Annotated in this window: 55 protein-coding genes (2 of these 55 only partly in view); 30 read left to right on the forward strand and 25 right to left on the reverse strand. The window is 43.0% G+C overall.

Annotated features, from left to right (window positions below; translation table 11 throughout):
* The 6 genes from cbiD to AM228_RS00925 all read right to left on the reverse strand — a co-directional run.
* Positions 1-233, reverse strand: the beginning of a protein-coding gene (cbiD, locus tag AM228_RS00900) for a cobalt-precorrin-5B (C(1))-methyltransferase CbiD (RefSeq protein ID WP_054464201.1). It extends 859 nt beyond the left edge of the window; the window shows 233 of its 1,092 coding nt (coding positions 1-233); the start codon lies at positions 231-233; its stop codon lies beyond the left edge, outside the window.
* Positions 234-397: 164 nt separating this feature from the next.
* Positions 398-970 carry a Uma2 family endonuclease gene (locus AM228_RS00905; RefSeq protein ID WP_054464202.1) on the reverse strand — a complete coding sequence of 191 codons (573 nt, stop codon included), beginning with the start codon at positions 968-970 and terminating at the stop codon, positions 398-400.
* A 135-nt stretch (positions 971-1,105) separates the two neighbouring features.
* Positions 1,106-1,336: a hypothetical protein gene (locus AM228_RS00910; protein ID WP_054464203.1), complete on the reverse strand. Its 231-nt coding sequence runs from the start codon at positions 1,334-1,336 to the stop codon at positions 1,106-1,108.
* Positions 1,337-1,678 (reverse strand): hypothetical protein, encoded by a 342-nt coding sequence (locus AM228_RS00915; protein ID WP_054464204.1) that lies wholly within the window; start codon positions 1,676-1,678, stop codon positions 1,337-1,339.
* Between the two features lie 319 nt (positions 1,679-1,997).
* Positions 1,998-2,876 (reverse strand): metal ABC transporter permease, encoded by an 879-nt coding sequence (locus AM228_RS00920; protein WP_054464205.1) that lies wholly within the window; start codon positions 2,874-2,876, stop codon positions 1,998-2,000.
* Entirely contained in the window at positions 2,873-3,604 is a 732-nt protein-coding gene (locus AM228_RS00925; RefSeq protein WP_054464206.1) for a metal ABC transporter ATP-binding protein, read from the reverse strand. Before AM228_RS00925 ends, AM228_RS00920 begins: the two co-directional genes overlap by 4 nt.
* Positions 3,605-3,656: 52 nt before the next feature.
* On the opposite strand from AM228_RS00925, the gene AM228_RS00930 reads away from it, so the two are divergent.
* The 10 genes from AM228_RS00930 to AM228_RS00980 all read left to right on the forward strand — a co-directional run bounded on the left by AM228_RS00930 (position 3,657) and on the right by AM228_RS00980 (position 17,990).
* Positions 3,657-4,715, forward strand: coding sequence for a metal ABC transporter solute-binding protein, Zn/Mn family (locus tag AM228_RS00930; protein ID WP_231636521.1), 1,059 nt, complete (start codon positions 3,657-3,659; stop codon positions 4,713-4,715).
* A gap of 152 nt (positions 4,716-4,867) precedes the next feature.
* Complete coding sequence (locus AM228_RS00935; RefSeq protein ID WP_054464208.1) at positions 4,868-6,103, forward strand: FAD/NAD(P)-binding protein; 1,236 nt, start codon at positions 4,868-4,870, stop codon at positions 6,101-6,103.
* Positions 6,104-6,108: 5 nt separating this feature from the next.
* A complete protein-coding gene (locus tag AM228_RS00940; protein ID WP_054464209.1) occupies positions 6,109-6,525 on the forward strand; it encodes a SufE family protein in 417 nt (138 codons plus the stop codon).
* A 71-nt stretch (positions 6,526-6,596) separates the two neighbouring features.
* On the forward strand, positions 6,597-7,574 hold the full coding sequence (locus AM228_RS00945) for a GTP-binding protein (RefSeq protein ID WP_054464283.1): 978 nt from the start codon (positions 6,597-6,599) through the stop codon (positions 7,572-7,574).
* On the forward strand, positions 7,562-8,644 hold the full coding sequence (locus tag AM228_RS00950; RefSeq protein WP_082348688.1) for a WD40 repeat domain-containing protein: 1,083 nt from the start codon (positions 7,562-7,564) through the stop codon (positions 8,642-8,644). The genes AM228_RS00945 and AM228_RS00950 overlap by 13 nt, the downstream gene beginning before the upstream one ends.
* 223 nt (positions 8,645-8,867) lie before the next feature.
* Positions 8,868-9,830, forward strand: a complete 963-nt coding sequence (hemB, locus tag AM228_RS00955; RefSeq protein WP_156331452.1) for a porphobilinogen synthase — start codon at positions 8,868-8,870, stop codon at positions 9,828-9,830.
* A 125-nt stretch (positions 9,831-9,955) separates the two neighbouring features.
* Positions 9,956-11,035, forward strand: coding sequence for a GTP-binding protein (locus AM228_RS00960; protein WP_054464211.1), 1,080 nt, complete (start codon positions 9,956-9,958; stop codon positions 11,033-11,035).
* An 859-nt stretch (positions 11,036-11,894) separates the two neighbouring features.
* The gene (gene gatA / locus AM228_RS00965) at positions 11,895-13,355 is read left to right on the forward strand and encodes an Asp-tRNA(Asn)/Glu-tRNA(Gln) amidotransferase subunit GatA (protein WP_054464212.1); all 1,461 of its coding nucleotides are present in this window, start codon (positions 11,895-11,897) and stop codon (positions 13,353-13,355) included.
* A gap of 210 nt (positions 13,356-13,565) precedes the next feature.
* Positions 13,566-14,459 (forward strand): alpha/beta hydrolase, encoded by an 894-nt coding sequence (locus AM228_RS00970; protein WP_054464213.1) that lies wholly within the window; start codon positions 13,566-13,568, stop codon positions 14,457-14,459.
* An 867-nt stretch (positions 14,460-15,326) separates the two neighbouring features.
* On the forward strand, positions 15,327-17,990 hold the full coding sequence (locus AM228_RS00980) for a trans-splicing intein-formed DNA polymerase III subunit alpha N-terminal partner DnaE-N (protein WP_054464285.1): 2,664 nt from the start codon (positions 15,327-15,329) through the stop codon (positions 17,988-17,990).
* Positions 17,991-18,564: 574 nt separating this feature from the next.
* On the opposite strand, the gene AM228_RS00985 is transcribed toward AM228_RS00980, so the two are convergent.
* Entirely contained in the window at positions 18,565-19,128 is a 564-nt protein-coding gene (locus AM228_RS00985) for a Uma2 family endonuclease (protein ID WP_054464215.1), read from the reverse strand.
* 322 nt (positions 19,129-19,450) lie between these two features.
* Between AM228_RS00985 and AM228_RS00990 the strand changes: the two genes are divergently transcribed.
* The 6 genes from AM228_RS00990 to AM228_RS01015 all read left to right on the forward strand — a co-directional run bounded on the left by AM228_RS00990 (position 19,451) and on the right by AM228_RS01015 (position 22,137).
* On the forward strand, positions 19,451-19,696 hold the full coding sequence (locus tag AM228_RS00990) for a hypothetical protein (protein WP_156331443.1): 246 nt from the start codon (positions 19,451-19,453) through the stop codon (positions 19,694-19,696).
* Positions 19,697-20,113 carry a type II toxin-antitoxin system VapC family toxin gene (locus tag AM228_RS00995; RefSeq protein WP_054464217.1) on the forward strand — a complete coding sequence of 139 codons (417 nt, stop codon included), beginning with the start codon at positions 19,697-19,699 and terminating at the stop codon, positions 20,111-20,113.
* Between the two features lie 166 nt (positions 20,114-20,279).
* A complete protein-coding gene (locus AM228_RS33880; protein WP_072160599.1) occupies positions 20,280-20,636 on the forward strand; it encodes a hypothetical protein in 357 nt (118 codons plus the stop codon).
* 113 nt (positions 20,637-20,749) lie between these two features.
* Positions 20,750-21,088 (forward strand): PIN domain nuclease, encoded by a 339-nt coding sequence (locus AM228_RS29010; protein ID WP_231636523.1) that lies wholly within the window; start codon positions 20,750-20,752, stop codon positions 21,086-21,088.
* Positions 21,089-21,520: 432 nt separating this feature from the next.
* Entirely contained in the window at positions 21,521-21,760 is a 240-nt protein-coding gene (locus AM228_RS01010; RefSeq protein WP_054464219.1) for a hypothetical protein, read from the forward strand.
* Entirely contained in the window at positions 21,757-22,137 is a 381-nt protein-coding gene (locus AM228_RS01015) for a type II toxin-antitoxin system VapC family toxin (RefSeq protein ID WP_054464220.1), read from the forward strand. Before AM228_RS01010 ends, AM228_RS01015 begins: the two co-directional genes overlap by 4 nt.
* A 123-nt stretch (positions 22,138-22,260) precedes the next feature.
* Here the strand turns inward: AM228_RS01015 and AM228_RS01020 are convergent, their stop codons facing one another.
* The gene (locus AM228_RS01020; protein ID WP_054464221.1) at positions 22,261-22,494 is read right to left on the reverse strand and encodes a hypothetical protein; all 234 of its coding nucleotides are present in this window, start codon (positions 22,492-22,494) and stop codon (positions 22,261-22,263) included.
* Positions 22,495-23,469: 975 nt separating this feature from the next.
* Between AM228_RS01020 and AM228_RS01030 the strand changes: the two genes are divergently transcribed.
* The 6 genes from AM228_RS01030 (at position 23,470) to AM228_RS01055 (ending at position 28,012) form a co-directional block, all read left to right on the forward strand.
* Positions 23,470-23,700 (forward strand): DUF2281 domain-containing protein, encoded by a 231-nt coding sequence (locus AM228_RS01030; RefSeq protein ID WP_054464223.1) that lies wholly within the window; start codon positions 23,470-23,472, stop codon positions 23,698-23,700.
* A 139-nt stretch (positions 23,701-23,839) separates the two neighbouring features.
* The gene (locus AM228_RS01035) at positions 23,840-24,031 is read left to right on the forward strand and encodes a hypothetical protein (protein ID WP_054464224.1); all 192 of its coding nucleotides are present in this window, start codon (positions 23,840-23,842) and stop codon (positions 24,029-24,031) included.
* Positions 24,032-24,349: 318 nt separating this feature from the next.
* Positions 24,350-25,693, forward strand: coding sequence for an OB-fold nucleic acid binding domain-containing protein (locus tag AM228_RS01040; RefSeq protein ID WP_054464225.1), 1,344 nt, complete (start codon positions 24,350-24,352; stop codon positions 25,691-25,693).
* A gap of 117 nt (positions 25,694-25,810) precedes the next feature.
* A complete protein-coding gene (locus AM228_RS01045; RefSeq protein ID WP_054464226.1) occupies positions 25,811-26,167 on the forward strand; it encodes a phage holin family protein in 357 nt (118 codons plus the stop codon).
* Between the two features lie 456 nt (positions 26,168-26,623).
* Positions 26,624-27,157, forward strand: a complete 534-nt coding sequence (locus AM228_RS01050; RefSeq protein ID WP_054464227.1) for a peroxiredoxin — start codon at positions 26,624-26,626, stop codon at positions 27,155-27,157.
* Positions 27,158-27,424: 267 nt separating this feature from the next.
* The gene (locus AM228_RS01055) at positions 27,425-28,012 is read left to right on the forward strand and encodes an NADPH-dependent FMN reductase (protein WP_054464228.1); all 588 of its coding nucleotides are present in this window, start codon (positions 27,425-27,427) and stop codon (positions 28,010-28,012) included.
* 334 nt (positions 28,013-28,346) lie between these two features.
* Here the strand turns inward: AM228_RS01055 and AM228_RS01060 are convergent, their stop codons facing one another.
* Genes AM228_RS01060 through AM228_RS01070 form a run of 3 tightly spaced genes read right to left on the reverse strand, consistent with a single transcriptional unit; the run spans position 28,347 to position 30,800 of the window.
* Entirely contained in the window at positions 28,347-29,822 is a 1,476-nt protein-coding gene (locus AM228_RS01060; RefSeq protein WP_231636524.1) for a diguanylate cyclase, read from the reverse strand.
* Positions 29,812-30,426, reverse strand: coding sequence for a chemotaxis protein CheC (locus AM228_RS01065; protein ID WP_054464229.1), 615 nt, complete (start codon positions 30,424-30,426; stop codon positions 29,812-29,814). Before AM228_RS01065 ends, AM228_RS01060 begins: the two co-directional genes overlap by 11 nt.
* The gene (locus AM228_RS01070; RefSeq protein ID WP_054464230.1) at positions 30,423-30,800 is read right to left on the reverse strand and encodes a PleD family two-component system response regulator; all 378 of its coding nucleotides are present in this window, start codon (positions 30,798-30,800) and stop codon (positions 30,423-30,425) included. Before AM228_RS01070 ends, AM228_RS01065 begins: the two co-directional genes overlap by 4 nt.
* A gap of 178 nt (positions 30,801-30,978) precedes the next feature.
* Between AM228_RS01070 and AM228_RS31545 the strand changes: the two genes are divergently transcribed.
* The 3 genes from AM228_RS31545 to AM228_RS01080 all read left to right on the forward strand — a co-directional run bounded on the left by AM228_RS31545 (position 30,979) and on the right by AM228_RS01080 (position 32,228).
* The gene (locus AM228_RS31545; protein WP_156331444.1) at positions 30,979-31,143 is read left to right on the forward strand and encodes a hypothetical protein; all 165 of its coding nucleotides are present in this window, start codon (positions 30,979-30,981) and stop codon (positions 31,141-31,143) included.
* Positions 31,144-31,207: 64 nt separating this feature from the next.
* Entirely contained in the window at positions 31,208-31,882 is a 675-nt protein-coding gene (nfi, locus tag AM228_RS01075) for a deoxyribonuclease V (RefSeq protein ID WP_197285186.1), read from the forward strand.
* A 109-nt stretch (positions 31,883-31,991) separates the two neighbouring features.
* Complete coding sequence (locus tag AM228_RS01080; RefSeq protein ID WP_054464231.1) at positions 31,992-32,228, forward strand: hypothetical protein; 237 nt, start codon at positions 31,992-31,994, stop codon at positions 32,226-32,228.
* Between the two features lie 102 nt (positions 32,229-32,330).
* On the opposite strand, the gene AM228_RS01085 is transcribed toward AM228_RS01080, so the two are convergent.
* On the reverse strand, positions 32,331-33,368 hold the full coding sequence (locus AM228_RS01085) for a diguanylate cyclase domain-containing protein (protein ID WP_082348689.1): 1,038 nt from the start codon (positions 33,366-33,368) through the stop codon (positions 32,331-32,333).
* A gap of 556 nt (positions 33,369-33,924) precedes the next feature.
* Positions 33,925-34,524 (reverse strand): alpha-ketoglutarate-dependent dioxygenase AlkB, encoded by a 600-nt coding sequence (locus AM228_RS01090; protein ID WP_054464232.1) that lies wholly within the window; start codon positions 34,522-34,524, stop codon positions 33,925-33,927.
* A gap of 214 nt (positions 34,525-34,738) precedes the next feature.
* On the opposite strand from AM228_RS01090, the gene AM228_RS01095 reads away from it, so the two are divergent.
* The 3 genes from AM228_RS01095 to psb30 all read left to right on the forward strand — a co-directional run bounded on the left by AM228_RS01095 (position 34,739) and on the right by psb30 (position 37,565).
* Complete coding sequence (locus AM228_RS01095) at positions 34,739-36,118, forward strand: cytochrome P450 (RefSeq protein WP_054464233.1); 1,380 nt, start codon at positions 34,739-34,741, stop codon at positions 36,116-36,118.
* Positions 36,119-36,383: 265 nt separating this feature from the next.
* A complete protein-coding gene (locus tag AM228_RS01100) occupies positions 36,384-36,953 on the forward strand; it encodes a hypothetical protein (RefSeq protein WP_054464234.1) in 570 nt (189 codons plus the stop codon).
* A 480-nt stretch (positions 36,954-37,433) separates the two neighbouring features.
* Positions 37,434-37,565, forward strand: coding sequence for a photosystem II reaction center protein Ycf12/Psb30 (gene psb30, locus AM228_RS01105; protein ID WP_054464235.1), 132 nt, complete (start codon positions 37,434-37,436; stop codon positions 37,563-37,565).
* 307 nt (positions 37,566-37,872) lie between these two features.
* Here the strand turns inward: psb30 and recJ are convergent, their stop codons facing one another.
* The 11 genes from recJ to AM228_RS01160 form a co-directional block, all read right to left on the reverse strand.
* A complete protein-coding gene (gene recJ, locus AM228_RS01110; RefSeq protein WP_082348690.1) occupies positions 37,873-40,308 on the reverse strand; it encodes a single-stranded-DNA-specific exonuclease RecJ in 2,436 nt (811 codons plus the stop codon).
* A 52-nt stretch (positions 40,309-40,360) separates the two neighbouring features.
* The gene (locus tag AM228_RS31550) at positions 40,361-40,522 is read right to left on the reverse strand and encodes a hypothetical protein (protein WP_156331445.1); all 162 of its coding nucleotides are present in this window, start codon (positions 40,520-40,522) and stop codon (positions 40,361-40,363) included.
* A gap of 488 nt (positions 40,523-41,010) precedes the next feature.
* Positions 41,011-41,508: a peroxiredoxin gene (locus tag AM228_RS01120; RefSeq protein ID WP_369817655.1), complete on the reverse strand. Its 498-nt coding sequence runs from the start codon at positions 41,506-41,508 to the stop codon at positions 41,011-41,013.
* A 294-nt stretch (positions 41,509-41,802) separates the two neighbouring features.
* Entirely contained in the window at positions 41,803-43,038 is a 1,236-nt protein-coding gene (locus AM228_RS01125) for a glycosyltransferase (RefSeq protein WP_231636525.1), read from the reverse strand.
* Between the two features lie 63 nt (positions 43,039-43,101).
* Complete coding sequence (locus tag AM228_RS01130) at positions 43,102-44,034, reverse strand: fatty acid desaturase (protein ID WP_054464240.1); 933 nt, start codon at positions 44,032-44,034, stop codon at positions 43,102-43,104.
* A 21-nt stretch (positions 44,035-44,055) separates the two neighbouring features.
* Positions 44,056-46,908, reverse strand: coding sequence for an FG-GAP-like repeat-containing protein (locus tag AM228_RS01135; RefSeq protein ID WP_082348691.1), 2,853 nt, complete (start codon positions 46,906-46,908; stop codon positions 44,056-44,058).
* 96 nt (positions 46,909-47,004) lie between these two features.
* The gene (locus tag AM228_RS01140; protein ID WP_054464241.1) at positions 47,005-48,111 is read right to left on the reverse strand and encodes a hypothetical protein; all 1,107 of its coding nucleotides are present in this window, start codon (positions 48,109-48,111) and stop codon (positions 47,005-47,007) included.
* A gap of 19 nt (positions 48,112-48,130) precedes the next feature.
* Positions 48,131-49,684 carry a GH3 auxin-responsive promoter family protein gene (locus AM228_RS01145; protein WP_156331446.1) on the reverse strand — a complete coding sequence of 518 codons (1,554 nt, stop codon included), beginning with the start codon at positions 49,682-49,684 and terminating at the stop codon, positions 48,131-48,133.
* A gap of 168 nt (positions 49,685-49,852) precedes the next feature.
* Positions 49,853-50,488: a hypothetical protein gene (locus AM228_RS01150; protein WP_054464243.1), complete on the reverse strand. Its 636-nt coding sequence runs from the start codon at positions 50,486-50,488 to the stop codon at positions 49,853-49,855.
* Between the two features lie 74 nt (positions 50,489-50,562).
* Positions 50,563-51,576, reverse strand: coding sequence for an aromatic ring-hydroxylating dioxygenase subunit alpha (locus tag AM228_RS01155; RefSeq protein WP_054464244.1), 1,014 nt, complete (start codon positions 51,574-51,576; stop codon positions 50,563-50,565).
* A gap of 69 nt (positions 51,577-51,645) precedes the next feature.
* Entirely contained in the window at positions 51,646-52,347 is a 702-nt protein-coding gene (locus AM228_RS01160) for a hypothetical protein (RefSeq protein ID WP_054464245.1), read from the reverse strand.
* 482 nt (positions 52,348-52,829) lie between these two features.
* Here AM228_RS01160 and AM228_RS01165 point away from each other — a divergent pair, with 482 nt between their 5' ends.
* The gene (locus AM228_RS01165; RefSeq protein ID WP_156331447.1) at positions 52,830-53,480 is read left to right on the forward strand and encodes a tetratricopeptide repeat protein; all 651 of its coding nucleotides are present in this window, start codon (positions 52,830-52,832) and stop codon (positions 53,478-53,480) included.
* Between the two features lie 155 nt (positions 53,481-53,635).
* Positions 53,636-56,299 carry a tetratricopeptide repeat protein gene (locus AM228_RS01170; protein WP_054464247.1) on the forward strand — a complete coding sequence of 888 codons (2,664 nt, stop codon included), beginning with the start codon at positions 53,636-53,638 and terminating at the stop codon, positions 56,297-56,299.
* 137 nt (positions 56,300-56,436) lie between these two features.
* Here AM228_RS01170 and AM228_RS01175 read toward each other — a convergent pair whose 3' ends face one another.
* On the reverse strand, positions 56,437-57,671 hold the 3' portion of the coding sequence (locus tag AM228_RS01175; protein WP_082348693.1) for a GAF domain-containing sensor histidine kinase. The gene runs 52 nt beyond the window's last position; only the last 1,235 of its 1,287 coding nucleotides appear in the window; its start codon lies off the right edge, out of view; the stop codon is at positions 56,437-56,439.

Below are 57,671 nucleotides of genomic sequence, written 5' to 3' on the forward strand. Positions count from 1 at the left end.
CAAATCGGCGTATTCCGGGTTAAATCTAAATTATCTCCGGGGTCGCTAATCGTAATTGCCAAAGCGCTATTGTCGTCAATATTAGCCACTTGTTGCACGGGAATCTTAGCGCGTTCTGGTAGCAAATCCAGAGAGACTTCTGAGAGAGTTTCCAGAGGATTTTGTAAGTGTAAAAAGGCTGCTTTTGCCGCCGCAGCCGCAAAAACCGGCAGTGTATAACCTGTACGAGCCATTGTTGGGACTAAATTTATATATATTTTTTTCCGCTTAAATTATACAAAATTTTGCCTTTTTTGGCGATGTTTGGCGATTTATTTCCCGGAATTTAGCCCAGATATTTTCTCTAATTTTCCTGATGAAATTGGATTTCCTTGATTTCCATGAAAGCATATAGCAACTATGGCGTCAGGGTCAGGCCGCGATAAACTTGCTCAATGGGGAAACTGAGGTTAATACTTTTTAGTTCTACGGTATCTCCTGCTTGGTAATTAATGATAATCCATTCACCGGCATCATTTTTGTGATATAAATCCATTTCGATTCGGGTATAATTGACTAATAAATAGTCTTTTAACACGGGGTTTTTGCGATACATTCTAAACTTGCCACCTCGGTCGTAAGCTTCGGTGCTATCTGATAAAACCTCAACAATTAAACATGGATAGGTGATGTATTGAGTCGTGGTCTTATCCCGTTCGTCGCAGGTGACACTGGCATCCGGATAGGTATAGTCATTGGTTTCGACAATGTTAACCTTAATGTCCGAATTGCCCGTGATACAACCGCTACCTTCTAAATGAGCGTCGAACATGGCGGTAAACCGGATGGCAATGCGGCCATGATTCACGGTGCCGCCACTCATGGCATAGACTTGTCCATCAATATATTCATGTTTTTCTATTTGTTGTTCTTCCCAAAGGAAATACTCTTCAGGGGTGAGTTGTGGGGAATTGTCTTTGGCTGCAATCATAATAATTTGGTTGGTTATATAGGCTATGGTTGTTTTGGAAATGGGGACTTTTTTATCCTTGATTACTGTCCCCAGCTTTTAATTTATTATACTCGTTATTTATTGAATTGCTAATATTTTTAAGTTAATTTTTTTTTAATGATTGTGGTGATCGCAGGCGGATTTACAAAATTTATTAATTCTGCTAGATAATCTCTTGATTTCTGTAGTTATTAATGGCGGGATCGCTCCGATTACGGGTAATTTTGCTCCTTGGCTTAAGGCGATCGCGGCGATTTTCAAATCTTGTGTGCCAATCCGAATCTTTTGGGCGAGAAGGAATTGAAAACGGGCTTCTGCTTGAACATCGTAGTCCTGTGCCGTCACTTAGGCTACGTCACCGTCAGGTTCCATTTGTCGATCGATGTCTTGGCGATATGCGGCAATTTCAGCCTGTAGATCGTCAAAGGTCGGGTCGTCCTTGAACCAGCCAAATTTATCAAGCCAAGGATTTCCAGTCTGGGTTGACAGTGGAATCTCCACTTGAACGACTTCAATCTGATTGCTTAGATAGTCAAGCAGTTGGGATTTAAGGCCAGCGGTAAGCGAAGCTATCCCGGAGGGAATCGCGGCATCACGGCTATTTTCGCTCACCGTGACTTGCGGCCATTCTTTGGCACGAGCGATATATTTATCATTTTCTCGACTGAGAATCACGTCATAAATCATGGCCTAATCTCCGGCTCATTTTTAGGTGTAATATAACTCATTCGTCTCGGCAAGCGCTGATGCCAAGAGTCTATATTTCGCGTAGTTATCGGTGAGCCAGTTAGCCGATTACAGTTTAGAGCATACAGAGCAAGGTGATAACGATACGAGCTACTGCGCGATCGCGCCCCTTACTTACAAAACTTATCAAGTCTGCTAAATAACTCTCTGATTGAATTAGTTATTAATGGCGCAATTCCGCGCAAGCGCGGATCGCGAATGCGAATCCGTTTTCCGGGCAAATCAGGCTGGCTAACCCTGACTATAAGCCACACCAGAACTATATGATCTGCTTTATTTTCTGGATAATTTTAACTCGCCGCTTCTTGATTTCAGGTCGAGTCAAAATTCCCTGAGAAGGGCTGAATAATAAAGCCAGAATAAATAATCCCGAAACTGCTAAGACAATGGCCGCGCCCGAAGGCACATTTAAATAGTAACTCATATACATTCCGGCTACACTAGCGATCGCCCCAATCATCGCACCTAATCCCATCATAAGATGTAATTCTTTGACTAATAAATAAGCGGTACTAGCAGGTCCGACCAGCAAAGACACTACGAGCACCACCCCCACTGCTTGCATACTGGCGATAATCGTTAAAGTAATCGCAGAAACTAATCCCAGATGAATCCAATGCACCGGCAAGCCAATGGCTTGAGCACCCAAAGGATTAAAGGTATAAAATAGCAATTCTTTATAAAATAGTTTGACGCCGCTTAAAATTAACAGAGTAATCCAAAAAGTTCGCCCCACATCATCGGATGTCACCGCTAAAATATCGCCAAATAAAAAACTATGTAGGTCAATTTTACTTCTCATCAAGGTAATCAGCATAATTCCCAAGGCTAAAAACCCAGAAAAGACTAAGGCCATTGCCACATCAACTTTTAAGCGAGACTGAGATTGAATTACGGAAATAATCAGAGTGCTCAGGGTGCCAGATATAAAAGCCCCTACAAAAATATCGATGCCAAAATAGTAGGCGATCGCCAATCCGGGCAACACCGCATGAGCAATCACATCCCCTAGTAATCCCATGTGTTGCACAATTAAATAGCTGCCGACCACCGCACAAATCACTCCCATCATCACCGCTGTGAGCAAGGCATGACGCATAAACTCAAACTGGAGCGGTTCTATTAGCAACGAAATCATTCCTCTTTCCTCATTTGTAATAAAATTACTCCATCCCCATAAGCTAACTGAATATTTTCTTTCGTAATCACCTCTGATGGTTTTCCCGCCGCAATTAGCTGCTTATTGATTAATAAAAATTGGTCGTATTTACGAGTGACTTCTCCTAATTCATGGCCGATGACCAGTAACATTTTCCCTTGGTGTTTCAGTTCCTCAAACACATCAAACAAGATCGCCTCAGTTTTTTTATCCACCCCCACAAAGGGTTCATCAAAAAAGAATAACTCTGCCTCTTGTGCCAATGCTTGAGCTAAAAAGACGCGCTGTTGTTGTCCCCCGGATAACTCGCCAATTTGTCGTCTTCTCAATTCCCACATCCCAACTCGTTCTAAAGCCGCTGTGACGATTTCTTTTGACTGACGAGACGGAGAACGAAACCACCCAGTATGCCGAGTTCGGGCCATCATTACCACATTTTCTACGGTGATGGGATAGTCCCAATCGATTTGGGCTCGCTGTGGGACATAAGCCACTTGTGCCAACTGGGATTTTAAGGAGCGTTGCCGATATCGGACAACCCCTTGACTCGTGGGAATTAAACCCAACATCGCCTTCACCATCGTGCTTTTTCCTGCACCATTTGGGCCAATAACTCCCACCAGTTGTCCCGGTTCCAGGCAAAAGCTGACATCCTCAACCGCAGAGACTCCTTGGTAGTTGACAGCCAGATGAAAAACCTCTAACATACTGACATTAAATAAAAATGATAATCGTTATCATACTTGAATGAGGCTAAAAGTGTTACAAAGCGTTAAACTCAAAACCCTGGCGAGTTTGGCGATGGGGATGAGCTTGGCGGGCTGTGCGATCGCTTCCCAAAGACCAGAAGCCACAGAAACCGTTGTCACCGAGCCACCAGCGATCGCCCAAAATCTCCCTGAAGTGGTGGCGACAACCAGCGTGATTTGTGATTTAACTCGACAATTAGCCGCTGAAACCATCAATCTGAATTGTTTAGTGGCAGCCGGTGAAGACCCCCACCTTTATCAACCATTACCAGAAGATCGCAAAGCGATCGATCGCGCCAACCTGATTTTATATGGGGGTTATGACTTTGAACCGAGTTTAATTCGCTTAGTCAAAGCAACCAAAAATCAAGCACCCAAAATAGCCGTCCATGAGGCGGCAGTTCCTAACCCAATCATCGGCCAACCTCACGCTCATGGAAACCATGAGGAACAAGAGAAAGAAGAACATGACCATGAAAAAACAGAAAAACATTCTGCCGGGGAAACTGCACCAGATCCGCACGTTTGGCACAATGCAGAAAATGGAATTCGCATGGTAGCAGTGATTTCGGAGGCTTTAAAAAATTTGTCACCGAGTCATACTTCATTGTATGAAAGTAACGCTGCAAAAATTAAAAATGAACTTACTCAAATTCATCGGTGGATTGGCGAGTCAATTGCCACCATTCCACCGGCACAAAGGCAGTTAGTTACTACCCATGACGCCCTGGGTTATTATGTTCAAGCTTACGGGCTAAAATTTGAAGGTGCTTTATCAGGATTAAGCACCGAAGAAGCCCCCACCGCATCCCGAATCGGGGAACTCGTCCAACAAATTAAATCAGCCAGAGTTCCGACAATTTTTGCCGAAAGTAGTGTTAATCCAAGATTAATCGAACAAGTTGCTAAAGAAGCTAATGTCAAAGTTTCTGAAAAGAAATTATATGCTGATGGATTGGGTAAAGCTGGCACTCAAGCAGGTACTTATCAGAAAATGTTGAAACTGAATACGGAAGCGATCGTCCAAGGCTTAGGCGGACAGGATCAAGCTTTTCAGTTAAAACAATAGATATTTCTATAAATTATGGCAAATTTTTGTGGTTACTGGCTAATGGGATTGCCTTGTTATTGGTCAAAATATTCTTGATAATTTATTGAGACAAGCAATAACCAATAAAAAATCACCATAAAATATATTCTCTGTCAACGATTAAATCTCTTATGACAAATAAAATTGATCTAGCAATTGTTGGCGGTGGGCCTCATGCTTTAACCTTGGTGACTCACCTGCTGCAAAAACGTCCGGGAATGCGGAATAGATTTTTAGTTTTTGACCCTAATAGCCGTTGGATGTACCAATGGCAACAGCAATTTGCTGCTTTGGAAATTCCCCATTTGCGATCGCCTGCGGTTCACCATCCTGACCCAGATCCTTATGGGTTGCGTCGGTTTGCGGAGTCTCGTCCTAATGAATTATTTTCTCCTTATGACTTGCCCGGAACGCAACTATTTTGGGATTTTTGTAACGATACAATTAAACGCTGGCAATTAGAGGATAAATTTGTCCAGACAGCGATTACCTCTATCGGTGTTATCGACCAAAAAAAAGAAAAAAAAGATAATTTTCCTCAGCGGTATCGTCGCTATAAATTTTGTTTACAACATTCAAATGGAGAGGAGACGATCGCCCGTCGAGTGGTCTTAGCTACTGGGGGAGGATCGGTCAATTTACCCGACTGGGTGGCACAAATTCCGCCCAACTATCCCCCAGATAGACTATTGCATTCCCAGCAAATTGATTTGCGTTCGCTGAACTCAGCCGGGGAAAAAATAGCCGGGGAAAAAATATTAGTTATTGGCGGGGGTTTAACCTGCGGACATTTAGCTGTAGGCGCTATGAATAAAGGAGCGAAGGTGATGTTAATGTATCGCCGTCGCTTACAAGAAAAATTATTTGATGCTGACCCCGGATGGCTTGGCCCTAAATATTTAAAAGGATTTTTTCATCAAGATTGGTTCACCCGATTTCGGTTAATTCAATCCGCCCGAAATGGCGGTTCTTTAACTCCGGCAATTATGCTGCAACTCAATCGCAGACAGCGGGAAGGCAAGCTAGAAATTTATCAAGAATGTCAGATTGTCAAAGCTTCATGGCAGGGCGATCGCTGGCAAGTTCTTTGTGACGATGGCAATCACTATGAATGCGATCGCATTTGGTTAAGCACCGGCACTCGCTTAGATGCCCTAAACCATCCACTACTCCGAGAAATTTTCGCCAATTTTCCCACAGAAATGATTCACGGTTTACCCGTACTCGATAGCCATTTACGCATCCCTGGTTTACCCCTATTCTTAATGGGAGGTTTAGCCGCATTGCAAGTCGGCCCCGTTGCCCGCAACTTATCAGGAGCAAGAATGGCTAGTCAAAAAATTGTTGATGGTTTAATACAAGCTTAATTCTAATGACAGATATTTCTAATTATCAAGCTTTAGAGCGAATTGTCCAACGGTTTCAACGGCTTTCTGAACCCAAGCAAAAATATGAACAACTAATTTATTATGCCAAGCGTCTGCCTAAATTTCCTGAAATTGATAGAATTCCAGAAAATAAGGTTCCGGGATGTACTTCTCTAGTTTATATCACGGCCAAACTTGACCAGGGGAAAGTTGTATTTCAAGGAGATGCTGACTCGCAGATTGTTAAAGGATTAGTCGGCGTATTAGTTGAAGGATTAAGCGGATTAACCCCAGCGCAAATAGGGCAAATTTACCCAGATTTTATTGTGGATACGGGGTTAAATATCAGCTTAACTCCTTCTCGGTCTAACGGATTTTATCAAATTCTGCAAATGATGAAAATCAAAGCATCATGTCTGTAGTCTGTAGGGTGGGCAATGCCCATGATCACCCTAATTCAAACACCATCATTTTTATTCAACAAAGAGGTTATATGACTACCAAATATCAGACAAATTTATTACCCGTCACTGTAATCACTGGCTATCTAGGAGCGGGTAAAACCACCTTGTTAAACCGGATATTAACCTATGAACATGGGAAAAAAGTAGCGGTCATTGTCAACGAATTTGGCGAAGTAGGCATTGATAATCAGCTAGTAATTAATGCCGAAGAGGAAATATTTGAAATGAACAACGGCTGTATTTGCTGTACAGTCCGTGGTGACTTAATTCGCATTATTGGTAAGTTAATGAAGCGGCGGAATAAGTTCGAGCATCTCGTGATTGAAACTACAGGTTTAGCCGACCCAGCCCCAGTGATTCAAACTTTTTTTGTGGATGAAGACCTGCAAAGTAAACTGGCTCTGGATGCGGTGGTGACGGTGGTGGATGCTAAACATATTTGGCAGCATTGGTCAGCGGATGAAGCTCAAGAGCAAATTGCCTTTGCGGATGTAATTTTGCTGAACAAAACGGATTTGGTCGTCACCGCAGAATTAGACGAACTGGAAAAGCGCATCAAAGGCATAAATGCAATGGCCAAAATTTATCGCACCCACTTATCGCAGCAAGAAATCGAGATGAATGCCTTATTAGGAGTGCAAGCATTCGACTTGAATCGGGCTTTAGAAATTGACCCAGAATTCTTAAATGAAAATGCCCATGAACATGATGAAACTGTGGGGTCAGTTGCCCTGGTAGAGTCTGGGGCATTAGATGGAGAAAAACTGAATGCTTGGATTGGGGATTTATTGCGGAATCAAGGGCAGGATATTTTTCGGATGAAAGGGATTCTCAATATTGCCGGGGAAGATTTTCGCTTTGTGTTTCAGGGAGTCCATATGCTATTTGATGGCAAACCCGATCGCCCTTGGCATTCTGGGGAAACGCGCAAAAATGAACTGGTTTTCATTGGTCGAAATTTAAATGAAACTCAATTAAAAGAGGATTTTCGCCAATGTCTAGTTTAGGGGGAAAGAAAAAGAGCCGTAGACCGCAAAAACTGCTGGAAAAATCCTCTAAAGAGATGCTTTCCGATTACGTCACTGGGGTGGTTTGGTCGAGTGATGGCAAGACTTTAGCAGCGAGTTCTGCCGCTGGTGAAGTGATTTTATGGCAAGGCAACAATTCGATTTCGATCTTGCAAGAGCCAATAGAAAGCTCGATTGATTGCCTATCTTTTTCTCACGATGGTAAATACCTGGCCGCTGGTGGACAAAATGGCCAGGTGAAAATATGGTATTTGCCAACCAAAGAGTTAGTTACCACCTTAGAAAATGCCCCGGCTTGGGTTGACCAATTGGCTTGGAGTTGTAGTTGTCATCAATTGGCGTTTAGTCTGGGTCGTTCTGTGCAAGTCTGGGATCTGGATACTCAGGCAGTGGTGACTACTCTAAATTTTGAAGCCTCTTCGGTTTTCAGTTTGGCTTGGCATCCGATCGCCGCATATTTGGCGATCGCCGGTTATCAAGGGGTAAAAATTTGGTGCGGTGAAGATTGGCATGATGACCCATATCTTTTATCCATTCCATCCGCTAGTCAAGCGATCGCCTGGTCGCCCGATGGTAAATACCTGGCTTGTGGCAACCTGGATCAAACTTTGGCGGTGGTGGAATGGGGCAATCCTCACCCTTGGGTGATGCGCGGATTTCCTGGCAAAGTCCGATCTCTAGCCTGGTCAAATCTCAAGACTGTCTTGGGGGCGCCTTTACTTGCCGCCGCCAGTACCCAAAGTGCGATCGTCTGGGAAAAGCAATGGCAAGAGGCGGATGGATGGGAAGCTTGGGAGTTAGAGGGACATACGGAAACGGTAACGGCGATCGCCTTTAGTCCCGATCGCTTCCTCCTTGCCTCCGCATCGGAAGATGGCCGCGTCTGCTTATGGGACTCTGCCGAGGAATTAGTGCAAATCCTCTCCGGGGCTGATGATGGTTTTTCTTGTCTTGCGTGGCAACCCCAGGGACAATTTTTGGCCGCTGGGGGACAGAATGGCGAGTTATTAATTTGGGCAAAATCCATTGCTGGGCAAGGGTTTGGCTAAAAATCCAGCGATTGATCGTCGAGGTGATATGGTATCGTAAGAATGATAATGATTTTCATTTTTACTTATGACCCTCACCGAGTCCCTCACCCTGGAAAATCCCACTACCGCATCCCCCAGTCTGCCCCCACAAACCACAGGGCAAACCACAGGACAAACCACACCAGACCAAACCACAGACCAAACTACACCAGACCAAACCACAAAAACCACAACCACCACCATGCGTCCCCGACGGTTACGGCGCACCGAAACCTTGCGACGCATGGTGCGAGAACATCACCTCCAAGTGGAAGACTTAATCTATCCTCTATTTGTGATGGACGGAGTTGGACAGCGGGAAGAAGTGCCTTCCATGCCCGGTTGCTATCGTTACACCCTGGATTTACTGTTGGCAGAAGTGCAACAAGCCTACCAGCTAGGAATTGGCGCGATCGCTCTTTTTCCCCTCATTCCCCACCACCAAAAAGACAACGCCGGCACCGAAAGCTACAATCCGAATGGCCTAATTCCCCGTACCGTCCGCGCAATTAAACAAGCGGTTCCCGATATTCTGGTGATTACCGATGTGGCCTTGGATCCCTATAGCAGCGAAGGACACGATGGCATTGTCCAAGATGGCCAAATTCTCAACGATGAAACCGTTGCCGTATTAGTCAAACAAGCCTTAGTCCAAGCGGAAGCGGGAGCGGATTTTGTCGCTCCTTCCGATATGATGGATGGTCGCGTGGGCGCCATTCGCCAAGCCTTAGATGCCCAAGGTTGGATTAATGTAGGGATTCTGGCTTATTCCGCTAAATATGCGTCCGCTTACTACGGCCCTTTCCGGGATGCCCTGGACTCAGCCCCGAAATTTGGGGACAAAAAAACCTATCAAATGGATGCCGCAAATGCCAAAGAAGCGATTAAAGAAGTGGATTTAGATATTGCCGAAGGCGCTGATATTGTCATGGTTAAACCAGCCCTGGCTTATTTAGATATTATTTGTCGGATTAAACACCATACAAATTTACCTGTTGCCGCTTATAACGTTAGTGGTGAATATGCCATGATTAAAGCTGCTGCGGCACAGGGTTGGATTGATGAGAAAAAAGTCATTTTAGAAACCCTGACCAGTATGAAGCGATCCGGGGCAGATTTGATTTTAACTTATTTTGCCAAAGACGTAGCTTTGATGTTGAAATAATTTGCTTTGTATTTGCTTTGTCCCGTGGTTAGGATGCAAATATGGGATAATCTCTGCCCACGTTAGGCATCGATCGCCTACCGAATTGCCTGATTTATTGATCACATTACCACCAAAAATAATTTATGTTAAAAAATCAAAATCACCAGGAAACCACCAGTCAACCAGCAACTATGGACATTCCTAAACGAGGAATGCCGGTGACAATTATCACGGGTTTTTTAGGCAGTGGTAAAACTACTTTACTCAACCATATTCTCTGCAACTCTCAGGATTTAAAAGTCGCCGTATTGGTGAATGAATTTGGGGATATCAATATCGATAGTCAATTATTGGTATCTATCGATGAAGATATGGTAGAATTAAGTAATGGCTGTATTTGCTGTACGATTAATGATGGCTTAGTGGATGCAGTTTATCGGGTATTAGAACAAGACCGGGTGGATTATTTGGTGATTGAAACCACTGGCATCGCCGATCCTTTACCCATCGCCCTCACGTTTTTAGGCACTGAATTACGGGATTTAACTCATTTAGACTCGATTATTACTGTAGTCGATGCGGAAACATTTACCGAGGAACATTTTGAAAGTGAAGCAGCATTTAAGCAAGTGGCTTATGCGGATATCACTATATTAAATAAAGTCGATTTAGTCCCCCGTTCAAAGGTGGAAGAGTTAGAACAATATATCAAAACGGTGAAACGGGGAGCGAGAATTTTACATAGTGAATATGGTCAGGTGCCATTGCCACTAATTTTAGATGTGGATTTAACTAAGTTAGACATTTATCAAGAATTTTTGGTCGAAGACAACCAAGAGGATGACCATCACCATGAACATGACCATGAACACCATCACCATGAACATGACCATGAACACCATCACTATCATTCCCATCACTATCATTCCCATCACTTAGAAAATGATGGATTTGTCTCGGTATCTTACGAGAGTGATCGGCCTTTTAGTGTGAAGAAATTTGAAATATTTCTTCAAGAACAATTACCCCAGGAAGTATTCCGGGCAAAAGGCATTCTCTGGTTTAGTGAGAGCGAATTACGGCATATTTTTCAACTCAGCGGGCCCCGTTTCGACATCGATGATACAGAGTGGCAGACTCCGCCAAAAAACCAGATTATTTTTATTGGGCGTCATTTGCCAACCCAGCAAATTCGTCAACAATTAACTGAATGCCTTGACTGAAATAAGTCTTAATTTAGTCATAAAAATCCGGTTATTATCCGGTTATTATCGGGGCATTTTCTACGATATCATACCAATTTATCTTGACACTCTCATTCTTATACAGCGGTTTGTTATACAGCGGTTTTCTGCTGAATAGATCCCAAAGCATATGTAGGGTGTATCTTCGATTTGTGGTTTACCAATCTAAAAACCGCTGTAATCACTTAGTTATAATGAGTGCATCACCCCCCCCTCTAACCCCATTATTAAGAGGGAATTGAAGGGGGATATCTTCTATGTCAAAAAGTAAAATTTTAAGAGTAAGGCTATTTGACGAGGAGTGGACTCTTGCTTCAGGGCGACAGCATTCGGGCAGTTAATTATCGATTTTCACAGTAAACATTTTTACCCGAAAGATCGTGATGTTAAAGCGCTAAGTATTTAGGCTACAAACTCTCCGCAAGGTTATTCGTGATTACATTAAGGGTTGACCTAGAGTGGGCTTCCCTCTGTCGAACCTCGTTACCTCAGACTTAGACTGGGAATGAGCAATTTATCTCACCGCAGAAGCCAGGAAGCTCTAACGTGAGACCTCTGGCAACGTAGCAACAGATTTAAGATAGACTTAGCGATCGCCACAACCACCACTTAATCTTTTTGTAATCTTGTTGTTGGTGTAAAAATATACGAATGCCGATCGCAAGCATATGGCTTGTCCCAGAAGCACCCCTGCACCAGAAGCACCCCTGCTTCATGGGTCAGATTTGCACCGACAGATGAAAAAATCATAAGATCCATTGATCAAAACCGACGATCAGGGACTTGCCACTTTACAATAAACTCTGGTAAGCCCGGATAGAAGATAAGAAGGTAAGACATGGCATCCATCCGCGAGTTACATAAACAACTCATTCAAAAAGAACGCTCTGCTGTTGAAATTGCTCAAGAAAGTTTAGACCGGATTTCCAAGCTGGAACCGAAAATCCGTAGTTTCCTGGTGGTGACGCCAGAAAAAGCCTTAGCACAAGCCCGCCTGGTGGATGCCAAAATTGCCGCCGGGGAGGAAATTGGACTGCTGGCAGGAATTCCTATTGCCATTAAAGATAATATGTGTACCAAGGGAATTCGGACTACTTGTGGTTCCCGGATTTTGGAAAGTTATGTCCCCCCTTATGAGTCCACCGTGACCCAAAAACTGGCGGAAGCTGGGGCGGTGATGATGGGTAAAACCAATATGGATGAGTTTGCGATGGGCAGTTCTACGGAAACTTCTGCCTATCAATTAACCGCTAATCCGTGGGATTTAGAACGAGTTCCGGGGGGGTCTTCCGGGGGATCGGCTGCTGCGGTGGCGTCAGGAGAATGCCCGATCGCCCTGGGTTCTGATACCGGGGGTTCAATCCGCCAACCGGCCTCTTTTTGCGGGGTGGTGGGCTTGAAACCCACTTATGGTCTGGTGTCTCGGTTCGGCTTGGTGGCTTATGCTTCATCCTTGGATCAAATTGGCCCGTTTGGTCGGACGGTGGAAGATACGGCGATTTTATTACAGGCGATCGCTGGTTATGACCCCAAAGATGCCACGAGTCTCAACGTGAAAATTCCCGACTATGTTCACGGGATCAGACCGAATTTAAAACCCAAAGGTCAACTGCGAATTGGCATCATTCAAGAAACTTTAGGGGAAGGAATCGATCCAGAAGTTGCCAGTACGGTGACAAAAGCGATCGAGGTTTTCCAAGATTTAGGGGCGGAAATTCAAGTAGTTTCTTGTCCGCGATTTCGGTATGGTTTACCCACCTACTACATTCTTGCCCCATCAGAAGCATCGGCCAACCTTGCCAGATATGATGGGGTCAAATATGGTTTCCGGGCCGACGATGCCGAAAACTTAATCGAAATGTATGGCAAAACTCGCGCTGCTGGATTTGGTCCCGAAGTCAAACGCCGGATTATGATTGGCACTTATACTTTATCTGCGGGATATTACGACGCTTACTATCTCAAAGCCCAAAAAGTTCGGACTCTAATTAAAGAAGATTTCGATCGCGCTTTTGCCCAAGTGGATGTCTTAGTTTGTCCCACTTCGCCAACTACGGCGTTTAAAGCTGGGGAAAAAATGAACGATCCCCTAAGTATGTATCTTTCTGACTTAATGACTATTCCCGTTAATTTAGCTGGTTTACCTGCATTAAGTCTTCCCTGTGGTTTTGATAAAAAAGGACTACCTATTGGGATTCAATTAATCAGCAATGTTTTAAAAGAAGATTTGCTGTTGCGGGTTGCTTATGCTTATGAACAAGCTACGGATTGGACTCAATACGAAGCCAAATTAGATTAACTGTTAGTGGTTATTTGTTCTTGGTTGTTAGTGGGTAGGGATTCTTTTCTTGGTTGTTAGTTCTTGGTTGTTAGTTATTAGCGATTGTTTATGTGTCCCTAATTCTTAGTCCGCGATCGTCAAACAAAGGACTAACAACTAACAACTAACAACTAACAACTAACAACCAAAAACGAATAACCAATCATCCATTTTATTAATGAGCAAACCATGCAATTCTGGGTAAAAATTTTAGTGGCTCTGGGGACTTTGTTGGCAGTTCTATATCTGAGTGCTTGTCTGTTTTTATTTGTTAGACAGAATAGGTTTATCTTTTTCCCGTCACGGGAGATATCTACAATTCCCAGTGACCTCCAAATGGACTATCAAGAAGTGTGGTTGCCGGTGATTTCTGAGGAAAATCAATCAGCATCAACTACGGAAAAAGTTCATGGTTGGTGGATACCGGCAGCGGCTGAGAATCGCAGCCCAATGAAATCAGAATGGGTGCTGCTTTTCCTGCATGGCAATGCTGATAATATTAGCGAGAATCTTAAGCATAGTAACCGATTTCATCAGTTGGGTTTTTCGGTCTTTATGGTAGATTATCGGGGATATGGTCTATCCCAAGGCAAGTTTCCCACAGAATCAACAGTTTATGAAGATGTGGAAACCGCCTGGAATTATTTGGTGAATCAACGGGGAATTCCCCCAGAAAAAATTGTGATTTATGGTCATTCTTTAGGGGGCGCGATCGCTATTGATCTAGCCAGTCGCAAACCGAATGCGGCTGGGGCAATTATTGAAGCTTCTTTTACTTCCATGCGGGATATGGTGGATTATCAATATCCTCATTTTAATATCTTCCCGATTGACTGGATTCTGACTCATCGCTTTGACTCAATTAGTAAAGTAAAAGATTTAAAAATGCCGATTCTTTTTACTCACGGAACTGCCGATGAAACTGTCCCCACTTCTATGAGTCAAGAGTTATTTGATGCTGCCAATGAGCCGAAGAAATTATTCATTGTCCCCACTGCGGATCATAATAATATCGCCAGGGTCAGCGGGGAAAAATATTTTGAAACCATTCGGGAATTTATGAAATTAGTTGACTATAATTAATCGACAACGAAGCATAATGAATAAAGAATAACCAAAAACCAACATTCCCATGATATAAATATACCGGGGAGGGCGAAGCATTCGCGGATAAATCTGTCATTTGAACCGATAAATTTTCTGCGCGGTAAGCGAAGCCATGCCAAAGGCTATATGCTTCGCCCCTACAGAAGAATAATGAACAACCAACAACCAACAACAACCAACAAACAACAACCAACAACCAATAAAATTATGTCTTTGATATAGCGCGTCTAAATCAGTTTGCAAATAAACCCTCACGATGGCGGGCCGTCGGCGGCCCAGAAGGGGAGAGGGGAGCCGATTTGTCACATTCATTTAGACTCGCTATATAAATATACTGGGGAGGGCGAAGCATTCGCGGATAAATTTGTCATTTGAACCGATAAATTGTCTGCGCGGTAAGCGAAGCCATGCCAAAGGCTATATGCTTCGCCCCTACAGAAGAATAATGAATAAACAATACCTAATCACGAACATTTCCATGATATAAATATACTGGGGAGGGCGAAGCATTCGCGGATAAATTTGTCATTTGAACCGATAAATTGTCTGCGCGGTAAGCAAAGCCATGCCAAAGGCTATATGCTTCGCCCCTACCCAACAACCAACCAACAACAAACAACAACCAACAACCAACAACCAACAACCAACAACCAACAACCAACAACCAACAACCAACAACCAATAAAATTATGTCTTTGATACAAATATACTGGGGAGGGCGAAGCATTCGCGGATAAATTTGTCATTTGAACCGATAAATTGTCTGCGCGAATGCTTCGCCCCTACCCAACAACCAACCAACAACAACCAACAACCAACAACCAACCAACAACCAATAAAATTATGTCTTTTGCTGGTTTACACATTCATACCGATTACAGTTTACTTGATGGGGCTTCTCAAGTGCCCCAATTAGTTGCCAAAGCCATTGAGTTAGAAATGCCCGCGATCGCCCTGACGGATCATGGGGTGATGTATGGGGCGATCGACCTGATTAAAACTTGCCGGGGTAAAAGTATTAAGCCCATTATTGGCAATGAAATGTATGTGATTAATGGGCCATTGGGTACGACCCAGAAAGTTCGCAAATATCATCAAGTGGTTTTAGCCAAAAATACCCAAGGTTATAAAAACTTAGTCAAGTTAACCACCGAATCTCATTTAAATGGAATGCAGGGAAAAGGCATTTTTGCTCGACCCTGTATTAATAAAGAGTTATTGCAAAAATATCACGATGATTTAATCGTGACTAGCGGCTGTTTGGGTGGAGAAGTTCCCCAAAATATTTTACAAGGGAAATTAGCAGAAGCCAGGGAAATCGTCAAATGGTATAAAGAAGTTTTTGGGGATGATTATTATTTAGAAATCCAAGACCACGGCTATCAAGAAGACCGAATTGTCAATGTGGAACTGGTGAAAATATCCCGCGAACTAAATGTAAAAATTGTGGCGACTAACGACTCCCATTTTATTTCTTGTAATGATGTGGAAGCCCACGATGCTTTGATTTGTATTAATACCCAAAAGCTGATTAGTGAAGAAAAGCGAATGCGCTATAGCGGGACTGAATATTTAAAGTCCGCTGAAGAGATGAAACATTTATTTCGCGATCATTTGCCCGATGATGTGATTGCTGACGCGATCGCGAATACCGTAGAAGTAGCGAATAAAATTGAAGAGTATAAAGTGTTAGGGGAACCGCGCATCCCTGATTTTCCTGTCCCCTCCGGTCACACTGCCGATACTTATGTGGAAGAAATTGCTTGGCAAGGACTTCTAGACCGCTTAAATGCCAAGACGCGATCGGAAATTCCTCCGGTTTATCGAGAACGGCTAGAATATGAGCTAAAAATGATTGAACGGATGGGATTTTCCACTTATTTTTTAGTAGTTTGGGACTATATTAAATTTGCCAGAGATAATCATATTCCCGTAGGGCCAGGAAGAGGATCCGCTGCGGGTTCTTTGGTCGCTTATACGATGGGAATTACCAATATTGACCCGGTGCATCATGGGTTATTATTCGAGCGATTTCTCAATCCCGAACGGAAGTCAATGCCGGATATTGATACGGACTTTTGTATTGAAAAACGCGATCGCGTGATTCAATATGTCACCGAAAGATATGGGGAAGATCGGGTAGCCCAGATTATCACTTTTAACCGCATGACCTCGAAAGCGGTGTTAAAAGATGTAGCCAGAGTTTTGGGCGTTCCTTATAAGAAAGCCGATGAAATGGCGAAAATGATTCCCGTTGCGCGGGGCAAACCGGCGAAACTTTCGGTGATGATTTCTGATGATACCCCCGAACCGAAATTTAAAGAAGCCTACGAAACAGAAATTATTCCCTTAAAGAACGATCAAGATGTAGAAATTGGCAGCATTTCCGTGCGGCAATGGTTGGATATGGCGATCAGAATTGAAGGCACCAACAAAACTTTTGGGGTTCATGCTGCCGGGGTGGTGATTTCCGCGCAACCCCTGGATGAAATTGTGCCGTTACAACGGAATAATGAAGGGGCAGTGATTACCCAGTATTCTATGGAAAATCTGGAATCTCTGGGTTTGTTAAAGATGGACTTTTTGGGTTTAAAAAATCTCACCACGATTGAGAAAACCCTAGATTATATTGAGAAAAAAACCGGGGAAAGACTAGACCCATATAATTTTCCTGCCCAGGAAAGAAAAGCACAAGAAATTATTAAACGCACGGGGGAACAAAGGTTTCCTAAAGATGTTGGCGAAACCTATCATTTATTTGAGAAAGGCGATTTAGAAGGCATTTTTCAGGTTGAATCTGAAGGAATGCGGCAAATTGTGCGGGATTTAAAACCTTCTTGTATTGAGGATATTTCCTCGATTTTGGCTTTATATCGTCCGGGTCCGTTAGATGCCGGTCTGATTCCTAAGTTTATTAACCGGAAGCATGGTCAAGAGGCGATCGTTTACGATCATAAGCTATTAGAACCTATCTTAGAAGAAACCTACGCGGTGATGGTTTATCAAGAGCAAATTATGAAAATTGCTCAAGATTTAGCGGGCTATTCTTTGGGTCAAGCGGACTTATTGCGACGGGCAATGGGTAAGAAAAAAGTCTCGGAAATGCAGAAGCATCGGGAGATTTTTGTGGATGGTTCTACTAAGAATGGGGTGCCGCATAAAGTGGCAGAAGCTTTATTCGATCAAATGGTATTGTTTGCCGAATATTGCTTAACTTATGAGACGGAAATTATGACGGTGGAATATGGATCGCTGCCGATTGGCAAAATTGTGGAAAATCAAATTGACTGTACGGTTTATACAGTGGATGCCAATGGCTTTGTTTATACACAGGCGATCGCGCAATGGCACGATCGCGGCACTCAAGAAGTGTTTGAATATCTGCTAGAAGATGGCAGCGTAATTCGGGCAACAAAAGACCATAAATTTATGACCGAAGATGGGCAAATGTTGCCGATTGATGAAATTTTCCATCAAAACCTTGATTTGAAGCAGGTGCAAGTATAAACCTGTAGGGGCGAAGCATTCCGGCAGACAAATTATTAATTAAAAGCAGAAATCTATAACCGGAATGCTTCGCCCTAGTTCCGATAGTAGGGGCGAAGCATTCGGGTAAAAAATTTATGGTCAAAACCGATAATTAATCACCCGGTAAGCGAAGCTATGCCGTCAGGCTTTATGCTTCGCCCCTACGCAAAAACAACAAATATTAAAATCCCCGGTAAGGGCGAAGCATTCGGGTAAAAAAATTTATGGTCAAAACCGATAATTAATCACCCGGTAAGCGAAGCTATGCCGTCAGGCTTTATGCTTCGCCCCTAGGCAAAAACAACAAATATTAAAATCCCCGGTAAGGGCGAAGCATTCGGGCAAACAATTCCGGGTCAAAACCGATAATTAATCACCCGGTAAGCGAAGCTATGCCGTCAGGCTTTATGCTTCGCCCCTACGCAAAAACAACAAATATTAAAATCCCCGGTAAGGGCGAAGCATTCCGGCAGACAAATTATTAATTAAAAACAGAAATATATCACCCGAATGCTTCGCCCCTACAAAGAAAAAACAAATATTAAAATCCACCTTAAAATAAAGACCCAACCAAACAGCGAAACTCTGGTAAAAGAGGGCTGGTGAGTTCATCAGTAGCAAATAAAGTCAGGACTCGCTCTAAAATTGCGCGATCGCGGCGATATACTTCAATTTGTTGCTGCTGATAGTCAACAATCCAATATTCTTGGACACCTTGGACAGAATATAATTTTAACTTGGTTTTCTTGTCTCGCTCCTTATCTTTCTCGGTTTGAGAAAGCACTTCTACGATCAATTCTGGCGCACCTGTGAGATGTCCCGCATCATCCAATAGATCGGCTAATCTCTGATTGCTAATCCATACTACATCGGGGATGACATGATCGCTTTCTGAAAATATAATGCCAGGGCTCATGGCTGCTTGGCCTAAACCACTTTGTTCTGACCATAGGCGTAATTCAGTATAAATTGCACCGGCAGCGTCTTGGTGATTCCAGTGGGGCGATCGTGTCACAAATAACTCTCCATCAATAATCTCATAGCGATTCCCATTGTCAGGAAATCCGTCTAAATCAGAAATTGTCCAACGGACTTGTTTAGTGGCAGTTTGCATCATTGCTATCACGATTGTATGAGTTCCCCTTTATTATAACTATTTTCTCAATCCGGGGGCGATTCCCTTCGGGATAGCTTCGCTTCACGCGCTTTGGGGAGATATGCTGTCAGGGCGATCGGTTCAGTCCTATAATATTTCAGGACAAAATATCATAACCATTACTTAAAACCAAATTTATGATAAACTATTAGTAGCAGCACAACCAGAAATGAGAAAATGCGATCGCTGTTAAGTTGACTTCCAGAATAAACCTTTTTAATTCTCCATCGCCAGGAAAACATCAAGCCAATTGTTAAAACTATATCCCGAAAAGGAGCCAATTATGAGTCAAGTATTGAACTTACAAATTCCCGAAGAAATTTACCAACCTTTGGTAGAAATTGCCCAACGCCGTGGACAGTCTCCAGAAGAGTTCACGCTTCAATGGTTAATGGTTTCTATCCAACATTTTACCGACGATCCCCTGGAACCATTGATCGGTTCAGTTCAAAGTAATATTCCAGACTGGACAGAACACCATGACCATTACTTGGGAGAAAATTTATTGAAAACTGAAGGAAATATTTAAATGTCAAAACTTTGTGTAGATACGTCTGGTTGGGGAAACTTAGTTGATAGATCCCAACCGTTTCATTCTCTAGCTGCAACTCTCTACCGACTTGCCCGCCAACAAAATCACAAAATTATTACCACTAATTACATCATGGCTGAACTGGTCGCATTACTAACCAGTCCCTTACGACTTACAAGACCTCAAATTATTACGTTTGTTGAAAGCTTAAGACAATCTCCCTACATTGAAATATTACATATTGACGCTGAAACATATACTAAAGCATGGCAATTGTTGAGCAGTCGAGAAGACAAAAACTGGAGTTTAGTTGACTGTTCTAGTTTTGTGGTTATGCAACAAAGAAATATTACCGAAGCACTCACCAATGATTATCATTTTGAGCAAGCGGGTTTTGTCCGACTTCTCAAATAGTTGAAACTCAATCAAAACCGGCTGGCGCTGAGTACCGGGTTATTTGCACTAGGTTATTTTCTGTTCATTAACCAGGTTTCTAGCATTTTATTGGCTGACCTACCGCTGCTTTTGGGGACAACATTTATGATAAACTATTAGAAGCTTTACCAGAGAGGAAAAAATCATGCTAACCCTAGAAATGGCTATTCAAAAATTTCAGGAATTACCCCCAGACCAACAAAATAAAGTGATTTCTTTTATTGAATCATTAGAAATGAAATCTAATCAAAGTTTTTCAGCTAAAACCGATCAAGAAACCAAAATAATATCATTTGCAGAAGCAGCCCATGAATTTATAGGTTGTTTAGATAGCGATATTGAATCGCGATCGTTAAGCAATGATTTTGTTCAAGAGGATGAAGATTTTGAGGCGATCGCGGATGGTCTAGCTGATGAATTTCAAAGATATGTTGGAACTAGCACACCTCAACTATCAGATTATGCTGTGAGTCGAGCGGGAATTTATCAGGAGCATCCCTAATTGTGTTTTATTTAATCGATACAAATGTTTTGTTGCGGTTTATCGATCGCTCTCATGCTCTTCATCCTTTGATTAGAAGTGCTATCCGGGCACTGCGTCAAGATGGACATTAATTGCGAATCACTTCTCAAAACTGCATTGAGTTTTGGAATGTTGCCACTCGTCCTTTTGAGAAAAATGGATTTGGATTAACTCCTCCTGAAACTGCAAGGTTGCTACAACTAATTGAGCGTATTTTTCCACTTTTACCTGATAGTTCTGAGATTTACCAAGAATGGCGTAGGCTGGTGGTGGCTTTTGGTGTTTCAGGGGTTCAGGTTCACGATGCTCGACTGGTTGCATCAATGAAAGTCAATGGTATATCACACATTCTCACGTTGAATGTAGAGGATTTTAAGCGATATATCTCTGAAGGAATTGTGGTTGTTGCACCAGGAACTATTGTCGAGTAAAAATATTACTCGATCTTATCCATAAATGACAGCTTTCAATCGCATTCCTCCATCGTCTCAGCCAAAACCCGATCGCGATCGATTGAAGGATTGCCTTGCTGCCTTTGGGTTGAATTTATTCCAATAACCTAGAGAAACTTTTGTGATTTCCTCTGCTGTAAATAGCGATCGCCTCTGTTAACGATATTTTCACTGAATAGCGATCGGCTGCTGCTATCTAATACCATTTTGAATAAATCATACAACAGTAGCAATTATCGGGGCATTATCCCCCGAACCCTAAGCTTAAAAGTCAGTTGCCCACCGCGCCGAAAGGTGGGCAGGGATTCACCTTACAGGAGAAAAATTTTACCGATAAAATCCTGCCCACCCTACCTCTGGAGATAAAATTTATGATAAACTATTAGTAGCTTCCCCAAAGAGGATAAAATCATGCTAAACCTAGAAATGGCCATTCAAAAAATCCGAGAATTTACCCCAGACCAACAAAATCAAGTGATTTCTTTTATTCAGTTATTAGAGTTGAAATCTAATCAACAACACAAAAATAATGCTACTGCAATAAACAGCAACCAAGAACAAGACTTTTTTGAAATTGCCGGAATCTGGGAAAACAAAGACATTACAACTGAATCTCTTCGCCTAAAAGCATGGAGCAGAGACAGCCAATGATTTTATGTGACACAAATATCCTGGTAGAGTTATACAAAAATAACCCAACAGTCATTAATGAAATGCGAAAAATTGGCATGAATCAAATAGCCATTAGTATTATTACCCAAGCTGAACTATATTACGGCGCGATCAACAAAGTAGAATTTGCTAGAATTCAAAAGCATCTCAACCTAATCAACAAGATTCCCATTGATGAACAAATTTCAGCCCAATTTATTCAACTCATGGGACGCTACTCCCTTAGCCATAAACTTGCTATTCCCGATGCGCTCATTGCTGCCACAGCGTTAGTATATGACATGAGTCTTTATACGCTCAATCTCAAAGATTTTCGTTTTATCGAAGGACTCAATTTATATGTCTCTCCGTCATAATCATGCCGCAATCCGAAGGAGATATAGAAAAAATTGAAGCCAACGTCTAAATTCTTGATCGGAGTTAATAAACCGGGTTGAAAGCGATGATTTTTGAATTTTTAGCGAGGTTTTGGTCAAAAATCAAGTTTCTGTACCGAGAACTGGATCGCTCTTTCCGATCGCAGCGGGGTTGATATTCTCTGGAACAATCACTGGCAGCCAGAACATTTTACCCCCATCAAAGTCAATTTGAGACGGATAGGTTTTTCTAGCTTCTTTTTCTAGAACGATTTGCTGGGGATGATTTAAAACAGATTCGACAAGCGCTGGCCTCCGGGACGCTGTGCGATCTACACTGCAAGTGATTGACAACATTCGGTAAGGGCAGTTAGCGTGGAATTGCCATCTAATACATCGCTACAGTACATCGCTTCGGCATCCTAAATAATTTTTTCTAATTTTTTCCGGCTGTAATAGAATATTTGATTGTTGGTTATCTTGTGATTTTGATTTTGTTTATGCTGGGTTTGAACAATACTGAAGAGACCGGACAATGAAAGCGATTCACTTTGTAGAGCGAGAGAAGGTCGGACTATTAACCCCGGTTTGCCGAGAGCGAGACGAGTGGGAAACGGGAAACTGGTCTGTAAAACGTCAGAAAGCATTCGATCTGATAGATTGCCAGCTATACCTGCACCGAGGTCAGAAAGAACCTGCCTTTTTCGCTGGCATCATTATCGGGTTTTACTGTTTGAATACTCAAGGAATCGGGAGGATGAAAGAGAGGATTGTTTTTCGGGTCAAACGGGTAAGAGAGCTAGAGGAAACAATTACACCTCAAGAGGGATGGGGAAACGAGCAGAAAACTGTGTACTGATTGACGATGACATTTTTGAGAATCATCTTGATTTAAAGCAGATGAAAGAAAGCCACGGATTAAAATCTGTGGCTGCATGAATCAAATCCGATCCTCCATCGTCTCAGCCAAAACCCGATCGCGATCGATTGAAGGATTGCCTTGCTGCCTTTCGGTTAAATTTATTCCAATAACCCAGAGAAACTTTTGTGATTTCCTCTACTGTAAATAGCGATCGCCTATGTTAACTATATTGTCACTGAAAGCGATCGACTGCTGCTGTCTAATACCATTTTGAATAAATCATACAACAGTAGCAATTATCGGGGCATTATCCCCCGAACCCTAAGCTGAAAAGTTGACCACCGCGCCGAAAGGTGGGCAGGTATTCACCTTACAGGAGAAAAATTTTACGGATAAAATCCTGCCCACCCTACCTCTGGGGACAACATTTATGATAAACTATTAGTAGCTTTCCCAGAGAGGAAAAAATTATGCTAACCCTAGACATGGCTATTAAAACATTTCAGGAATTACCCCCAGATCAACAAAACAAAGTGATTTATTTTATTGAATCATTAGAATTGAAATCTAATCACCAAGACAAAAATAATGCTACGGCAATAAACAGCAAGCAAGAACAAGACTTTTTTGAAATTGCCGGAATCTGGGAAAACAAAGACATTACGGCTGAATCCTTACGCTTAAAAGCATGGAGCCTATAAAATATGCAAAAAGTGATTCATAAAACCACAACAAAACAACAAAAAAGTGACTTTCAATACTGGCAACAACAAACACCCCAAAAACGCCTAGAAGCCCTAGAGCAAATTCGTCAAGAATATCACAAATACAGATATAACAATGCTGAACCAAGACTTCAGAGAGTTTATACAATTATTAAACGACAATCAAGTTAAATATTTAATCATTGGCGGCATAGAAATTGTGATTGATGATATATCGATTAATTTTATCGATCTAGAAAATCTCAAAAAAAATAAAAAAGCATCGGGTAGACTACAAGATTTAGCCGATTTAGAAAATCTTGAATAATACCATGTTTAATAAATCATGCAACAATAGCTTACAAGTAGGTTGAACCACCGGGTGCAGACCCTGCCTGTAGCCAGAAAAAGCGTCAGTTGCCCACCGCGAATAAAGGTGGGCAGGTCATGGGGTAAAGTGGGCAAATTTTTACCGTTCAAACCCTGCCCACCCTACCGCTAGATTCAATTATAAATTAGGATTTCATTGGGGGAAGCTAAAGGTGGGCAGGTCATGGGGTAAAGTGGGCAAATTTTAACCCAATATCTGCCCAACCTACCTCTGGATTCAATTATAATTTAGTAGTTTATTAAGGGAGTTATCGGCGTGGTTAAAATTGTTTCTCGTCAACGAGTAGGCACAGAAAATGTTTATGATATCGGCGTGGTGAAAGACCACAATTTTCTGTTAGGCAATGGGTTAGTGGCTTCTAATTGCTTTAATAAATCCCACTCTACTGCCTACGCTTATGTCACCTACCAAACCGCCTATTTAAAAGCGAATTATCCCGCCGAATATATGGCGGCGCTGCTGACGGCAAATAGTGGCGATCAGGATAAGGTGAATAAATATATCGCCAACTGTACCAGTATGGGGATTACGGTAGAACCGCCGAATATTAATGAGTCAGAAGTGGATTTTACCCCGGTGGGCGATCGCAAAATTTTGTTTGGACTTTCCGCCATTAAAAATGTGGGAGAAGGAGCAATTCGTTCCATTTTAGATGCGCGGGCAGAGGGAAAACCTTTTAAATCTTTACCGGATTTATGTCAACGAGTAGACTTGCATAAAGTCAATAGCCGAACTTTAGAATCTTTGATTAAATGTGGGGCATTAGATTGTCTAAATTCTAATCGCCAACAAACTATTGACCATTTGAGACTGGTGCTCGATTGGGCGCAAAAAAAAGCCAAAGAAAAAGAAAGTGGTCAAATGAATATTTTTGATATTTTTGGCGGCAATGATAACGGGAATCAAGCAGAATTTGAAGTCGCACCCAGCCCGCCCAATAGTCCCGATTTTAGCCCCCAAGAAAAACTCCAGTTTGAAAAAGAACTGCTGGGTTTTTATGTTTCTGACCATCCGCTGAAAGCCATTCAAACAGCTTCTCACTTGCTTGGCCCAATTCATTTGGGGGATTTAGCTCATTATGCCTCAGAAAAGAAAACTATTAGCGCCATTGTGATGCTGAGTGCAGTCAAGGAAGTGATTACCAAAAAAGGCGATCGCATGGCCATTGTGCAAATGGAAGACCTCACCGGATCTGCTGAGGCGGTGATTTTTCCCAAGTCCTATCAACCCATTGAAGCTTATATCAAAGCAGATCGTCGGTTAATTATTTGGGGAAAAGTAGACCAACGAGATGACAAAGTGCAAATTATTCTCGAAGATGCAGAACCCATAGAACAGGTAAAAATGGTGATGGTAGAACTCAGCACCCACCAAGCAGGGGATATTCAAGAACAGCATCGGTTAAAAGATATTTTACTGACTAATAAAGGGGAAGCCGATCGCGCCAAAGTTCCGGTGGTAGGAGTTGTAAATTGTGCCACTAAGCGCATTTTTGTGCCCTTTGGTCAACAGTTTCGGGTAGAAGATAGTCATACTTTAGTAAATGCATTGCAATCAGCGGGATATGCTGCTCGGTCAGAGGCGATCGCGGCCAATTAAGGGACATTAAATAGTTGACTATTCACCAAATAAATTATCCCTCTTGTGAAAAGTTAACCCGAATCGGCAATAAAATCGCTAAAATTGGGATTGATGATATTCCAGCGAGGTTGATTTATGCCACAGTTTTTACTAACTTGGTTGGTTGCAGCAATTTCCTTGGTGATTACTGCTCAAATTGTCCCCGGTTTTAACCTAGATACTTTCACCGCTGCCGCGATCGCCGCCATAATTATGGGATTAATCAACGCGATCGTCCGACCAATTTTGGTGCTGATGACCTTACCCCTGACGATTTTAACTTTGGGTTTATTTCTGCTAGTCGTCAACGCCATCTCCATTGGGTTGGTGGCTTATCTCACTCCAGGGTTTGATGTCACGGGTTTTTTCCCAGCGGTGATTGGTTCAATTGTTCTATCCTTCGTCTCTGGATTACTCAGTAAATTTGTCGGCACCGATAATCAGGAAGCTTAATCTCAGCCTCAATGCAGGAGTCTGCCGTCGGCGGAGGGAGGGGCGGAGGGGCAGAGGAGCAGAGGAGCCGCCAATCGGGATGAGGAGACCGCCGACGGCGGAGGGGCAGAGGAGCAGAGGAGCCGCCAATCGGGATGAGGAGATGAGGAGATGAGGAGCAGAGGAGAAAAATTCTCCCCCGCACCCCCGCACCTTTGCCCCTCGGTCGGTGAGCGAAGCCTGTCCTGAGCGCAGCCGAAGGGCCGAACCGCCGCACCAGAAGCACCAGAAGCACCTCACAGTAGAGGATAGAGAATATTTTTACAGATCGCCTTGACAACTCATACTGATTATGATTAAGTAAAAACTGCGAAGTTAATTAAGGGGTTGTCAAATCAGCCCATTAGGGATCTGAGATAATTCTCATGGCTCTAATTTCATCGTTATAAACATCTAATCAAGAGTAAGGATATTACCATGCATCATGTAGAAAAAGTGCCCGATGTCGTGTTCAAAACCCGAGTCAGAGATGAGTCCGTAGAAGGCCCAAACCCATTTCGTTGGCAAGACCGTACCACTCAAGAGATATTTGGGGGTAAGCGGGTAGTTGTATTTTCTCTTCCTGGTGCATTTACTCCCACCTGCTCTTCTACCCATTTGCCTCGCTACGAAGAACTCTATGATGAAATCAAAGCCCAAGGCGTTGATGAAGTCATTTGCTTATCTGTAAACGATGCATTCGTCATGTTCCAATGGGGCAAACATCAAGGAGCAAAAAATGTCTTCTTACTCCCCGATGGTAACGGTGAATTTACCCGGAAAATGGGGATGCTGGTTGATAAATCTAATTTGGGCTTTGGGATGCGTTCCTGGCGCTATTCAATGGTGGTGAATGATGGCAACATTGAAAAGCTGTTTGTGGAACCCGGTTATTCTGACAACTGCCCCACCGATCCCTTTGAAGTGTCCGATGCAGACACCATGCTGAATTACCTGAAATCTGCTAAGTAATCAGGTTTTACCGTTGGTTTCTGAATAGAGAAAGGGGAAGAATTGAGAGGATAAATTTTCTCAATTCTTCCCCTTTGCTATATTGATTTGAATGATTGGCAACCGTTGAACATTAGACTTTTTGCATTTTGCAAAATTATAAAAAGCCGCTGAATGGCTCTTTTTTTAAGCTAATATTGTTAACCCGCTGCTATCAGCGGTGATGCACAATCAAAGCAGAACAAAATATTCGCTATTCACTGAAGAACATTCACAGGAGATTTAAGCATAATGAATGCACCAAAAATTCTTGCTTTTGCTGGCAGCGCCCGTACCGATTCTTTTAACAAAAAATTGGTGAAAATTGCCGCAGCAGGGGCAAAAGCTGCTGGGGCTGAAGTGACTTATTTAGACTTCCGTGATTTGCCGATGCCTCTCTATGATGAAGATTTAGAAGCGAGAGAAGGCTTGCCGGAAAATGTCCTCAAGTTTAAGCAGTTAATGAAATCCCATCAAGGGTTATTAATTGCCTGTCCTGAATACAATAGTTCCGTCACTCCGTTATTAAAAAATGCTATTGATTGGGCTTCTCGTCCAGAACCCGGAAACCCCCCGATGGCTTTAAGTTGTTTTCGAGATAAAGTGGCAGTGATTATGAGTGCCGCTGCCGGTGGTTTTGGCGGTTGGCGCGGTTTGGTTCATTTGCGAGCAATTCTGGGGAATATTGGGGTGTTGGTTTTGCCAGACCAAAAGTGTATTCCCCAAGCTTATGAAGCTTTTGATATCCAGGGGAATTTAAAAGATGCTCAACAACAAGCGTCCGTGGCCGAATTGGGGGGTAAATTAACCAGAATAGTCGTTAAGTTATATACTTGATTGCTTTGTTGTTAGTTATTGGTTATTTGTTGGGTGATTAAATACAGCGCTTGGCGATGTAATAAAATACTCTCGATCACCCCTAGCCCCCTTTAAAAAGGGGGGGTTGGGGGCATCGAAGGAGGCTAAAACGTACCTCATAAGATCGAAAAGTGCTGTAATCGCAAAACGAATAACAAATAAGCAAGAAATTTCTTGATATAAATTTCTTGCTTATACCGTTGACAATTAAGAATGTAATCATTTAGTCTGGGCGTCAAAGCGCCCTCGTTCCCAGGCTCCAGCCTGGGAACGAGGGCGTAATTGTAGCAATAATTTTTGATGCTTGGTATTATTAAGCCACTTCTACGCGATCGCGTCCTTGTTTTTTGGCCTGGTAAAGGGCTGCATCTGCTGCTCTAATCACTTCTTCAAAAGTAGAGCCATTGGTGGGAAAACAGGCAACCCCCATCGAGGTAGTAATGCGATCAAGTACCTGGCCATTATGTACAATCTCTAACTGGCGAATTCCTTGATTAATTTGCCCGGCTCGCTGCACGCTATTTTCTAAATTAGCTTCCGGTAAAATTAAGATGAATTCCTCTCCGCCATAGCGACAGGCAATATCAGAATTTCTGATGCTTTTGTGCAAAAAGTGACCCAATTTTCTCAAGACAGTATCTCCGGCTTCGTGACCAAAGGTATCATTGCAGCGCTTAAAATGGTCAACATCAAGCATGATCATTCCCAGGGGCAGTTGCTTTCTAAGAGCGCGATCAATTTCTCTGGTTAAAAATTCTTCCATATACCGCCGGTTATAGAGTCCGGTGAGGGGGTCACGAATACTTTGCTCTTGGAGAGTTTCTCGTAATTTTAAATTGGCTAAAGCGAGAGAAATATGTTCGGTGAGATAGGCGACTAATAATTGTTTGTCGGTGGTTAATTTACCCGGTTGTGCCGCACTTAAATAAAGTAGTCCTAATGCTTGACCTTGGGCCATGACCGGAATACAGCAATATTCGGCAGGTTCGCTGTGAATATGTTTACATACTAAGTTGGGGTGCCGTTGCGTTACCCAGTGAGGTTGCGATCGCCTCAATGCCCAACAGTCTGAGTAGATAAACGATTTTAAATCGGACAATAATTCACCCCAAGTCACCACTGCTTCGACAAATTCTCTGCTTTCATCGATTTTAAATAGAGCCCCAGAAATTTCCGGGAGCAGAACTTGCACCGAAGCGGCGATCGCCTTATAAGCTTCTTCAATGGTCAGACAAACTTGCAAAAAATTACTCATTTTGCTCAGTTCGGTGAGTTCAAAATTTCGCTGTTGTAATTCTTGGGTTTTCTGGGATAATGCTAATTCCGCTTGTTTGCGTTCTTCGATTTCTGCTAAAGCGCGATCTCGCATCATGCGATACTCTTGAATTCGGTTCGTCACATCAGTGACATCTTGCAAAATTGCCAAGGCATAATATCCTCTTCGATCCGATTGAGGAACTGGGGAAACCGTGGTATGTAAAATCCTGAATTCTCCATTAGGCAGCGGGGCTTTAATAAAGTGTTTGTGCAGTTGCGCCGAAAAAATTGTTGGCGGGCCTCCGGTAAAAATTTCTTTCAGTCGCATGGCATATTTAGGCTGCATCATATGAGGAAAATATTTTTCAATCGGATAGCCGACAACCTGATCTTTAGCCAGATTAGTCCAGGCTTCTAAATATTTATTCCAAAACAACACAATAAAATCTGAATTCAGCACCATTGCCCCGACGGGAATCCGATCGAGCATCTCAAATTCTTTGGTCAAATGCTTGATTTCTTCATTCATCATCGATATCCATTAGGTGAGAAATCGCCGCCATTAAATTCTCAAACGATCCCAATTTAAACAGTAAGATAATATTGCCTTTAATCGGCATATCTTCAATATTAAAACTATTTTGGGCTAACAAGATGGTATGATTGGCATTATAGCCTTGGATTTCTAATAAATGATCCACACTATCTTCAAGATAATTGGGCAGCAAATATTCAAAATCTTGTTTTAGCAGGTTACTCATCGCGCCCATAATGCCACTCAGAACAATATTCCCCACCTCGGTTAAAGCACCAATTTTCATAGAATCCAGATCCGGACTACTCAGTTCTCCCTCGGTGAGAATCGAGACTAATTGTGAAGCACTATCCGTGGGAAAAACCAGTTGAGCATTGCCGCTTAATGTCCCACCAAACGTTAACCGGACTGTGGACAGGGGATTGCCTTCTAAGCGATCGGCTAATTCTTTTTTTGCCTCCAATGGGGACATAATTTTCACCCAAGGAATTTGCAAACAAATATGCAAGCCAATCATTTCATTTAAAACTCCAGCGGATCGCCCCACGCCAATGTTGAACACTTCCTGTAAGGTATTCAGTTGACTATCGGTCAAGTTCATAAAATTGTTTCCTTTTTTTCCAGGATATTTTGGTCAATCAGTGTTGTTAATTTTTCCGGTTTCGGCGGTTTATATAGAATCGCTTTTGCGCCAAAATTCAGACATTTTTGCCTGGCGGTTTCTTGGGTATCGGCGGTAATCACAATCACAGGAATTGTAGATTTTTGTTTCTGTAAAATTTTGAGAATTTCTAACCCATTCGGGTCGGGGATTAATAGGTCGAGTAAGATACAATCCGGTTGGTGAAGATGAATCATTTCTAAGGCTTCGGTGCCATTGGTCGCTTCTACGGTTTGGTGAGCGTTGGCTTTTAAGATTTTCCGAATGACTGTGCGGCTAATTAAGGCATCGTCAACAATAAGAATTAAGGCCATATTTCTAATTTTCTCAAACGTAAATGGAGAGCGATCGCCCCCCAGAGCTATGATGTGGGTGGAAGTTTTTTCCAGAACTATTTTTCCAGAACTGTTTTTCCAGAACTATTTTTCCAGAACTATTTTATAACTAGAGTATCATTAGTATCATGCCGATATCATATCGATTATGACTCTGATGACCACGCTCGTCTCGATCGCCCGATCGCGGCCTTGGGCTTTTGCTTGGTACAACGCCGTATCCACCCGCAAAAAATCACAGAACTTCCGCAACGACCTTATATATAGAGGATTGGTGCGTTACGCTTTGCGCTTTCGCACCCTACTAATAGCTTATATATAGAGGATTGGTGCCTTAGGCTTTGCGCTTTCGCACCCTACCAATTTTGTACCTGAGTCGATGGAAAATGATCCCAATTCATCGGTCCCACCCTTGGCCACAAAATGAGTCCGAAGCCCTGCTGATTCAAGAAAAACTCCGATCGCAGACGATCTCCACCCTGGATATGCCATCGGTCAATCCATCGGTCAAGTATGTGGCGGGGGTCGATGTGAGCTATAGTGCCGATGATACGATCGCCAAAGCAGCGGTGGTGGTGTTAAGTTTTCCTGACTTGCAACTGTGCGATCAGGCGATCGCCTGCGGTCCGACAACCTTTCCCTACATTCCTGGTTTTCTATCTTTTAGAGAAGTGCCCCCGGTTTTAGATGCCTTGGCAAAACTGACGATTTGCCCGGACTTACTTCTCTGTGATGGTCATGGTTTAGCCCATCCCCGGCGATTTGGCTTGGCTTGTCACTTGGGGGTTTTGACCAATATTCCGACCATTGGCGTGGCGAAATCTCGCTATATTGGTCAACACGATCCATTAGGAGAAAAGCGGGGCAGTTGGCAACCGTTGATTGACCAAGGCGAAATTGTTGGCGCGGTGGTGCGATCGCGTACTGGAGTCCAGCCAATTTATGTATCGATTGGCCATCGTCTTGATTTAGCCACCGCCATTGACTATGTTTTGCAATGTACCCCGAAATATCGTTTACCAGAAACAACTCGTCAAGCCGATCAACTGGCTTCTATGTAGGAGGGATTGGTGAATTTGTTTGAACCCAGACACAGTTGCATCATTCGTCGCATTGAAGATCGCGATTAAATAAGTAAAAATAGCGACCAGTAATCCGAGGATTTAGCCGATGGCATTTTATATCTACAATCTTGGCCCTGTGAGTGGTAAACTCCAGGAATATGCGGATATGGACGGCATGGTTCCCGAAAAAGGCGACAAATGGCAAGATTTTCGGTGGCCTCACAGCAATGCCAAAGCTTTTAGGGAACAAGGTAAAAGTGAAAAACTCTGGCAAGAATTTGTGGCACAGGCGATCGCCGCAACCAGCAAAGCATTGCAGCAGCTAGAGGATCTGGAATGGTAAGCACCATCAGGTAAGCACCATAATATAAGTATCAGGCATTCCCACCCAGAGAAACCGGGTTTCTCACTGTTTCTCACTCAGGGGTGGCCATGATTCTTGCACTTACTCACAATGGAAAACAGCCCGATCGCGCCCCTGGGTTTTCGCCTGATAAAGCGCCATATCAGCCCGGGCAATTAACCGGGCGGGGACTTCTTCTGAGGTGGGAATCATGGTTGCTATCCCTAAACTCAACGTTACCCAAAGACTAACCTGAGAACCAGTATGGCCAATGTGCAATCCTTGGACTTGGGAGCGGATATTTTCTGCCACTTTGATTGCCCCAGACTTGGGCGTATTCGGTAAAATCACCGCAAATTCTTCACCGCCATAACGAGCCACTAAATCAGCCGGTCGCTGCACGGCTTTTTGGACAGCACCGACAACTTTTTGTAAACAATCATCCCCCGCCAAATGGCCATAAGTATCATTATAAGCTTTAAAATAGTCAATATCGCAAAGAATCAGAGATAAAGGTTGACGTTCTCGAGTTAATCTCTGCCATTCTTGCTCAAGTCGTTGATCAAATTGTCGTCGATTCGCCACTTGTGTCAACCCATCTAATGTCGCCAAACGATTTAACCGATCGTTAGCTTTTTCCAGTAACTTAATCGTCATCAGATGAATTTGCCCTTGAGCATAAAGCAACTGATGCACATCTACTAAACGATAAACCTGGGGTTCAAGTTCTACAATAATTGGCTCTAATAACATCGCGGGCGATCGCCTCACCGCGTCCGTAGCGGCGGTGACAATTGCTGTTGAACTAGGATAAATTAATAACTCAATTTGAGCAAAATTATATAAGGCTTTAATGGGACGTTTTAAAAATAATTCTAACCCATAAGGACTGCTGAGATGTTCTAGAAATCTTTGTCGAGAAATCATGCCCATTAACCGACCCTGCTGCATTAAAATCACCCCAGGCAACAAGGGAGCATCTTTAAATTTTTTCTCCACATCTTGCCCTCGTTCGTCCCATTGAACTTGAGCATCGTATAATAACAGTTCTTTCAGGGTAGACTCTGGAGTCCAAAACTCCGGATTGTTCAGGAAGTTTGGTGTATTAATTGGTTGTAAATTTGTGGCAATGTTCAACATATTTTTTCAAAAAAATTTAATTTTATTCAATTTACCGCAGCTTTTTTTGGGGACTAACTCTATTAAAAAACAAGGAAAACAAGGAAAACAAGGAAAACAATGAATTTTTTTGCCTTTTACCCAATAGTCAAAAATATTGGATCAAACTATCAAAAATCCTGTTTTTGCCTCTCTGCCCCCTCTAATACACCGATGCCCCATTAATGGATCCTAGAGGCGATCGCTCATGTTTACCCCTGATTGATTTATAATCACTATGACTCAGTTTATAATAATTTTAACTCACCGATAAGTTTTTTGTTTTAAAAAGCGATCGTTATGTAACCATTAACCTGAATTAAGCTTAATTTACCTTAATTCAGCTTAATTAAGCTTTAACTTAACGTTAATCAATGTTTAATTAATAATTAATTATAAAATATGCCAAGCAATAAATTGTCAATTTTCACAAAGGCCTGGGAATTTATGCCAGATTATTTTCAGATAGATGAGATAGAAATACCTAAATAATTGGGTATATTGATTAACTTGATTAACTTGATTAACTGGATTAAAATTATGCCAGCATCCGAAAAGTGAGATTAATTCTGGGATGAGTGACTTTCGGGCTTTTCGGCACATAATGCTGCCAAAACTTTTGGGTATCACCTCCCATTACCAAAAAATCACCATCTGCTAATTTAAGTTCAAATTTAATTTGATGATTATCCTTCCGCCTAAAGATAAAACGCCTGGTTTCTCCTAAACTCAGAGAAGCGATCGCCCCCCCTTTGACTAATTCTTTTTCATCATCACTATGCCAGCCCATATAATCTTGACCATCGCGATATAAATTCAGCAAAACTCCATTAAATTGCGTATTAACTAAAGGCTCGATTTTTTCTTTGATTTGTAATAACGGGGCATTCCAAGGCAAGGGCTGCATGGTGACGCCAGAGTAGGTATAAGCTTTAGTTCCATAATAAGCGGTTAACCGAGGCTGAAGCACCGATTTTCCAAAAATTTTAATGGGTTCGTGTTTCCAGGAAATCTGATTTAATAAATCAGTGAACAGTTGGTGACTTTCGGGCTGGTGAAATAGGCGAGGATAGAAGATAACTTCAGCGTTATAAAGTTCTAGCTTTTGGCCAATAATATTTGAATTTAGATGAGGCATATTTCAGGCAAATTTAGATTTTTTTTCAGCGATCGCTATATCATAGCAAATTTTAGACATAATGTGTTGTGGAGTTATGGCTACAATATTTTCTGACTTGCCCAGGGTGAATCCTCCGCCGTGAATTCCCAAGTAAATTTCCCAAAATTACCATCTATGATTAGAATAATGAATAAACAAACTTTTGCAAACCCATAATTACCCCATAATTACCATGACATTACCGGACGGCCCAAAGACTCCTCGTTTTTTCCAGCTACTTGAATGGATCGGCGATCCACTCGGTTATATGGATCGCACTAGGGCAAAATATGGTGATATTTTCCTATCGGCGGTTGGCCCAAGCAGTCAAAATTTTATCTTCCTCAGCAACCCGGAAGCTTTACAAATAATTTTGACTAATCCTAAACAATTTACGGCTCCAGGGTATTTAAACGAGCTTTTCCGACCGATTTTAGGGGACAATTCTGTGATTCTATTAGAGAACCCCAAGCATCAAAAACGGCGTAAGCTATTGTTGCCTCCGTTTCATGGGGAACGAATGCAAGCCTATGGTCAACTGATTGGAGATTTAACCAAAGAAGTTACGAGTCAATGTCATCTGGGAGAGCCGTTTTCGGTTCGGAGTATTATGCAAAAAATTACCATGCGAGTGATATTGCAGGCGGTTTTTGGTTTGCATAAAGGCCCGCGTTATGCTCAACTAGAACAACTGTTGACTACACGATTAAATGCGGTAAGTTCTCCGTTAAATGCCAGTTTGATTTTTTTCCCTTTTTTAGCTAAAGATTATGGTGCTTGGAGTCCGGGTTCACGGATTAAACGGCAACAGCAACAAATTGATGAATTGCTGTACGCGGAAATTCGCGATCGCCGCCAGGAAGGAGACAGCGATCGCACGGATATTCTGAGTTTATTATTGTCCGCTCGTGATGAAAATGGTCAGGGAATTAGTGATGAAGAATTGCGAGATGAATTAATGACCTTACTGGTAGCCGGTCACGAAACCACGGCCACCGCTGCCGCTTGGTCTTTGTACTGGACTCACAAAGTCCCAGGAGTCAAAGAAAAACTATTAGCAGAAATTGACAGCCTCGGCCAGAATCCAGACCCAATGACCTTGGTTAAACTGCCTTATCTGACAGCAGTTTGCCAAGAAACTTTAAGAATTTATCCAGTAGGAATGTTAACCTTTCCCCGTTTGGTGACAGAATCCGTAGAACTGTTGGGCAAGCATATAGAAGCCGGTGCAGTCATCACGGGTTCTATTTATCTGTTACACCAACGGGAAGATTTATATCCAGAACCGAAAAAGTTTAACCCAGACCGCTTCCTAGAACGTCAATTTTCTCCTTATGAATATATGCCGTTTGGGGCAGGGGCGCGTCGCTGTATTGGGGCAACATTAGCTGAATTTGAAATGAAGTTAGTTTTAGCTACAATTCTGCAACAATATCAACTAGAATTAGCAGATAGTCGCCCGGTAAAGCCCCAACGCCGCGCTTTAACTCTTGGGCCTGCTGGCGGGGTGAAAATGATGATAGTGGGCGATCGCACGTTAACAGAAAAACCGTTGGTCTATACCAGATCGTAGTGATTTTTGCGATCGCTGGACACAAAGGTTAAAGATTCTCCGTCTAGGTTTCTCGGATATTCAGGAACAAGACTTTGATAAGATTCTGGAGCCAAGCGAAAATCTTCATCGTCCCATCATGTTTCATCCCCAGGAGATCCGGGGCATTCTGCAAGACCGACGGCGATCGTGTTGATTTAAAGCCCGGGTCGATCGGCGCGTTCGCCGTATATTCATCGCTGACCTGACTAATACATCGGTAAATATCATCTAGAAAATCAAACCAATGAAACTTAAAATTTGCACCCCTGTTTTATTTTTGAACGTCCTGTTGACGGCTTTCGGTGCCGCACTTCCGGTGGTGGCCAGCGAAACGGCTGCTCCTCAAACAAATGCCGAGGTGATGCAGCTTGCTCAAACGGGTTGGCGGGAATATGGGTCAGAACGATTCACGATTAGAATGCCTGGTGAACCAGTTTCTAGCAGAAATGCCGAGGAAGTTGGCGAAGGATTGACCCTGACCTTTAACGAAATGACCTTTGAAGACGATGGGGGTGCTTATGGGGTAATTTACACCGACTTGCCCCGTAACTATTTGCAGGGAACGAATTCGGCGGCAGTGTTGGATTATATGAGCGCTCTATTCCTAATTTCTACCCAGTTGGAAGGGTTAAAGGAAGTGGAGCAATCGATTAATTTAAAAGGTCATCCCGGTCTAGAATATCGGATTAATGAGGCAGAGGCAGCTTTAGTTCTGCGCTTGTATTTAGTCCAGGAAAGAGTTTATTTCTTGTTCGGGGTTTCTGAACAACCGAATCAAGTCAACCAGTTTGTTAATTCGTTTAATTTACGCTAATAGACAGTCCGGACAAAATACCGTTTCGCAGTGGATCCCCCCAACCCCCCTTCAAAGGGAGGGCGACGGGGGGGTGGAGGCTTTCAGGACTTTCGGGACTTTCGGGACTTGCCATCGGTTTTTTAGCGTGGGAAAGCAAGAAGTCTCGAGATGTTTTAGCAGGAATAATTTATCACTCAAAAACGATTGAGTGATGATTTGAAGCGAATGTCTGAGAATTTTGTATTGCATTTCTTATATTTTTGTAAACTTGTTTAAAAAAAATGAGCTTTAGGCGGATAAAATCATTATGCGGATGATTCAATTCACCCTTATGCACCCTGTGAAATCATCAAGAGGCAGTCTTTCCCTGTGGCGACTTTCCAGGGTCAACCGGGCAAGGAGAAACAGAGACGCTGCTTCCGGTTGAGATCAAATTTGCATTTGTCTATCCATTCCCCTATATTATTTGGAATTATTTGGATTTATTGTGGAGGCAACATGGACGCTATCTTTGATTTTTTCGGCAACCTGAATTACGAGGTGATTGCTCAGTTGACTTTGGTGGCTATGATTATGCTTTCTGGCCCGATTGTGATTTTCTTGCTGGCGCTTCGCGGTGGCGATATGTAAGTGGCGATCGCTCGATCGCCCGATCGCCTGAAGTTGATGTTATTTTTTGCCCGACTGGTTCGGGCTTTTTCGTAGCAAAAAAACCGATCGGGACTTACAGCGTTTTTCCCCTCGGTAGGGGCGAAGCATTCCCGCAGATAATTGGAAGGAGAAGCGTGAATTGTTTACGGGAATGCTTCGCCAGGGCGAAGCATTCCCGCAGATAATTTATAAATTATCTGCGGGAATTTTTATGGGAATGCTTCGCCCTTACAGTGAATTCTGTTGCATCCCCAGTAAGTCATTACCAAACCCATTACCAAAACCATTACCAAGCAATTTGGGCTAATTTGGCAGGAGTGAACCGATACCAACGACGTAGCCGTTCGAGCTCTTGTTCGAGGCTGCCGGTTTTGGCAAAGTCGGGACAAGGATGACCTAATTCTCGCAAGGTGGCGATGAGGGTGCTGGGGGCAACCCACCACCGTTGCCCAATTTGCAGGAGGTTGAGGGGTTCATGGGGAAATTCTTGGATGTATGCTTGCAAGCGCGATCGCAGTTGATCGGCGGTAGGCAACTGGGGGACATGGTTATATATATAGACGTAACAGGGTTTCCCTTTGGCGAGGAGCCATAAGAGATGGCTGCCAGAAGGGGGTAAAGTCCAGAAGAGGAAACTCTCACAAATTTCCGTGGGGCGATCGCAGATAATCTGACAACGATTGCCAGATGCGGCAATTACTTCTGGGGGAATCTCTGGTTTATTCGCCCCATACCATAAAATTTTGCCTTGTAGTTTGGGCAATAAATGCTCGATCACCTGTCCGGTTAACCAGGAAGGTTGTATGCCAACGGACGGCGGTTTGGGATCCAAAATCTTTAACGAATACGGTGCAGAAGTTGCTCCCTTGGGTAAACTAGGAGATTCCGTGGTAAATGGGGTTAACTCTTGGGGCGATTGTCTGGACGGATCCGCTTCGCGGCAGCGCACACTAATCAGTTCGATCTCAACGTTGGTCTGACCATTCCAGGTATTTTCTTTAAGTTTATAAGCCACATCCACGACTGGGGGCAAGGGAAAATAATCTCCCCATCGCCAGGCGATCGCCTTCATCTCACCATATGACTGTTCCGTGGTTAAAGTCAGCTTAATATGTCCTTTGCCGACTATTCTTTGCTCTAGGACTTGGACGTTGGGAGTCCAAAAGACCGGGGCGGGGTTTTCAATTCCGCAAGGTTCTAAGGCGTCGATCTGCCGATACAAGTCTAAATTAATTTGCTCAAAGTCCAAGCGGGAATCAATTTCTATCAAAGGCTTCAAGTGATTCAGGTCTAAGCAACGGTTGGCAAACATCCGCAGGCAAGCGTGAAAATCCGGCACCAATTTGGCGGCCAGGGAAAAACCCCCCGCTGCCCGATGACCGCCATATTTATGGAGCAGATTGTGACAAAATTGTAAGGCTTCAAAAACATCAAATTCGGGAATACCTCTGGCAGACCCGCGAACCTGCTTGCGTTCTGAGTCTTCATAGGTGCAGATAAACACCGGCACTCCGTAGCGTTCGACTAAGCGAGAAGCCACAATGCCAATCACCCCATGATGCCATAAGGGTTTTTCACACCAAGCCGGTTGCAGCAACACCAATACACGGTCGCGCTTTAAGTCAATTTGCTGTTCTTCTATCAGGGCGATCGCCTCAAATTCGATATCCTGACACATTTGCTGCCGCGTCTGATTAATCGCCTCACATTGCATCGCCCGTTCCAGGGCCACAGCCATATCATCCGTGGTCAGCAGTTCAATGATGATTTGCGGATCGCCAATGCGTCCGATCGCATTAATGCGCGGGCCAAGGCGAAAGCCAATTTCATCGGGTTTCATCGCTTTCGATCCAGCCCCATTGCCATCAGCCCCAGAAACTTGGATTAAGGCTTGGATTCCCGCTAACTCAGACTTGGGTAATTGTCGTAACCCCCACTTCACCCAGCGACGGTTGACCCCGGTCAAGGGCGCTAAGTCCGCGATCGTCCCCAGAGTTAGCAACTCCCGCATGGGTTTAATCAGCGGTTGGGCTTTTCCCATTGCTTGCGCCAAAGACACGGCTAAAATATAGGCCACGCCCACCCCCGCGACCCCGCGATAAGGAGACTCTTCTCTAATCAGTTTGGGGTTGAGAATTGCCGTAGCGGGGGGAATTTCTTTGGGGACTTCGTGGTGATCGGTGACGATCACATCTAAGCCCAATTCCCGGGCGCGTTTGACAGGTTCTACCGCCGAAATGCCGTTATCCACGGTCAAAATTAGGCTCACACCTTCCTGGTAGAACTCTTCCACAATCCGCACATTAATCCCATAGCCGTCTTTCATCCGACTGGGAATGGCGTAATCCACCCTAGCCCCCAGACTCCGCAATGCCCGCAGCAGTAAAGCAGTGCTGGTCATGCCATCGGCATCATAGTCCCCGCAAATGGCGATTTTTTGCCCAGAGGCGATGCTGCAATGCAACAAATCCACCGACTTGGCTAAATCAGGAAATTCGGCGATCGGTGGCGGCAACACCAGAGAATCTGGATTAATAAATTCTTCAGCGCCTTCTGGGGTTTCTATCCCTCGATTAATTAACACCTGTGCCAACACAGGGGGTAAATTCGTCGTTTTTGCCAATTCTCTGGCTAAATGCGGGTTTTCTGAGTAAATTTGCCAGCGATGATTGGGTAAACGTTTTTTCGACAATTGTTTTTGCTCTATGAGTTTTGACATCATTAATCGGATTTCTTAAATAACTTAAATCTTTTAACAGTTGCAGCAATGGAAACTACCAGATATGTTTGGCTTTTCCCCAGTTAGAATAGAAGCGACCCTTCAAAACCGAACAAACAGAATTGTGAATTCTCATTCTGATGCCGCGATTCTTTCCGGGACGCTGCGCGATCGCCCCGCGATCTTTTTTTCGGGATAAAATCAGTAATCTTGTCACGATCAGATGTATCTTATATGATTTTTTAAAAAATGATCGTTTCTTTTGTTTTTTTTAACATTAATTAATCCTGCGGGTATTTCCCATAAACTCCAAAATAAAATTAAGCATAAAACCTTAAGCTTCACTGAATTTTTCATTGGCGTTCCGGATCGCCAACCGGATCGGCAGGTTGGTTAGATATAAAAATTAACATTAGATTGGTGACAAATGCTTACATTGCTTGATTTTTTGTGAATCGGTTTAAAACAATATTAAACAAAATTAACAAAATTTCAGTAAATAACTATTTAATATACCAATCTTGACCGGAATAACACCCAAGATCCAATTCTTCGCAGGATAAAAAAACCAGCGAACAGTCCCGGAATCACTGGTGAGGGACTTTTCGCTGGGGTGAAACCCTTTCTCTACATTTGAAATCAAAAGGCTATACAAAGAGGGTAATTCGCGAATCACCCCTACACTTGCTGGATTCAAGTTAAGAATTACAAAACTTGTAACTCATCCAAACGATCCAAAACTTCTTGACTGTGAATCGGCGGTCTGACCCCTAAAAATTTCTCCCGCAAAATGCCATTGGGGTCAATAATATAAGTGTGACGTAAAGAATAAGGGGACAACCAAGAACCGTAAGCTTTACTAACTGCCCCATCGGTATCTGCTAACAACGGAAATTTTAAACCTTCCGCATCGCAAAATTTCGCATGAGAGTCTACATCATCGGCGCTAATCCCCAAAATTTGGGTATTTCTTTCGATATATTTCGGCAAGTCTTGTTGAAACTTTCGGGCTTCAAGAGTGCAGCCAGAGGTGAAATCTTTGGGGTAAAAATAGACAACCAACCACTGACCCCGATAGTCCCTGAGAGAAATTTCCCCATCACCGCTATTCGTGGGTAGGGTGAATGCGGGCGCCGGTTCGCCAATAGTCGGTTGTGTTCCACCGAGGGCTGCCGCCGCAGGGACAAAGTTTAACCATACCATCAGGGTAAGGCAACTGACCAGCAATGTGGTCAGTATTTTGCGATATGAGAGCATATTGATTGATAAATTCTGAGAGTAACTTTACATAAGTTTACAGTAAGTGTCGGAGATTAGCAGCGGATTGGCAACGGATTAGCAGCGGATTGGCAACGGATTAGCAGCGGATTGGCAGCGGATTGGCAGCGGATCTGAGCCATCATAGTTTGAAATCATTTAACATCCGGCAAAAGCTATCTGGTGATGAGGTTGCCGCCTTAAAGACCAAGATGCTCTGAAACCGGGCGTGAAGCGAAGCTATCGCGGAGGGCGAATCGCTTGTAAAATCAAATCGGCGGCTCGACTAGATCCTCCGGCGTCGTGAATTGCTTTTTGTAAGCGTACTGCATTATTTATATATTGACTTTCAGTTAAAACTTTTTGCATCACATTTTTCAAGGGAGAAACCCTCAACTGAGACAGAGATATCATCTCTCCAGCGCCACTACGAACCAGACGCGCCCCCACTCCGGGCTGATCGTTAGTAATGGGAATTGCTAACAGGGGAACGCCTTCATTTAAAGATTCTAAGGTAGTATTCAAACCGCCATGAGTCACGGTCATGGCAGTTTTTTTTAGCAATTCCCCTTGAGGCACATAGCCGAAAACCAAAGGAGAACCGGGCAATTTTGGCAAAGATTCTGGTGTTCCACCGCCCCCTAAAGAAATCACCAACTGAACATCTAATTTTTCACAAGCGGCGGCCACAAGCTCAAAAACAGACAAAAAACGATTTTGTAATGTTCCCATCGAGCAATAAACCAGAGGTTGACCCGTTAACCTTTCCCAAGGAAAAGATACCCCCGGATCATAATTTATCGGGGCTTGATAAAGACCCGTAAAATGAAAATAGGGGGGCAAATGCTGCCAGGAAAATTCAAACTCAGCCAATGATTGGCTCAGTTGTAAAATTTTTGAGTTAGCATCATCAGGATGAGTATAAAGGGGTAAATGCCACTGTTGGCGATAATCATTCAATGCCCGCTTAATTGGCTGCCAGAAATAATTAAAGAGAAAATAACCCAGGTCGTTGCGGAGATGCGCCCACCAAGCCGACTGTTCGCGAAGCGTTGCGGATGCAACATCGTCCCAAGGGGTAAAACTGGGAGGAATTCCCCTTTCTTGATTCATTGGCAAAGCATTACAAACAGTAATAAAAGGAATCTGGAGCAATTCGGCAACGGTACTGCCAGCCGCCGTAAATTGGTCAATTAATAATACATCTATACCGGCTGCCTTAATTGCTGCTGGTGCTTCTGTGAGAATTAATTTTACTTCCCACAAGCGCAAATTTATAGTAAAGATAGCGGCAGCTATCCCGGTTAATTCTCCCAATTTTGCTAGAGAATTTTTCAGACTTTCCTGGCCAATTTCTTCTGTGCCAATTTCCCAAAAGTTTAAGCCAGCTATCAAAGCAAAAGGTTGAGCTACTGCCATGGCAAATAAGGTGACAGAATGCCCCCGCTGTTTCAGTTCCCAACCTAATGCAGTCATAGCCTTAAGATGACTGGTTACTGGGGGGCAAAGTAAGCCAAAATGTGTCATATAAATCGGTGATTAATCTGTTTGATTCTGAGTGGTTATTTCTGCTACTGGCTGCGGCCCTCGCCAAAATCGAATAAATGCGCTCAGATAACCCGGTCGGTCTCGAATTGGATCGTCAAATTGGGGCAGGTAAATCCAAGGTACATTAGGATGTTGATGATGTGCTAAATGCCAGTTAAAATTCAGCATCCAAGCGCTGTAAAGCGGGTGTGCCAAAAGATTGTGTGCGCCGTTGAGGACGTGGCGCGGTGAACCGGCATGGGGGAGATACTGTTGAGACGACCAATTCAAGCCGTAAAAACTATAGAGAAGTAAGTAAGGCCATAGTTTGAAATTGAAGGCGAAAAAGAGGGTCAAGTGAATCAAAATTACAGCCAAACATTCCAGTCGGATGCGTAGTAAATACCGGGTGGGAATTCCGCTAACCATTGCGGAAACTGAAGGGGCATCTCGCAATAATGACGTTCGCAAGAGTCCGGGAAATAATAGCAATATAATCATTGATACAGGAACAGACAGCCAAAACATTCCTGTATAAAGGGCATAGAAGTAAATGCGTTTGCCTAATAAATTATCAGTGGGATAATACAGGTCAAACATTTCTGCATCGGTGCGGTTGCGTTGGTGGTGTCCCAAATGACAGGCGCGGAGAAAGGTAAAAGAACCGGGGAAAAATGCTGCTAACAGGAAGCCAAATATGTCATTAATTATCGGGTGGGGATGGAATATACGGTGTTCGGCTTCATGGAGCAGCGAGTAAAGCGGTAAAAATAAGAAGGAAAAGGCAATGGCGATCGCGATTGTAGTTGGCCAGTTACTAACATGAGATGCTAACCATTGTAAAAAAATACCCACACCAATAATGAGAAAAGTTAGAGCAATGTTAATTCGATATGGCGGAGTAATTTCATTAGGTTTAGGATGAGACAGTAGATGATTTGCCATAATTTTCGGAGTAAATTATGATTATTGAGAAATTTGATAATAGTGGTTTAAGGGTAAATTAAACACTTCAGGTTCGGTCTGACCGCACCAGTAAATTTTGACGTTAGTGCTGAGATCATTGCTGCCATGATTATTTGGCTGAATTTGCCCAAATCCGAACAGCAACCGCTGGTCTCCCTGGGCTGAAAAACCGTTGGATGATTGAACTTCTCGCCGCTGAATGCCTGTTTCTGACTCAACAGTAACTTGCGTACCAATTGCGTCGCGGTTGCAGGTTTTGCCATTTCCTTTTAAGTCTAAACCTAACCATGATTTAGGCACAGAGTCATTGCGATAAATAGAAACTGGGGCAAATTGGTGAGTCACCAAAACATCCAAATCTCCGTCATTATCTAAATCAGCTAGGGCAATTCCCCGCGAGTTACTTTTTTCTGTCCATCCCACTTGGTTGGCTACATCAATAAACTGTTTTCCTGAGTTCAGGTAAACGCGGTTTTGTTCGTAGGGAAAAATACAGCGACCGCGCAAGTCAGCCCAGCGATCGGCGTAACCGTGAACGTCTGGTTTAGTTAGAGCAATTTGGGCGTTCCAGTACCAATAATCAGGGCAACTATTACGACTGGAACTGCTGAGAAATTCCGGTGCCGGAAAAATAGCACCCGGTTTGATTTTTTCGCCGCTGCCTAAATGCCGGTCGTAGCTGTCATCAACCATGCCATTTGCTTGCAGGATATCTAAATGACCATCTCGGTCTAAATCTCCCATTGCTCCTCCCCAACCAAATCGATTTTCATTTAAGGCATTCAACTTCAGCGCACTGTCTTTAAATGCCTTTGAGCCTACCGCATCTACATTTCCCTGATTTAACCATAGCAAACTACCTTCTGCTTGTAGTTTATGGTGAACATTGGAAACATAAATATCGAGAGTTCCGTTATTATCGATATCTCCCAGGGAAGCATTCATCCCTTTATAGGTATCGTGACCAATTGCTCCCACCAGAAATCCGCGCACGGGGGTAAATTTTTCACCTTGCTGGTTCAAAAAAAGCTCATCTGGGCCAAAATCATTAGCCAAATATAAATCTGTCCAATTGTCGCCGTTTAAATCGCCGGTGCCGATATCAATTGTCCAGCGGTTTCCGGCTAAACCTAATCCAGCAATATCCTGTTTCTCAAATCCCTGGCCTGAATTTACATAAAACAAATTTTCGCCCCCATTATTGGCGTTATGCCAACTTCGGTGCATCACATTGAACATTCGCCGATCGCTCGGATATTCAGGTTCGGGGAGGTCAAAGATATTAAACGGAGTGGTATTTTCATAATTGGGTAGGTAGGGATTTATGGCATTGCCAATCATTAAATCTAATTTTCCATCTTGATTAAAATCAAGGGTATTGGCAGTCAAGCTGATAGTATATTCATCAATTCCCGCTGCTTTACCAATGTCAGCAAAATTTAATTTTCCATCCTCAATTAAACGATTTTGCAAGAGCCTGGTTTTCCCATAACCTACTAGCAATAGCAAATCCGCATCACGATCATTGTCAAAATCAAACCAAAGCGCTCCTGAAGCCAATCCTTCCGAGTCTGGATGTGCCGCTAATTCAGCTAAGGCAGGGATGGGAAATCTCTCAAATTGGAAGTTACCTTTGTTTAGATACAAAGCGGCGCGATCGCCCTGATCTTTGAGTGGGTAAGTTAAGAAAATATCCTGTAATCCATCTTGATTAGCATCAGCAACCGCAACCGCGTCCCCCACAGATAGCAGCCATTTGCCTACAGTTTGCATTCGCGGATCGACTTGCTCTAATATCTGGCTAGAATGGGTGGTAATTCCCGCATCAGCAGCGGTTATATTCGTCAGGGAAAAATCCGGCTGAATTTTGACGTTGGCTGAAAGCAAATTTTGATAGGCTGCAACTCCGCTGACGCCAATGGAAGCGATCGCCCCCCAGCGGTAAAGTGCTTGGAATAAAACCTGCGTACTAGGTTGGTTTCCCTGCCGAACTCCTTGCCAAATTTCCCCGCACCAATTCCAAATCAAGCGACCGGCGAAATAAATAAATCCAGCAAAAAAGAAAGTGGAAAAGCTTTCATATTTATGCAACAATAAATCAATCACAACCACAAGCAGAGACATCCAGATTTGCCCTTTGACGGTGCGGGGGGATGTCGCTGGATCGGTGATCATAAAAAATACAAACAGGTAAAAGGAAGGGGCTGTGAGAGTTCCCGTGATAATAGTTTCTGGCGGAATGATATCCCGCATCAAATAGGCACGCAAGCCTAACTGAATGGCGTAAAATCCCAGAAAGGACACAATCAGTGCCGTTCGTTGAATTTTGAAGGCAAATAATAACAGCGCCGCAGTGATAATAAATAGCAGGATTGCCAGGGAACCGCCCCATTGGTAAGCGGGAGATGCGGCGATCGCCCCTTGGGAAAACAGCAGACTGACTGTAATGCCAAATAAGGCGGGGTTAAAAACGTGACGCCCTTGAAAAGTCACGAGGTATTTAGAAGAAATGGCAAAAAAAACTGGCACCAAGGGCAGCCACATCCCGTGAGAAAAGTTGGTTAAAATGCTCAGAGAACATCCGGTAATGGCAGCACTGAGAGGAAACAGTAAGGTTGACCCCCGAAACAGCCAATGAAACAGCATATCTAACCCGCAAGCTGAACCCACCATGAGTAAAATTTGGCCGGGAGAGCGATTAAATCCGAGAACAGTCAGCCCTAATAACAAATAAACGGCTAAAATTCCAAAAATTCTCCATCTTGGATCGGATTTTGTCGGCCAGCGATCCCATTGAATCTGCTGGAATTTATCTAAAAGTAATGATTGATTAACTTTTGATGATATGGTCATAAATTTTGAGTTCTCAATTCATCAATAAAACGCTAAATTTCTCTATGACTGTAAAACAAAAAATTTGCTCTTATAGCAATTATGAAGAACAGTAAATCACACCGTGCCAATCTCCACATAAGGAACTCTACCATCTAGCTGATTAAACCAAGATTCACCATCTGAATAATAAATTACAAACAATCGGCCAGCCGCTTCAATTCTGCGATATTCCCCCAGAATTGAGCCGAGGGGATCACTCTCGTGCAAGCCCGCGATAAAATAATGACTTTCACTCTTCGCCCGGTCACAGTATAACATCCGCAGCAAGCCGCGAAAAATCTCTGGGTTGTGATCTTCTATGGCCACAAATGCCAAATAAAAATAAGGTATTTCCGCACCTGGGTGCGGCAGGGGCTTCAGGGGTGTAAGCTGCGCTAATAAATTATAACATGGGCGAATGATTGCCATTTTACGGCTGTAGGCTTCGATATAGGTTTGCCGAAAACTACGCTGATTCCAAGCGGCTACTACACCGACAATTCGGTGATCTTTAATGGCTAGGTAAAAATCTTCTGCTGTTAGCCCCCGTAACCGAGAACTGTGAAAATCTTCCAGGGAATAGTAAGGAGCAAATTGCTTTTGAGCATGGCATTGCTGTACAAACCTTAAAATATCCGCAAGTTGGTGATTCTTTGCCCGGGTAAAATTAACCCCAGTAACTTTAATTTCTGGTTTGGGCAAATCTAAATGAATGGCTGGGGTCAGAATTAAACCCATATCTTGATATTGGGGCAAACCGGCTCTGCCGCCAATTAAATTGTTTAAAGCAGCCCGATTGCCATCAAGAATCAGGGAATAATATAGGGGAACTGGGGCAGCTTTATGTAGCTGACGCAAAAAGCGATATCCTCGCGCTAAAATCGTCCCATTGCGATAGTCTTGATGGAGGCGCAAATCAGCCAAATATCCGATTTTTTGCAGCCGCCCGTTAATCCAAGACGGTTTGATTAATCGGCTGCCTAAGCTGATTATTTTTCCGGTTGATTTTTCCTGGCATTTTATCACTTGAAAAGATGATCCTTGTACTTGGCAACCGGCAAAATAATTCGGTTCTCTTCGGAAACTGACAGAGATATTGCCCTGCATCCAATTTTCTGCCATCCGCTCCCGGAGTTGAGGTTCATCTTCTAAGGTCGCTAGACCAAATTCAAATTGACTCATCTGATGCTAACTCCCCTAATTAAAATACTTCAAATCTTTGTTCCCAACCGGTTTCTCCCCTTAAAGCTGGTGGCTTAATATCTCCCAGTCTTTGCCCTTGTTTTAAGGCATAATTAAGATATTTCTCTAAGGGATTTTTGACTCGATAAGCGGTAATTGCACCCAACTGCCCCAAGTCGCGAGCATATTGGTATTGAGGGTTACTTCTGAAGGCGCGATCTAATTTCTGACTGATAGAGATTGCGGTTGCCTGATCGCAGTCTTTTTTATCCAGAAATAAAGCATAATGGGGTTTGAGTTCTAGGGATGGAGCTAACATGGCAAAACCGGGCATATTTTTTAACTGATTTAGCACAAATTCTTCTGTCAGCTTTTCTCCACATAAGTCGCTGACTAACCCAGTCCGTCCGACAAATTCTAATAGCGGTGTTTGCTGATGCCAGCCCCGCACGATGATGCGATCGCCTGTGTCGTAACGGTAGAGTCCTGAAGGTGTTGTGAGCGCAACTTTGTAGCTATGACCTGTGTTTAATTCATGGCTTAAATAGGGATTGTTGCGCTCGTCGATAAATTCATAAAAATTACTGTTTATGGCTAAAATAGGGTGGGAACAATCCGTGAGGGGAAATGTCACAACCCCCTCAGTGGCCAGCAACCCTTTGCCCTGAATCCAAGCCTGGGGAAAAACGGTTTGCAGTTGCGGGATAAATGCTTGAGCAGCGGCATCTTTCCAACAGCTAATCGTATCTAGGTGCGGCCAAATTTGCTCGGTGTCGGGCTGAGATTTAGAAAGAGCGAGTTTGAGTAACTTTGCTCTCACCGGCTGCGGTGGCAAACTCCCCGTGCCTCTGGCAATATCATCAATTAGGCGATCGCGATGATTTTTGATCTCTTCAATAATCTGCAACAAAAAGGTGGGACTCCAAACCGAAATTAAGGTTAAGTCTTCCGCCGCCAATAAAAATAATGCGGTTAAGTAACGCCATTCATCCAAATCAGAAATCAAGCCGAAATCAGTGGGGACTGCTAACACTTGAACCAGGTAAGCGGCCACAGAATCGCCAAAATAAGCCGCATCATTGGGCATCCCCACAGGAATTCCGCCCGCTGTTTTGGTAATATGGCGCATTGCCGGACTAATTGCCCAATAAGTCCGCCCTTTTTTAATTCCCGGACGGTGTTGCAACAAGTCTGCTAACCAGGGAAATATTGCCTGCCGAAAAGCAGTTAAACCAGCCTCAGTATAAGGAATTAATTTGGCTCCTCCTGTGCTGCCTCCGGTGATTTCAAAAGCTACCACTGGATCGGAAGTCAGCACGCGGTTTTCTCCCTCGGCTATTTTTTGAATATAGGGTGCTAAATCTTCATAAGTTTGCACGGGAACTAAATCGCAATATTCCCGATAACTGCGAATGGCTGAAAACTTAAATTTTTGACCAAAAATACTTTCACTGTTCCCTAATACAATCTCTTTTAGCCGTTGTTGTTGCACGGTGCAACTATTTGGCAATGCTGCCAAATATTCTTGCAGATAAGGGCTAACGGTATTTTGCATCAATGCCCAAGGATACACAATCTGATTTCTCCGGTTGCCAATTAATTGTTTAATGTTGAGGAAATTTTCTCTGTTTAGGCGTCAGAAACCCGGTCGATCGAAAAAAATTTGGCAGCAAAAGGGAAAAATTTACTGATAAACCGGGCTTCTGGCTGCCGTCGGCGTAATCCCGATAGCCGATGATTTTTATGGTGATTTTTCAGCCCATTTTTGGTAAAATAAGATTTGTTGAATGCTTAAAATAATCACTGCTGTCCAAGTAATTGCCATAATCACTAAATGTTGTGAACTTCCTGGGACAAAGTAAACTGGGCTGCCATCGGTGGAAGCCACCCGCAGGAGCATATAGGTAGCAAAAAGTGTTTCTAACAAAAACATCACCCCCATGATTTTAAAATTGAATCTTACCTGACGATCTAAAGGCATATTGGAATCTACCTTTAGTCCTAATATCCCAATCAGGATAGCGCTAAAAATATCGTGACTAATCCCCCAATAGGGATGCCAAGTTTTGCTGATATACATCATCCACAACTCGGCGATCGCCCGCAAGGCCATATTGACCCAAAATATCCAGTAATTTTGCCTGATTTTCGGGCAAATGCGCTGGTCGGCGACTATTAACAGGGGCAAGAAATACCAAAACCATAAGGCATAAGCTAACCAAAATAGCTTGGGCAGGGCTATGGATCCTCCGATTGCTTGTCCTGAATTTTGCCAATAATAAAAGGCACAACCAGTAGCGATTAAACTAGCCACAATTAACCAATACGCTAATTTTAAAGCCGAGGTAGGTGGTGCGATTTGAACAGAATTTTGCATGGTATAGTCCAGGGAAATAAAAATGAGACAATGACAGTTAACAATGATAGTTGAAAATGATAGTTATAGGATAGTTATAGGCGGATATCAACGAAATGTTCTAAACCTGCTGGTGGTAACTCAGACTCCTGTTTAATCCCTTGCCGCCACTTGATAATATAATGGGCAAGTAAATCAGTTGACATGAATTTATAGTTCGCTTTGCCAAAACGTTTAATATTGGCTTGCTGGAGGTTTAAAATTTTCACATCTTGGGCAATAATCAGGCGAGACAACGGTTCAAAAAGCAGCCGAATTAACCAGCCAATCACCGGGAATTTAAACGATATCACCGTATAAACTTCTGTTTCTACATCGCTAATCGGCGTACAAGATGAAGTGATTATATAATGTCGGGAATCGTTAAAGATGTAATCGACGCGACTGGTGGCTGGGGCAATAAAGCGATCGGTATGTTTCATCTGACTTTTTTGTCTTGTCAGCAGCCACCAGACTAAACCATCTTCGCGGGGTTCTTCAAAGTATTCGGCAACCGCCCCATCGGGCAAAGTTTTCACCAGCGCTTTGATAGTTTTCCCTTGAGGAGAACGAAACCAAAAACGGTGAACATAAGTCGCATGGGGGCAATCTAAAAAATTTTCTAAACAGGTCTCTACCGCAGCTTTAAAGCGAGTTTTCATGCGAAAATTTGTCCAGCCCGGTTGCGATAAAAAAGGAAAATCTAGAGGGCGATCTTGGGCTGGTTTTTCTGACAGGCAAACCCACACAAATCCATCTTGTTCAATGCAGCAGTAATGTTTGACGCAGAGATGAGAGGGAATGGGGAGAGTTTCTGGAAAGGCAGGAATATCTATGACTTGGCCATCTGGTGCATAGCGCCAACCGTGATAGGGACATTGTAAGTTATTTTCAATAATTTTTCCTTGAGAAAGGGGGGCATTTCTATGGCTACAGCGATCTTCTAGGGCGATCGCTTTATTGTCAGCGGTGCGAAATAAAACGATGGGTTGCTGTAAAATAGTTGTACCCAATGGTTTTTTGCCAAGTTCTTGTGATTGACAAGCAATATACCAGTAAGAGTTGAGCATAGTACCCTGTGGATTAAAAATGCTTAATTGGTAGGTTTTCTCTGCCGAAAATAAGCCGGTTTTTGATGCTTATTGATCGCCAAATAAAGTTAAGGAAATAGAATTGGTAAACCACATCCGCCGACCGGCTGGGGTAAGATTGTCTTCAGAAATTTCCGTCAGGCAAACTAATTCATCTCCTTGGTGGTGGTGAGGGTTCCGGTCATTGAAAAAACGAACGTGGGGATCTGACAGCCTATTTTCGGGAATCCCTCGCAGTTTTTCTCCCAATGACTGGGGCTTAGGAAAGCGGACAATGCCATTCTTTGAGTCATAACATTCACCAAAGCGATCCTGAGCGATAAATTCCATTAATTGCTTGGTTGCTTCTGGAGTTTCGGCATCGTATCGGGGATAAAATTCTTGCCAAAATGTCGGCAAAAAGCGATAGGTTCGATATCCCGAAGAAATCAGTAACCAGTAAAGTTTTCCCTTGGAATAATTTTGGCGTAGTTGTTTGACTGAGGCGATCCAAGCTGAAGACAAAATCGAACTTGACCAAGCACTGGGAGCGACGATAGTATCGCCAGAGTAAACAACATTGATCTTTTCTCGGGCAAACTCCATCTGGTAAATGAGCAGAGTTGAAAATCCTTGCATCTGGCTATTTTTTTCCATAAGAAGAACCCAGTTTTTTTGGTTGAGGTCAGCTTCAAATGTTGCCAAATCTACGCCATCAAAATGAGTAGCAAGTAAGCAATACATTCGATCGCGATCTAAAGGAGTTAACATTGATATGGGAAGTATTTTGGCGCTGTTCACGGTTTAAAAAATAACTCATGTTAAAATTATAATAATATTTGCTCCCCATTGATTATTTTCCCGATTAGCTTTTTTTCTGTATCTGTAAACACAAAATCATCTGAACAGGTTATGCAGTAGAAGCGGCTTCCCTGGGGAGAGTCAGCCAGTTTGAGCAAACGCTTGAAACTATTGGCAGAGCTTATTGGCGCAGAAATCTCTGTGAGTAGCACGGACAGATGCTTGATTAGGGTGAGCATTGGCAGCGGATTGGCAACGGATGGGCAACGGATGGGTTAATTGATTGGCAGCGGATTGGCAACGGATGGGCAACGGATTGGCAACGGATGGGCAACGGATGGGTTAATGGATGGGGCAACGGATTAGGGTGAGAATTGTCTGATGATGTTTTTTTGGTTCAAGGGATACAATTTAAAGTAGGAGCATATTTCTTTTTAATTGAGGAGAATGTGATGATGTATATTTCTAAATCTATTAGAATTTTTAGTGTGGTACTGGCGCTAAATTTTGCCGGATTGTTTGCCGAATTGTTTGCTGGATTGTTTCCCGGATTTACGGTACAGCAGCTTGATTTATTGTCCATTGCTGGCGGTAGGAATGAATGGGCGATCGCCCCTGGCGGATCCAGATCGCGAATCGCCCCGGCAATTGCTCAGTCAAACAGCCAGACGGAAGCCGAAACCGCTATTAGGGTAAATAAAGAAGGAATCGCACATTATCAAAATAGCGAATGGTCGGCAGCTTTAGCCTCGTTTGAGCAAGCCTTGCAAATCTATCAAGAAATTCGCGATGTCCGAGGCGAAGGATATGTGCTGTTTAATCTGGGGAGGGTTTATGAAAAATTGGGCAGAAAAGAAGAGGCTTTAGATACCTATTGGGAGGTTTTACAGATTGCGGATAAAATTAGTAATCAAGCGACTTTTAATGCTGAATATGAAGTTTACTGTAATACGGAATTCGGCGCGGAACTGTGGCAACCCGATGATGAACCGATTGATTGTTTAAAAGAAAGTACCGAAGGATCGGTAACTATTTTATTTGACGAGGATGCCGAAGCTAACATTATCCCCCCACCAAATTTACCCAAAAATCCCAGTCAATAATTAATGTGATTGGTGGTTGTTGGGTAGGGATTCTTTGGGTAGGGATTCTTTGGTTGTTGGTTATTTGCTGATCCTTTGCCCCCCGCATAATTTTATTTGCGCCTTTAGGTTTCTGCCCCTAAGCCAAGTTAATTTAGCACAGTTGTGAGGATTCGATGAAACGTTTATTGCCTGCGGCTTGTTGCCTGTTGACTGTTGATTTTTGTCTGTTGCAAAAACCATTATTTGCTATAGCAAAAATTCAATATTATGAGGAATTTACCAAATTTAATTTAGACAAAAGAGAGGAAAGAGAGTCAATAAATCGCCAAGAACAAATGGGCTTGTATGAGTATCGGAATGGCCGCTATTCTGAAGCGTTAGAGATTTATCAAGAAGTGTTAAAACAGCGGCGAGAAATTGGCGATTTAACTGGGGAAGCGGCAACTCTGCATAGAATTGGAGGGGTTTATAATAAACTCGCTAACTATGAGGCAGCGTTAAATTTTTATCAAGCAGCTTTAAGGATTCGCGAAAGTCTTCAAGATCGATCGGGAATTGGTAGTAGTCTGAACAGTATTGGGGGGATTTATTTTCAAATGGGACAATATGATACCGCGATAGAAGTTTTTCAAGCAGCGATCGCCATTCGTGAGGAGTTAGGCGATCGCCTAGGAGTTAGCCGGACTTTAAATAATATTGCTTCCCTATACCAATATCAAGGGAAATACGGTCAAGCTGTCAAGTTTTATCAGCAAGCGTTAGAAATTTTTCAATTCCTGGAACAGCCGAGCGAAATTGCCGCCGTATTAAATAATATCGGGCTAATTCATCATCATTTAGGCCAATATGATTTAGCCTTAGAATTTTATCAAAAAACTCTGGCTATGCGGCAAAAAATTAATGACCGATTGGGTCAGGGGGAAACCCTCAATAATATCGGGTTAGTCTATTATTTTAAACAGGAATATCAACCAGCCCTAGATTTTTATCAACAAGCGTTGGCTTGGCGGCGGGAAATTGGCGATCGCCAGGGAATTGGTCAAACTTTAAATAATCTTGGTTTACTTTATAATGACATGGGTGAATATGCCCAAGCTTTAGAACTGCTGAATCAAGCTTTAAATATTTACCAAGAAATTGACAATCAAGCAAGTGAAGCCCGTACCCTAGATAGTTTAGGCACTACCTATAAAAATTTAGGAGATTTTCAGCAAGCGAGAAAATATTATTTTTCGGCTTTACGGATACATCAGGCAATTAGCGATCGCCGCAGTTCTCGGATTACCTTAAGTAACTTAGGGGACTTGCTGTTGCAGGAAAACCAAATTGAGTTAGCCATTATTTTTTATAAACAATCGGTGAATATTACCGAAGAAATTCGCCAAGATTTACAAACTCTATCTCTGGAACAACAGCGAGCTTATAGCGAAACTATCAGTAACACTTATCGCACCCTGGCGGATCTTTTACTGCAAAAGGGAAGGATTAGAGAAGCGCAAAGAGTTCTCGATTTACTGAAAATTCAAGAATTAGATAACTATCTGCATAATGTTCCGGGAAATGCCGAAACCGCTGAGGGAATTGAGTTATTACCCCAGGAACAAGACCTGTTTAATTTTGTCCAGAAAGACCGGCGAATTGTGGAGCAGTTTACTCAGTTTATTCAGAGTCCAGCTTTAATAAATCGGATTTCTCAGGTTAACCGAATTACTCAGGGAGAAAGTCTGGATATTCAAAATTTTAATAGCCTACAGCAGCGCTTGGGCAACGTCTCAAAAACGGCGGCGATCTTGTATCCTTTAGTATTGAGCGATCGCCTAGAATTGGTCTTAGTGATTCCAGACTATCCCCCAATTCATCGTTCAGTTCCCGTGACTCAGACAGAACTAGAACAGGGAATCAAAAATTTTCTGGTGTCTTTAACCAGTCCGCTCCAAAGACGCAGAATTAACTTGGCTAATCAATCAGGTAAGCAACTCTATGATTGGCTGATTAAACCCATAGAAAATGACCTGGCTTTACTGAAAGTAGATACGATTATTTATGCCCCCGATGGTCAGTTACGTTATATTCCTTTGGCAGCCCTCTATGATGGCGATCGCTGGTTAATCGAAAGGTTTAGAGTTAATAACATTACTGCCGCTAGTTTAACCAACTTTGATCCGCAAGTCATGGGAAAAATTAAGATGTTTGCTGCTGCCTTTACCCAAGGCAGTTATCAATTTAATTTAGGAGGCAGTCAGTTAAATTTATCCGGGCTAGAATTTGCCGGTGAAGAGGTGGCGAATATTGCCAAAATAATTCCCAATACCAGAAGCTTATTTAACCATAATTTTAACTTAAAAGCTACCCTGCCCCAAGAGCTTAATCAATATAATATAGTTCATTTGGCTACTCATGCCGCTTTTATCGATGGTCAACCGGAAGAATCATTTATTTTATTAGGAGATGGCAGTCGGATTACTTTAAGAGATTTGGAAACTTGGTCACTGCCCAATGTGCAATTAATGGTCTTAAGTGCTTGTCAAACAGCGGTGGGAGAATTCCTGGGCAATGGTCAAGAAATTCTCGGTTTTGGCTATCAAATGCAAAAAGCGGGAGTTAAAGCAGCGATCGCCTCTCTGTGGAGTGTAGATGACCGCGCTACACAGGAGCTAATGACGGAATTTTATCATCAATTTAGCACCGGCACCGTCACCAAAGCCGAAGCCTTGCGGCAAGCGCAGTTATCCCTGATTACCAACAGTAACTCAGAAGATAATAACCCTCAACATAACCCTCAATTCAAACATCCCTACTACTGGTCTTCATTTATTTTAATTGGTAATGGTTTTTAGGAGTTGATTAATCTGCGTTGATTAATCTGCGATCGCTTACGAGATATCAGCGTCGAATTCGGGCGAATTTTTAATTAAAAAATTTAATTAAATTTTTCTGTGGCGACCAATTTAAGCATACCTCAATCAGGCGATCGCTAGGCAGCGCGATAAATTTTCAGCGGAGTTTGATAAAGTGGTACAGCAAAGATTGTGGTTGAACCCAACCCTTCCCCCATACTGTAAAAATGCATTTCTCCTCCCATCATTTCTATTAATTTTTTAGAGATAGATAAACCTAAACCCGTACCGGGATAAGGACTGGTGCGTGGATCGTGAACTTGAAAAAAAGGCTCAAAAACTCGTGGGAGATATTCACTAGGAACGCCAATTCCCGTATCATTCACCCGAATTTCTACCCATCCAGGATATTCTTGTCCCTGCACCACAAACGCCTCATTAATTACTTCACAACTAATGGTGACACCCCCAGAGTGAGTGAATTTAATCCCATTGCCTACAACATTTAAGAATACTTGCAATAATCGAGATTCATTGGCCGATAAAATAATGTCATCAAAATTTGCCGGTTTAATGATATTTAAATATAATTTTTGATGATCGGCTCGCGGTTGGGTTAATCGCTCTACTTCGTTGAGCAGTTTACTTAATTTCACAGGTTTGCCCAATTCTTTGGACATATGATTATGTCGCAGGGAGGAAAAATGTAATAAATCATTGATGATATTCAGGAGATTCAATGATGAATGGTGAGCATCTTGAATAAATTCCCGCTGTTCTTCTGGATCTTCAAATACATCATCTAATACTAATGTAAGAGAGCCAATAATTGCGTTGAGTGGGTTGCGAAGTTTATCACTAATATTCTGTAAGAAATTTTCTATGGTGCTGGTGGCTTGTTTAAGTTTTTTTCGGGATGCTTCTAATTCTTGTTTCAAGGTCAAGTGAGCGATATAATAGCCCACTTGTGCGGCGAACTGTTGCACAAATTCCAGTTCCGCTTGGGTCCAAGACCGAGGGCGATCGCACTGATATAAATAAATTAAAGCATTCGGTTGCTGATTATAGCGAGTGACGATCGCCATTAACGAATAAGCGGGGAATGGATAATCAGCGGGCAGGTTTTTGATCGTGATTGGCTGAAAAATTTTCAGGGCTTCTTGAACATAGAAATGATGAAATCCGCTCGCGCTTGTTCCCAACCAAGATTGACAGGTTGCCGCTGGGTCATAAGCTGCAACCACCCTGGAAAATTGACTGAATGGTTGATCGAAAATCAAACACTTACTAACTCCGAGAACCGAAGCTAGGGTATCGGCGGTTTTCTCATATAATTCGGCAAGTTCTTGCACTGACCTAAGTCGAGCGATCG

The sequence above is a fragment of the Planktothricoides sp. SR001 genome, from assembly GCF_001276715.1.
GTDB classification, from domain to species: domain Bacteria; phylum Cyanobacteriota; class Cyanobacteriia; order Cyanobacteriales; family Laspinemataceae; genus Planktothricoides; species Planktothricoides raciborskii.

Coding starts and splice junctions, on each gene's coding strand:
- AM228_RS01125 (WP_231636525.1), bottom strand. CDS start 43,038: ATGACTGCATTAGGTTGGGAACTGAAACAGCGGGGGCATTCTGTCACC.
- AM228_RS00945 (WP_054464283.1), top strand. CDS start 6,597: ATGACTACCAAATATCAGACAAATTTATTACCCGTCACTGTAATCACT.
- psb30 (WP_054464235.1), top strand. CDS start 37,434: ATGGACGCTATCTTTGATTTTTTCGGCAACCTGAATTACGAGGTGATT.
- AM228_RS01085 (WP_082348689.1), bottom strand. CDS start 33,368: ATGTTGAACATTGCCACAAATTTACAACCAATTAATACACCAAACTTC.
- recJ (WP_082348690.1), bottom strand. CDS start 40,308: ATGATGTCAAAACTCATAGAGCAAAAACAATTGTCGAAAAAACGTTTA.
- AM228_RS01020 (WP_054464221.1), bottom strand. CDS start 22,494: ATGTTGTCAATCACTTGCAGTGTAGATCGCACAGCGTCCCGGAGGCCA.
- AM228_RS01170 (WP_054464247.1), top strand. CDS start 53,636: ATGAAACGTTTATTGCCTGCGGCTTGTTGCCTGTTGACTGTTGATTTT.
- AM228_RS01015 (WP_054464220.1), top strand. CDS start 21,757: ATGATTTTATGTGACACAAATATCCTGGTAGAGTTATACAAAAATAAC.
- AM228_RS01100 (WP_054464234.1), top strand. CDS start 36,384: ATGAAACTTAAAATTTGCACCCCTGTTTTATTTTTGAACGTCCTGTTG.
- AM228_RS00950 (WP_082348688.1), top strand. CDS start 7,562: ATGTCTAGTTTAGGGGGAAAGAAAAAGAGCCGTAGACCGCAAAAACTG.
- AM228_RS01135 (WP_082348691.1), bottom strand. CDS start 46,908: ATGACCATATCATCAAAAGTTAATCAATCATTACTTTTAGATAAATTC.
- AM228_RS01090 (WP_054464232.1), bottom strand. CDS start 34,524: ATGCCTCATCTAAATTCAAATATTATTGGCCAAAAGCTAGAACTTTAT.
- AM228_RS01095 (WP_054464233.1), top strand. CDS start 34,739: ATGACATTACCGGACGGCCCAAAGACTCCTCGTTTTTTCCAGCTACTT.
- hemB (WP_156331452.1), top strand. CDS start 8,868: ATGCGTCCCCGACGGTTACGGCGCACCGAAACCTTGCGACGCATGGTG.
- AM228_RS01150 (WP_054464243.1), bottom strand. CDS start 50,488: ATGCAAAATTCTGTTCAAATCGCACCACCTACCTCGGCTTTAAAATTA.
- AM228_RS01120 (WP_369817655.1), bottom strand. CDS start 41,508: ATGGTATGGTTAAACTTTGTCCCTGCGGCGGCAGCCCTCGGTGGAACA.
- AM228_RS00995 (WP_054464217.1), top strand. CDS start 19,697: ATGTCAAAACTTTGTGTAGATACGTCTGGTTGGGGAAACTTAGTTGAT.
- AM228_RS00905 (WP_054464202.1), bottom strand. CDS start 970: ATGATTGCAGCCAAAGACAATTCCCCACAACTCACCCCTGAAGAGTAT.
- AM228_RS01035 (WP_054464224.1), top strand. CDS start 23,840: ATGCTGAACCAAGACTTCAGAGAGTTTATACAATTATTAAACGACAAT.
- AM228_RS01050 (WP_054464227.1), top strand. CDS start 26,624: ATGCATCATGTAGAAAAAGTGCCCGATGTCGTGTTCAAAACCCGAGTC.
- AM228_RS00990 (WP_156331443.1), top strand. CDS start 19,451: ATGAGTCAAGTATTGAACTTACAAATTCCCGAAGAAATTTACCAACCT.
- AM228_RS01060 (WP_231636524.1), bottom strand. CDS start 29,822: ATGATGAATGAAGAAATCAAGCATTTGACCAAAGAATTTGAGATGCTC.
- AM228_RS00925 (WP_054464206.1), bottom strand. CDS start 3,604: ATGTTAGAGGTTTTTCATCTGGCTGTCAACTACCAAGGAGTCTCTGCG.
- AM228_RS31545 (WP_156331444.1), top strand. CDS start 30,979: ATGACCACGCTCGTCTCGATCGCCCGATCGCGGCCTTGGGCTTTTGCT.
- AM228_RS01165 (WP_156331447.1), top strand. CDS start 52,830: ATGATGTATATTTCTAAATCTATTAGAATTTTTAGTGTGGTACTGGCG.
- AM228_RS00915 (WP_054464204.1), bottom strand. CDS start 1,678: ATGATTTATGACGTGATTCTCAGTCGAGAAAATGATAAATATATCGCT.
- AM228_RS01010 (WP_054464219.1), top strand. CDS start 21,521: ATGCTAAACCTAGAAATGGCCATTCAAAAAATCCGAGAATTTACCCCA.
- gatA (WP_054464212.1), top strand. CDS start 11,895: ATGGCATCCATCCGCGAGTTACATAAACAACTCATTCAAAAAGAACGC.
- AM228_RS00970 (WP_054464213.1), top strand. CDS start 13,566: ATGCAATTCTGGGTAAAAATTTTAGTGGCTCTGGGGACTTTGTTGGCA.
- AM228_RS01065 (WP_054464229.1), bottom strand. CDS start 30,426: ATGAACTTGACCGATAGTCAACTGAATACCTTACAGGAAGTGTTCAAC.
- AM228_RS33880 (WP_072160599.1), top strand. CDS start 20,280: ATGCTAACCCTAGAAATGGCTATTCAAAAATTTCAGGAATTACCCCCA.
- AM228_RS00940 (WP_054464209.1), top strand. CDS start 6,109: ATGACAGATATTTCTAATTATCAAGCTTTAGAGCGAATTGTCCAACGG.
- AM228_RS00985 (WP_054464215.1), bottom strand. CDS start 19,128: ATGATGCAAACTGCCACTAAACAAGTCCGTTGGACAATTTCTGATTTA.
- AM228_RS01140 (WP_054464241.1), bottom strand. CDS start 48,111: ATGAGTCAATTTGAATTTGGTCTAGCGACCTTAGAAGATGAACCTCAA.
- AM228_RS01080 (WP_054464231.1), top strand. CDS start 31,992: ATGGCATTTTATATCTACAATCTTGGCCCTGTGAGTGGTAAACTCCAG.
- AM228_RS00935 (WP_054464208.1), top strand. CDS start 4,868: ATGACAAATAAAATTGATCTAGCAATTGTTGGCGGTGGGCCTCATGCT.
- AM228_RS01155 (WP_054464244.1), bottom strand. CDS start 51,576: ATGCTCAACTCTTACTGGTATATTGCTTGTCAATCACAAGAACTTGGC.
- AM228_RS00920 (WP_054464205.1), bottom strand. CDS start 2,876: ATGATTTCGTTGCTAATAGAACCGCTCCAGTTTGAGTTTATGCGTCAT.
- AM228_RS01130 (WP_054464240.1), bottom strand. CDS start 44,034: ATGGCAAATCATCTACTGTCTCATCCTAAACCTAATGAAATTACTCCG.
- AM228_RS01160 (WP_054464245.1), bottom strand. CDS start 52,347: ATGTTAACTCCTTTAGATCGCGATCGAATGTATTGCTTACTTGCTACT.
- AM228_RS01045 (WP_054464226.1), top strand. CDS start 25,811: ATGCCACAGTTTTTACTAACTTGGTTGGTTGCAGCAATTTCCTTGGTG.
- nfi (WP_197285186.1), top strand. CDS start 31,208: ATGATCCCAATTCATCGGTCCCACCCTTGGCCACAAAATGAGTCCGAA.
- AM228_RS00980 (WP_054464285.1), top strand. CDS start 15,327: ATGTCTTTTGCTGGTTTACACATTCATACCGATTACAGTTTACTTGAT.
- AM228_RS01070 (WP_054464230.1), bottom strand. CDS start 30,800: ATGGCCTTAATTCTTATTGTTGACGATGCCTTAATTAGCCGCACAGTC.
- AM228_RS01030 (WP_054464223.1), top strand. CDS start 23,470: ATGCTAACCCTAGACATGGCTATTAAAACATTTCAGGAATTACCCCCA.
- AM228_RS00960 (WP_054464211.1), top strand. CDS start 9,956: ATGTTAAAAAATCAAAATCACCAGGAAACCACCAGTCAACCAGCAACT.